The sequence below is a fragment of the Lentzea californiensis genome (genome assembly GCF_024648825.1).
In the GTDB taxonomy this organism is placed as follows: Bacteria; Actinomycetota; Actinomycetes; order Mycobacteriales; family Pseudonocardiaceae; genus Lentzea; species Lentzea californiensis.
This window is the reverse complement of the sequence record NZ_JANBBE010000016.1, coordinates 113,128-169,668: the sequence shown is the minus strand read 5'-3', so window position 1 is coordinate 169,668 and position 56,541 is coordinate 113,128. Positions and strand designations below refer to the sequence as shown.

Genomic DNA, 56,541 nt, shown 5'->3' with positions numbered 1-56,541 from the left:
CGCCGCGCACGCTCCCGGCCACGAGCGGTACGGCGCCGTGGGAGGTGGCGTGATGACCGCGCTGAAGCAGGCTCGGGGTGCGGGTGGCTGGTCGCGGACCACGATGGTGCGCAAGCTGCGTGCTGTGGCCGCGCGGCAGGGTGAAAACCTGCCGGGCGATGCCAGCATGGTCCGGATGGTGGCGCGCTGGGAGAACGACGAGACGCTGCCCAGCGAGTTCTACCAGCGGCTGTTGTGCGCGTTGTACGGGCGTTCGCAGGTGGAGCTGGGGTTCCGGCCCGCTGTCGAGGTGGACCGGGACACACTGGTGGCGGTGCTCTACGTCGCGCCGTTCGACCCGGCGACCCGGCCGGTGGAGCAGCTGCGCGCCTACGCCCAGCTCGTGGTGAGCGACCCGCGTTGCGAGGTCGACACGCTCGCGGACGGCATCCGACAGGCCCGGCAGTGCCCGGCCATGTGGCTGGACGTCGACCGGTTGCGCGTCTGCGAGTGCGTGGCGGACACGGTGCTGGCCACCGGGCAACCGCAGGCTGTTCCGCTGTGGCTGTCGGCGGCGCAGGTCGCGGCCGGACGTGTCGCCTCTGCTCTGCCGCAGGAGGTGGCGTGATGCGCGCACACCTGGGCAAGGAGGGTGTCGAGCTCTCGGCACGGTTCCGGGCCACCGGACGCGGGCCGACGGTCATCGCGGCGCGGTTCAACATCCCGCTGCGGTTCGAGGACCTGGTCTCGATCCTCTACGCCGCGCCGCTGGCCGGTGAGCAGCTGGCCGACGCCGACCGCATCCGCGAGACGGTGCTAGACGTCCTGCTCAACGACGGGGCGAACAAGGTCGCCGCCGACAAGGCCCGGCTGGAGCGGGCGATCGAAACGCGCGCGGCCGATGTCGACCAGCCCCGGCTGATCACCTGCAAGCGGCGGGTCACCGAGCTGTTTCTCACCGCGGACAACGGGTTGCGGGACTCGCGTGAGCGGTCGGCGATCCTGCGCCGCACGGGCTGACGCGCCGCTCACGCATCGTGATCACGCGCGGGCACGACGTCAGTTGACGTCAGACGCGCGGATTCTCGCGCACTCGCGTCCTACGCGTGCGTGTGTGTGCGTACGTGCGTCGCGCGCGCCAGACGTTGCCTGACAACGGTTCTGACGAACTTCCGTCCCCTCGGGACGATCACCCTCGGTCATCTTTGGAGAGGTCTACGCGCATGGCACCGGACCCCGCACTGGACGGGACACCAGCCCCCGAGCCGCCCGCTGGCCGATGGCTGCGCCCCGTCCGGGACACCGGCACCGACGCAGCACCCGGCTTGGACGAGCTGGAACAGCTGGCCGCCCACGCCCGCGAACGGGTCGCCCAGGTGCGGCTGTGGCTGCCGCAGATCGAGGAGGCGGTGTTCGACTGCTACCTCGGCAACCTCGCCGCCCAGCTCGACCCGCACACCGAGGCCGACCAGATCGGCGTCTTGGCCACGCTGCTGGGCGCGGCCGGGGCGCACCTGGGTCCCGGCCCGCACCTGCAACTCGGGTACGAGCGGCACCCGCTGCTGATCTGGCCGATGCTCATCGGCCAGACCGGCGTGGGCAAGAAGGGCACCGCCTACAACGCCGCGAAAGCCCTGCTGTCGTTCACTGACAACGACTTCGTGGCCCAGAACATCCACTCCGGACTGTCCAGCGGCGAAGGCCTGGCGTCGGTGTTCGCGGCCGAAGCCGAGACCGGCAAGGCGGGACGCAAGCCGCGGTTACTGCCCGACGGGGACTGCCGGCTGCTGGCCTACGAGCCTGAGTGGGGAACAGTCATGGCCCGCATGCGCCGCGAGGGCAACACCTTGTCCGCGACGCTCCGTGCGGCCTGGGAAGGCGGCAACCTGTCCACCCTCAACGTCGACGCCCGCGTCGCCCGCCAGTCCCACATCAGCATCACCGCGCACATCACCCCGAAGGAGTTCCGCGAGAAGGTCTCCGCCGCCGACATGGCAGGCGGCACCTACAACCGCTTCCTGCCGATCGCCGTCGCGCAGTCCAAGCTGCTCGACACACCCACGCCGGCCGATCCCGCACTCATGCTCCAACTCGGAGCCTCACTGTTCGACCGGCTCCGGCACGCGGGCGACGTCGGCCCGGTCGGCTTCACCGAAGCCGGAGCGCTCGCCTGGCGACGGCTCTACATCGAGTTCGCCAGCCGCGACGGCGACACCGAGACACCAGTCGAGGAGTTCGTCTCACGCGCCGCACCGCATTGCCTGCGCATCGCCGCCATCTACGCCCTGCTCGACCGCGCCGACCGCATCGGCCCGGCACACCTTGCATCCGCAGCCGCGTTGGTTCGGTACTCGATCGCGTCGGCTGCCGCCGTGCTGTGTCCTGACGATGCCGTGGCAACGCTGGCCAGGTTCATTGCTGAGGCTGGACCGGAGGGACGCACGAAGCGCGACATCACCCAGAAGTTCAGCAAGAACAAGACCGCCACCGAGCGCTACCGCCATGCCCTCGAAGTACTCACCGAGACCGGCCGCGTGAGGGTCCTCAAACGCCCTCGTGCCGATGGTCGACCCGGCCGTGCCACCGAGGTGTACCTCATCGAGCCCGGAACCCCAGGAACTTTGGGAACTTAGGAACTTCGGCCTGCGACCTGCGCAAACGCGAAAACCTAAGTTCCGCACCCCGGAACTTAGGTTCACACAAAAGCCCAGGTCAGGACCCAAAGTTCCTAAGTTCCCAAAGTTCCGCCACATCAGCGAAGGGACCAATATCCATGGCCGCCAAGCGACCACCGATCGGCGTCAAGCTGTCGGTCGACATCGAGCACTTGCCCGACCGCCCGACGCCGTACCGCGCTCGCGTGCGGTGGACCGACCCGGTGACTGGCAAACGTTCGTCGCGTTCCCACTCGTGTGAGACCGAGGATGAAGCCGTGGCGTGGATTAAGGGCATGGAGCGCGCCGCCGCCGGTGGCGTCGACCCGAACGCCGCGATGATGACGCTGGCGGAGTACGGCACGCCGGACGTCCTGAAGTTCGCGTTGAGAGGCCTCGAGGACAAGACGCTGCCGCCGTATGTGTCCGGCTGGAAGCTGCGCATCCTGCCAGCGTTGGGGCATCTCCCGGTTCGGATGATCACGGCGGGCGCGGTGGACAGAGCGGTTATGGACCCGGAGTCGGGTTGGATCGCGGAGGAGTGCAGCAAGTCCGTCGTCAAGAACACGCTGGCCATGCTCGTTCGGATCATGGAACAGGCTCTTCGCGACGGCATCATCGATCGCAACCCAGCACGGATCAAAGGCTGGCAGAAGCAGTACGCCCGTGTAGAGGACGAACTGGACGACCCGCGCTCGCTCGCGCTGCCAGACTGGCCCACCCTTCTACGCCTCGCCGACGCGCTGGCCGCTCGTTCGGCCGGCGCGTACGACGGCTGGCGCGACGTCGTGTTGTTCGCCGCGTGCACTGCCGCACGCATCGGCGAGGTCTCAGGCTGCCGCGTGCGGGACATCAACCGGAACGACTGGACCTGGACGGTCAGGCGTCAAACGACGACCGCACCGGGCGGCCTGGTCGACAAGGGCACTAAGGGCAAACGCGCCAGGATCGTGCCGTTGATCGACGAGATTCGCGAGATGGTGGAGCGCCGTATCGCGGAGACGGACGGCACGAAGGACGCGCGGCTGTTCGTCGGTCCGCGTGGTGGGCGAGTCAGTACGGCGGTGCTGCGCGATGCGACGCACTGGGACGAGGTCGTGACCAAGCTCGGGTTCGACCACCTGAAGCGGCACAGCTTGAGGCACACCGGCCTGACTTGGATGGCCGACGCTGGCGTACCGGTCCATCACCTTCAGAAGATCGCCGGGCATGGCTCGATCACGACCACACAGCGGTATCTGCACCCGCACCGACACGCAATCACTGACGCAGGCGCGTTGCTGTCCGCGCACCTGCGTCAGTCAACACATGGCCCGCAACTACGCGTCGTGTAGATCAGGTTGATAGCGATCCGGGGGCAGTATCAACGCTACCGCTGCGGCGTCTCCTGGCCGGACGACATGTGAGCTGCAACAGGTAGAAATTTAGAGGTTATGTCTGTTTTTTACGAAGTTCCAGAGGAACAGGCCAAGGACAACCGTATCGAAGCAGGTCAGGATAACGGAAATCTTTAACGAATCCGAGTAGATCCACCCAAGGGTCATAGCAAGAAACGCGGGGGCGAGGACAATTGTCAAATTAGGCAAGTGGTAGACGACAAAAATTTGCCGAAACCGCAATTTGCGGTCGGTGGATCTAGTATGCCATCCGATAACACCTGGATGGAGACCGACTAACTTACCCTCGATCTCCTCTATATACCTGGAAAGTCTACCGATTTGAACGGTCTGGAAATTAGCCATATTAGCAAGAAGTGCTACGATCACTGGCACTAGCAACAGTATCGCGCTACTTCGCCGTTCAACCCCTACGCCGACGGCCGCGAGACTTAACGTCGTTGCAGAGACTCGAAGTGTCGTTCGATGATCCATCTTCTTGATGATCTCGTCCCGCAGCGCCTTGTATTCCGCCAGCAGGATGTCCACGTAAATTTTGACATCCTCGCCGGAAACTCGCTCGCCTTCTTCCATTCCGCACACTCCCCACCCTGACGCCAGCTTCATACGATTACACTAGCGACTCGCGAAAAAATTAGCGACGTAGCGTTCCGTTTACCCGCGGCTAGTTCGCGATCCATCCAATATGCAGAGGAACGGCGTCATGTCCTCTATCACATGCGACGACCTTCAACCAAACGCGCCGACAGGATATCAATCGACGTCAAAGTAGGTCCGCTTTCAAGGCTACGACCCATGCCACCAATAAAAGAAATATCAAATTCTTGCGACTCGGCGGGTATGTCTACATCGGAAGCAACCTCCTCAATTAGTGATCCAGAATAGTCGCTGTCAAAATCCTGTCTACTTCTGACAATTCCTAACTCTTCGATTTTGACAGTGACACACCATCGCATTGTTGCCACTAGCCACACTCGATCACCCAAACGATAGGTTGATTTACCGAATAGCGAAACAGGCCCCAGAGTTTGAGTTGTCTGCATCCTAACGGGCGATCTCTTACCCTCCAGGAAGGCATCTGCAATTCGACGGGACATTCCGCCAACGTACGGACTGCATACTGCATCTACCGCCACTCTAAAGCCTTCATCATCTGCAATCATATCGAACAGCAGAGCGTCATCTTCGTCATCATCCTGATCAGCAAGCAACGGGAGAAGATCCGCGATGTTCCTGCAGTAGATGAACTCATCAGCACGATCGCCGAGCGACTCTTTCAGCTCGTCTCGAAGTTCTACGTAAAGAGCAGTCTTACCAAACGCGGCCACGTCATTAGACACAAAGTAGACACGTTCGTTCAACTCTTGACACGCCTGTAGAGCAGCGAGCCACAACACAACATCGCGCGCTCCCGATCCAGGCTTAGTCCAAGATGTTGAAGCTGGACGCTTACGCCAGACTTCTCGACGAAGAGCCTCCATATGCGAATCAGAAGTTGTAGGCAAAATTGTGAGGTTTTCCTGAAATGCGGCCAGGCCGGTAGCGATAACACGTTCAACCTCAATATCGCGCCCGTACCCAAGGCGACTAGCTTCACCATCTTTGAACTCGCGAAACGCAGCCTTTGCATCGCGATATTTCACCCAGGCTTCTCTTGCGAGCTCGCCATATCCGGCCTTGAACTCTTCAAAAGTGATGTCCGCTGTCGCGATTGAATGCCCACTGTCGCGAGCCAGCTCACAAAGCAAGCGCCACAAACGGTGTCCCGCCCTCGGTATCCGCCGAAGTTCGTTCGCATCAATCACGATCATGCTCAGAGGATCCTCTCTTGGAGCCAAGCCACGCGTACGAAGGTAGCGGAGCGTGACGTCACATCTGGATGGACACCCGCCGGCACCCGGTCGCGTGTCGAAGGCAGACGAGCGGCGAAGCGTCTGGTCCACATCTGGTCCACGGCGACACCTCACACTCGATCAGAGCAAGATCGAGATAGAAAACACAAAAGCCCGTCTGATCAGGCATTTCGCCATGATCAGACGGGCTTCCGTCGACCGTCGGGACGACAGGATTTGAACCTGCGACCCCTTGACCCCCAGCGGGACAACGGGTGTCCGCAGCCATCCGGACAGTCCATTTCGGCTGGTCGAGTCTGATGAAAGTCCAGGACAGGGCCTCCAGTCCCGCCTAGTCCCACCGGTCCGTGAGACGCGTGTGAGACGGGGCCCGACCATCTGAGGCCTTCTTCCATGAGCAACACCGTCCGTCCAACCGTTGTCCTGGCGCCGCTTCACCGCGAGCCACGACGCATCCGTCCGCCGTTCAACGTGGAAAGCCACGAGCCTGACGATCACCGTTTTGGCGAGACCAACGATGAATGGCGCGCCCGCAACCGCGCTGACCAAGTCACCGCGCTTCTTGAGGCACTGGACGGCATCGAGCTAGGCGCCCACGACCGCCGGATCGTCGAGTGGCTGGCGGGCTGGGATACGTCCGTGATCGGCACGGTCGCCAGCCTCTTCTACCGCGCTCGCGCCGCGGACGGTGACAGGTGAGCATCGAAGCAATCAACTGGGCACTCAACCACGCTCCCATCCCCGCCGACCGCAAGGACGGGTCGATGTTGGCGATCACTCTGATCGCGCTCGCCAACCACGCCGGCCCCGATGGCCGTGACGCGTTCCCCTCGGTCGAGCGGATGATGCGCTACACCCGCTTGTCCCGACGAACCGTCCAGCGCTCGCTGCGGTCGTTGGAAGAGCTGGGTTTGGTCCGCAAAGGCAACACCCGCGTACGGGACGCCCGCATCGAGGAAGCCAACTCGCGGCCACAGGTTTACAACCTCGTCCTGTCCGCCCGGCAGTCCACAGGTACCGAGGACGGGCGCCAGGATGACGCCCCATCGACCAGCACGGGGCGTCAGCAGAGGCACTTGGGGGCGTCAGCATCAACCAGTTGGGGCGTCACCACGACGCCCGAAACATCCTTTAACCGTCCAAGAAACCATCCGGTGTCAAGCACGCCCGCTGGGCGCTCAACGACACAGCCGGAATGCGGACAATGCGACGCCCGTCCCGGCGACCCCATCTCCGCCCGCGTGATCTGGACCGACATAGACCACAGGAACTCGACTCCTTGCCCTCGCTGCGCTCCACGGCGGTTCGGAGCCACCCGATGAACACCGCCATTCCGATGCCCGACCCAAGCGACGACGAGGTGGAGCGCGCAGTGGCGCAGGTAGAAAAGTACGTAGCTGGTCATGCCTCGATCGCCGAGGTCGCAGTCACCAAGCGAGTCCGCGAGCTGCGTGCCGAAGTCGACGAAGCCCACGCATTGCTGGCGCTTCAGGCTGACAATGCACCGCTATTGGTCGACACCGACCGCGTTCGGCGTACACGAAAGCACGCTGCAGAGGCTGCCCGGCTGCACGCCCTCGCCCAAAACCCAGCCGCGCGAGCCTGGCAGGCAGCACGAGTGCGCCGCTCGTTGACCACCGTTGCGCTGACCGCACTTGTTGGCGCGCTGGGCTGGTCCACGACCGGCGTGCACCACACGCTCACCCGAAGCATGACCGAGCGGGACGCGGCATGGTGGGGAGCATGGGCAGTCGAGCCGGTCATCTCGGCCGTACTCCTGGTCGTGGTGGCGGCCAAGGCATACCTCGCAGCACGCGGCCAGACGCTGAGGCATCGACACCTGGCCGCGGTGGAGATCGGCGCCCTGGCGGTGGCGCTGACTCTCAACATCTGGCCGTATACCCCGTGGCAGGCCGACCGCTTCGAGCCGACGCAGCTTCTGGCTCATGCCATCGGCCCTTTGGTCGCCATCGGCGCCGTCACCGTCATGCCGATCATCTGGACCGCGTTCGCCTGCCTCGACCACGGCATCCTCACCGTAGGACCTACTCCTACCGGGTACAGGCAAAACATTCCTGACGGGCCATCCGTGACCGAGCGGGCTACCGATGTTCGTACTGCCCTACTGGTAAAGCATGCTCGACGGCTAATCGCCGATGGACAGCTACCTATCGCACCCTCCGCGACACGCTTGCGTGAAGCTCTGCATTGCGGCACCGACGCAGCTCGCGAGGTCCGTGATGCACTCCGTTCAAGCGTTGCGGAGTGACAGAGCCACAAACAACGTGCCTCACTGATCGTTGCTTCCTCAAGAGCCACGTTCCTGGACGACCTGATGTCGGTGTGAACACACTGGAGCCGAGACCAGACCGTGTACCTGTCGGCGGTCCCATGATGCCACCGGGTCCGGTCCCGCAGATCATGCGTTCGACTGGGGCGTAGATCAGGAGCTACGAAAAGTCAACGGGGAACCCCGAGAGCGGTCGAAGAACTGGACGTCGTAGGACGCCTCCAGCAGCAGGCTGATCACTTCGGCGACCAGTCTTCACCGGGTGCTTTTGTCCACGCGGGCAGACAAGGCGGATCAGGGTGTTTCGTTCCGCATGACTTCCCAGAGCAGCAAGGCGTCCTCGACGTGCTCGCCCACCACAGCCCATGAGGGATGGAGCCGGTCGTCCAGGTCGATGGCGAACTCTCCGCCTGCCGTTCGGGGCCGCGCCCCAAACGCCGCGACCGGCCAGCGAACTCGTTCGACGACGAAACCGGCAAAGAGCGGCGTAGAGACCGCCGTCTCGAACATCTGGTGGGCCGGGTCAAGTCAGACGCCACGCGGGCGAAACGTCGCGCTACTCCAGGACGCACCAAAGGCAGATATGTCTGACTCAGGCTCGCGGCGCAGGAATTCCACCCGTACGGGAATACTCCGCCTGTGATCTACTCGCCGGGCAGGACCGATCCGAGGTCGAGGTAACACCTTCAAGCCCGTCGCCGATCACTCGATTCGAGTGCAGTCGACGATGAGCAGGTGTCCATGCATGGCCAACGGTGATAGCCGAATCCTGTGTCGACCTGGCGGACCGAATCTGCCCCGAAGACTGCGCACCCGCGTCAATTACCAGCGCTGGCATGGCCCGCTTGCTTCCGACGAGCGTGTCGACGGCCACCCTCAAGCCTGTCCACCCAGGCAAACCATCTCCTGCGAAGACAGTGTTCCCACGAGCCGAGCGCGGTACATTAAGCCAACTGCGACTCGTGCGGTGAATAGAGTTCGGTCCAGGGCTCTCGGATGCATGGCGAGGCCAACGGCGTCCGCAATCACCGCACATACGCACCAGAATTGCAGTGCATCTTGACAAGGCGATCGGGCAAGTCTCATTCTGGACAGCTTTGACCGGACAGGCATCAGCCAACTGATTCGAGGGGGGACAAAGGTGGGCGACTCGTCGAGTGGGACCGATCCGATGGGAGGCATGTCTTCGCCGCGCTTGTCAGGCAGTACTCGGCGGGCAGCACGACCAATGCCTGTCATCGTGCTGGCTGATGTCAGCGGCAGCATGATCGGTGACAAGGTCGCACAGCTCAACAACAGCATCGCGATGATGTTCCGCAGTTTCGCGGCCGAGGACTCGGCTCGCGGCCAGATCTGCGCCGCGGTGATCACCTTCGGCGGCGCTGGCGCGGTGCTCCACCAGGCGATGACACCGGCCGGCCAGTTGAACTGGACGGACATGGTGGCAGGCGGAGGCACTCCCCTGGGACAAGCGCTCCAGCTGGCAACGAGCCTCCTAGAGGACGCGGAACAAGTGCCGGTACGGGCATTTCCCCCGACTCTGGTTCTCGTGTCGGACGGATCACCGACGGATGACTGGGAGCAGCCGCTCGCGGCCCTGCTCGAGAGCAAGAACGGACGATCGGCGCTCAGGTTGTCCGTCGGCATCGGCGTGGACCAGACCAGTGAGTCCCAGCTCGTGTTGGAGTCCTTCAGCACCCCAGGAAAAGCTGTGATGACCACTGAGCACACTCACGAGATCGCCGCGAACTTCCGTTGGGTCACCGCGACGGTGACCGGCCAGTTGTTGGAACGAACGGGGCAGCGGGCCGTCCAGCTAGAGGACCTCGCCTGACCATGGCAGAACCCAGCACTGACTCACCATTGACGTGGCCGTCCGAGGTCCGCGGGCGCAGCGGGCACAACCTCAGGCTCATCACCGCTGCGCCGCTCGGCGAAGGCGGCGAGGGGGTCGTGTTCCGGACCGACAACGACCAGCTCGCGGTGAAGATCCTCAAGCACACGTCGGACACCTCCACCGAGGACGTGGCGGGCAAACTCGACAGGCTCAGATGGCTCCCCCTAGACGACGTGCCGATCTGCCGTCCACTGGAACCGCTGGCTACGCCCCATTTCGGTTACGTGATGGAGCTTCTCCACGACATGGTCGCCTGGAGAAGCATCAGCGACGCTCCCGAAGAGAACATCGAGCAGTGGTACGCCGAACACGGTGGTTTGTCTCGAAGGCTACTGCTGCTCGCGCGGTGCGCCGAGGTCCTCTGCACCCTGCACGAACGTGGCATCGTCTACGGCGACGTGTCGCCCGGCAACATCCTGATTTCCAGCGACGCCGCCTTCACCGAGGTGTGGCTGATCGACGCGGACAACCTGCAGACCGAGAGCACCACCGCCGCCACTCCGCTGGCCACGCCAGGCTACGCGGCACCCGAACTGCTGCGGCGGCTCAGCGGCAACACCGCCTCCTCGGACATGCACTCGTTCGCAGTCATCGCCTACGAAACGCTCACCACCAACCACCCCTTGTACGGCGATCACGTGCTGGAAGGACCGGTCCAGTACGAGGCCGACGCCCAATACGGCCGCATCCCGTGGATCGACCACAGCTCGGACGACCTCAACAGGAGCACGTGGGGTTTCCCGGCGACGGAGGTCACCACAAACGGCTTGCGCGACCTGTTCACTCGCACCTTTGAAGCCGGGATAACAGATCCGCGCGCCCGTCCTTCCGCCGGCGAGTGGGCGGACGCCCTGCGGACGGCCGCCGCACGCACGGTGCGGTGCAACGCCTGCCCTCACACGTACTTCGCCGCCTCGACGGAGTGCCCGTGGTGTGAGATGAAGCGGCCCGCGGCTCTGGTGGTGACCGTCGAGGAGCGCTTTCCCAGGCTCGGCGAGTTCGCCTCCGTCGTGCTCCCCAGGAACGAACTGACCCACGTGCTCCAGCAAGACGTCGAGCTCGTGATCAGAGCGCGCACGACGCACCTGGCACCTGGTGACCCCGATCGCCCCGTGCTCTCCCTCAAATGGGATGGCGGCGAGACCATCCGCGTCCAGAACCTCGGCACGAGCCCTATCCGGCGCGTGCCGCTCAAAGGGGGCAACGGAATGCAGTTCTTCCCCGGAGCGAAGGCGACGGACAGCGCAACCGCGCCGTGGAGTATTCACTTCGGCAACGAGCACCGTCCACACCGGATCGTGCGCGTTCGACCCTCGTCGAACGGGGGCGGGCGTGCTCGCTGAACAACTCACCACAGGAGATTCCTGGCTGGCTGAGGTGAGCGTTCCCGGCACCCGTACTCTGCCGGCGTTCTTCACGGACATCATGCAGAGGCGGAACGTACCCGGCAGGGAAGTGACCGTGTCGGTCGTTAGCGGCGCGCTGGTGATGACGCTGCCGGACCGGACATCACTACAGGTCGAGGCCGACCGCGTGGTGGCGGATCTCCTGCAGGCACCAGGAAAGGCCATCGTCACTTGGGTCACCCACGTGACCCGGGAACGGGAGATCGGTCTCCAATGCCACCAGTTCGCCGAGGTGCAGGTGCCCGGCACGCTGGTGGTGTCAGTTGAGGACGCGGTCGCCGAACAGGTCAGGACCGCGTGCCGATCGACCACGACGGACTTCCACACTGTGCGGGAGTGGCTCTGCGAGGAGTTCACCCTCCCTGCCCAGGAGAACGGCGGTTCGCCGCGGCTCGTTCACACCGGTGGTCCCGGCGAGACGGGCCTCGCCTCCGGCTTCCGTATGCACGGCCGGCGATGGGTGGCGGACGTCGCCATTCGCGACGACCAGATGCGCATCGTGCGCATGACAGACGCCGCGAACCGGTCCGATGTCCGCTGGCCTCGGATCAGCGCCGTCGACGTCGAGTTCGTCGACCGTACGTCGACCGCCGTCACCTCGGAGATGATCCGCGCCGCGCTCGCTGGACTCGACGCCGGTGGCCAGTCCTATCTGGAGCTGTGGAACGACTACAACGAGATCGAGCGCGAATCACTGCTCGACGACGCTCGATCGCTCGGATGGGCGAGGTACCGGAGTTGCACGGTCCACACCGCCGGGCGGTGGCGCTTCGACCTGGCTGAAGGCAGCCAGAGTGAAGCGTTCCTCGCCCAGCTGTCCCAGGCGTCGTCCAAGATCGAGCTGGAGTGCTCAGACCTGCTGCCTGCGGAGTTCAAGGGCGGCAAGGGTGGACGGGTGCGCTCGGAGCACGGCTCGCTGGCAGGGGTCGGTCAGTCGGATCGGACGGTGTTCCTTGCGATCGACGAAGACAGGATCCCCGAACCGAGCGGATACCTCTACAAGTCGCTGGCCGGTGATCGGACCCGGCTCGCCAGACGCGATGAGGCCCGCGAGCGCATCGAGAACAACCAAGCGGAGATGCCGGAGCTCCGGCTCCTCCTGGAGGGCGCGTCAATTCCCCGTTCCCTGCGGGAATTCAAGAACACGAAGCAGGTCCTCACCTCGGCCGTGAGAGCGGTGTTCGGAGACGACGAGCCGACACGCACTCAGCTCGACGCGTTGCGGATGGCGGTGGCGACACCGGACATCCTTCTGGTGCAAGGACCTCCAGGAACGGGCAAGACCCAGTTCATCACCGCGCTCCTCGCCTGTCTCGACCAGCTCGGCGACAGGACGATTCCGATGCACCGCACGCTCATCAGCAGCTTCCAGCACTCCGCTGTGGACAACGTGACCGGCCGGGCACGGCACCACGGGTTGCCGCCCACCAGGGTCAGTCCTTCGCGCGACGTCAACCTCACGAACGTCCGCGAGTGGCGCGACGAGGTGCTCACCGAGGTAGACGCCTACCTGACCGAGCACAGGCCGGAGGTCATCGCCCGGGACAAAGCGGTCCAGGTGCGCCGGATGGTGTCCGCCTACCACACACAGCCGGCCAACGACGCGGATCTGGCCGACCTGCTGCGGGAGGTCCGGAAGGCGGCCGAGGACGTCCTGCCACCGATCTTGCTGAGCAAGTTGAACAGGATGCGGGCCGAGGTGGTCGCCCGGTCGCAGTTCAGCTCGGCGCTGCCCGCCACCGACCGTCGCGAAGCGGCCGCGGTAATCCGGTCACTGCGCACCACCAAGACGGCGTTCGACGATGACGGCCCTCAGCGAGCCGCCTTCGCGTTGAAGGCCCTCGACCGGTTCGGACTGCTCGATGCCACCGGGAGGGACACTCTCTCCGCCGCGTCCACCGCCACCATCTCGGAACCGGAGCTGCTCGCGGAACTGGAAGCCCTGCAGGGCCGGCTCCTGGACAGCCTGCGATCAGGGCTGCTCATCGGTCGCACACCGACTTACGATCCCGACGTCGACTCGCTCCTGCAGGACGTCGCGGACGCCGTCGACGAGGCATACGCCGAGTCAGGCGACGGGATCGACGAAGTCCTCCGCACCTATCGAGAGGCCCTCCAGCAGGACCTCGGCCTGGTGGAGGAGACGCTGACCCGGTACAACGCTGTGCTGGCGGCCACTGTGCAGCAGGCGAAGTCGGACGAGATGAGCCGAATCCTCGACGCACCGCTCCCGGTGTTCGACACAGTGATCGTGGACGAGGCCGCGCGGGCGAACCCGTTGGACCTGATGATTCCGCTCTCCTGCGCGCGCAAGCGGATCATCCTGGTCGGTGACCACAAGCAGTTGCCGCACTCCTTGGAACAGAAGGTCGAGCGTGAACTCCGGCAGAACCGAGGAGCTAGCGGCGTCTCTCTGACGAAGAGCTTGTTCGAACGGTGGTTCGACACCTTCTCGGCCGAGCGGCCCTCAGTGCGCACCATCCGGCTCGACATGCAGTTCCGCATGCACGAGTCGCTCGGCCGCTTTGTCAGCCGAACCTTCTACGGGGGACCGGATGCGATTTCCTCCCATCCGTCGACAGCAGAACTGACACATCGTTTCGTCGACTACGCGGGTAAGACCGTCGCCTGGATCGACGTTCCCGGCAGCAGTGGCAAGGAGGAGCGGGTGGGAACCAGCTATGCCCGCCCGGTGGAGGCGGAACGGCTCGCTGCCGAACTGCGCGACCTCGCGGCCGCCGACCACGAGCGGAAGATGACGTTCGGGGTGATCACCTTCTACCGGGAACAGCAGAACGAGATCGAAGAAGCGCTGATCACCGCGAGCCTCGGCTGGAAGGACGACCAGGACCAGTTCAGGCCCGTCGCGGCGATGGCCCTCACCTCGGGCAGCCGACCCAAGCCCAGACTCAGCGTCGGCACGGTGGACGCCTTCCAGGGAATGGAGTTCGACGTCGTGCTGCTTTCTATCACCCGCAGCAGTGGTCCCGCCAAGGACCCCGGTGACCGGGTGGAAGCCATCCGGCGCTACGGCCACCTGCTGAGCGACAGCCGCATGTGCGTGGCGATGAGCAGGCAACGCAGACTGCTCATAGCGGTGGGCGATGCGGCCATGGCTCGCCGCGGGTCCATGCCGAACGTGCCCGGCGACCCTGACCGCTCTGTCGCCGAGGGGATCGTCGGCTTTCTCGAGTTCTGCCAGGGGGTGCACGGTGCCGGTGTTCGGTCCTGATTCCCCTGTTCTGCTGCCGAAGCACGTCGACTACGCCGGACCGCAGCGATGGGTGCTCTGGCCGACGATGCGCTATCGCGTCGTCTCACCGATGATGCGCGACCCGGAGCTGAACGTGTTCCAGTCCGCCGTCCTGGGCCTGTCCCGCTCGGGTCTGCGCAGCTCCCTCGACATCGCGGGGATGTTGAAGCTGCAGCCGGACCTGGTCGACTTGGTCGTGTCGGACCTCCAGGCCTATCGGTACCTCGACCGGCACGGCGGGGTGACCCCGGCCGGGCGGGCAGCCCTGCGGGACGGCTTCGTCGATCCGACTTCCAACGTGGTCACCTACGTGTTCCAAGACCTGTTCACGGGCAGCCTTTTGCCCATCGCCACCTCGGTACCGGCATGGGTGCGATCGAGCTGGCAGGACGCCAGGAACGTTCGCCTCAACCTGCGCAGTACGGGGTCCCCGTTGACGAAGAACGCCTTCTGCGTGGACCTGGAGGGCGTCGGCGATGTCGACCCTCCCGGAGCCGAGCAGATCCTGGACGCCGTCGCGAGGAGCACGAGTTCCGGGCGGGACAGGGGACGTCGCCGGAGACGAGGAGTGATTCCCGACCGCGTCATGTCACGCGTGTCGTTGGTCGGCAGTGGTGACGCCACCTACGTGCCGCTAGTTCTGCGTCTCGACAAACGCCGCGACGACACCGTCGACATCGTCAGCTGGTCGGCCTGCAACACCATGACGGGACAACCGAGCAACTACTTCCGGCGGTTGGTCGCGACCAGGATGCAGCACTCCGAACCGCTGCGCCTGCGCATCGAGAACTTCGTGGGCAGGCAGAGCGACGCGCTGCTCCAGGACTATGACCGCATGGACGTGGAGCTGCGCAGGCAGTTCACCGAGACGCTCGAAGCGCGGTTCACAGTCCGCATCCGGGATTACCCCGTGCTGATCGAACTGCTCAGCCTCATGGAACGCGACCTGCAGCGCACGCAGCTTCCCGGCGATCACCAAGCGGAGATCAACTCAGTGGTGCACCGCGCCTGGCAGGCGCACGAGACCGTCCTGCGGGACATCGTGGAGCGGCATCCCGTCCCGGCGGCGTGCCTCGACGGCCGGCGCGAGCCACTCACCGCCTTCCTGGGGAACTGCTGTCGCCAACTGGGGATGTCGTTCTCTGAGCAGACGCCGATTCGCAAGGTGGAGCTCTCCGCCATCAAGAAGAACCTGAACCGGCCCCAGCACGCCAACACACCCGTGCTGTTGACCCTCTGTGTGCTTTCCGCCGTCCACGGGGTTGCCGACCACCCGTTCCGGCGCCTGGCTCAGGCGCATCCTCGCCTGCTGACCGAACTGACCACGTTGTCGGGCGACCGCAACGACGTGGCGCACAGCCCAGTCAAGCTCAACCAGGAGTACGCGGAGTCCGCCTCGCGGTTGACCCAGGACACCGTCGCGGCATTCCTGGGCCGGCCTCTCCAAGCCACCAAGACCAAGGAACCGAGCGTTGTCCCGTAACAAGAAGAACACCTCGCGCAGACGTGCGAACCTGCCCACCCCGAGGAACCACCCTATCGGTGCACCGTCCAACTCGGCGGCCGACGACGCCGCGGAGGTGCAGATGTTCCTCGACCTCGCGAGCACGCAGGACCCCAAGATCCTCACTGCCGCCAAGGCAGAAGAGCTGCCCCCACCAGTGTGGTCGGAGGACGATCCGGAGGGTTCCCTGCTGAGGGCGTTCGACGTCATGGATCAGAGGCGCAAGTTCTACGAGGACGCCGCGACCGCTGCCGACGCACGTACCCGTTCCGCGAAGCAACTCCAGGAGCGCCTCGCGGAACGCGCCCTGACCATCGACGCGGATCAGGAAGCCGCGGCGCAAGCCCGCTCCGACGCGGAAGAGCTGCGCGCTCAGGCCGCCGAGAAGATCGCGGAACTGCGCGAGCGTGAGGAACGCGTTCGCGTGCTTGAAGAAGATGCTGAAACAGGCTTCCGGTCCGCCGCGCAGGCCGCGCGGGTGAAATTGGACAAGGAGTTGTCCGAACGTCGAACCAAGTTCGACCAGGAGCTCGATCTGGAGCGCTCCAAGTCCGTGGAGCGTCTGGAGGAGCACGAAGAGCTGATCACCGAGCAGCTCAACAGCATGCGGACGGAGGTAGAGCGTGCTCGCGCTCGGCTGGCCGACGAACAGACTGCGTTGCAGAAACAGCGCGAGGAAATCAGGCTCGACCGGGGCACCGTCCTCGGGCGTGAGATCGCGGTCAGCAGGCGCGAGTCAGAACAGGAAGCCGAAGTCGAGGCGCTTGCGGCCGTAGCAGTTGCTGATGCGCAACGCGAGACGCACCTGACCGCCATCCGCGCGGAGGCGGCGGAACAGCTCACTGCGGACCTAGGCCAGCGGCTGACCGAGTTGGAAAAGGCACTGTTCAAACTCGGGACCACCGATCCCGCTCGCCTGCTTGACGAGCTGGAGAGCCTGCGCACGGCCAACTCCGAGCTGCAGAACCAGATCGCCGCGCGGCTGAACGACGACGACCTGGCACGCCTGCGTTCGGCGGAGGAGCGCAACCGCGAGCTGAGCAACGAGCGCGAACGCCTGTCCCTCGAGCTGCAGCAGCTGAAGGGGAATGTGCTCGCGAACAGCATCAACAATCTCAAAGTTCGGCAGCTGGAGGATGCCGAGCACCACTACGAGGTGATGTCTCGCGGTTACCACTCCCGCATCGCCGAGCTGCATCGCACCATCGAGACCATCTACAAGGACCGCCCCGACCCGCGTTCCCCCCTGTTCCCGCAGTGCGTGAGCATGGACGACAACGCGATGTTGAATGATCCGGGTGTCGTCCTCGATGACGCGATCGACCTGTCCTCGTTCACTCGTAATCTCCAGTCCACCATGTTCCGCGAGAGCGAACGTGCCTACCGCGTCAACGACATCGCCGTGTTCCTCGGCGGCCTCGCGATGGCACGCCTGCACCTGCTGGAAGGCATGAGCGGCATCGGCAAGACGTCGCTGCCCAAGGCGTTCGCCGCAGCACTGCACACCGACTGCGCGATCGTCGAAGTCCAGGCGGGGTGGCGGGACCGCACCGACCTGTTCGGTCATCACAACACGTTCGAGCACAGGTTCGAGGAGAGCGACTTCCTCCAGGCGTTGTACCGGGCAGGAACGCCTCGCTATCGCGACAGGCCCTTCTTCATCGTCCTGGACGAGATGAACCTGTCCCGTCCTGAGCAGTACTTCTCGGTGTTGCTGTCGAAGCTCGAAAACGACGACGGCAAGGCGATGCAGCTCGTGAGCTCAAGTGCCGGTCGCCCACCCGCTCTGTTCGAGAACGGCATCGGGCTGCGTCTGCCCGACAACGTGTGGTTCATCGGCACCGCGAACCAGGACGAGTCCACTCTCGAATTCGCTGACAAAACCTACAACCGCGCTCACCTGATGGAGCTTCCGTCCCACCGCCCGTGGGTCCCGCAGCAGAACAGTGGCAGTGTCCAGCCGTACTCCTCTGACGCTTTGTACAAGGCCTTTTCGAAGGCCCAGGAAGTGCACAAAGACGCGGTCAAGAAGGTCCGTCAGCTGGTCGACGACCTCTCGGGTGATCTCTGGGAGCAGGGACGCGTCCAGATGAGCCCCCGTGTTGAGGAGCAGCTGCGGAAGTTCGTCCCCGTGGTCGTCGCGGCGTGGCAAGGTCAGCACCTTTCGGAGCACTACGACTACGGCGACGCGGACCAGGACGGACTCGCCCTGGCAGCCGATCACTTCCTCGCCTACAAGGTGCTCCGCGCGATCAGGGGAAGGTATGACGTGACGCCGGAACGCATTGAGGCGCTCCAGGAGTCAGTACTGCTGCACTGGGAAGCAAACGGCATGGCGGGTCTGCCGACTCGGAGCACACGCGTGTTCGACGAAGAGCGCCGGCGACGGGCAGGCTGACGTGCTGGAGGCACACGACCGGTTCAAGGGCGAAGTCGATCGAGTCGGCGAGCACCCGTTGCTCGGCAGGTATGTGATGCGAACCGAGGACGGTCATCCCGTTCCCGGTGACGACAACGGGCGCCCGGACCCTCTCGTCATGGCAGTTGTCGTCGCCGTCGTCAACGAGCTGAGGGAGCACGGCTCGTCGGGAAAGTGGCTGGGCGCCAACCTGTTCGTACCTGACACCTCCGCGAGAGCATCGTTGACCGAGCTGGACTTGGCGGTGCTGGAAAGAATCGGCATGCTGGCTGATGTCTGTCGTCGGCCCGAAGCGCGGCTGGACCACGAGACGCATTTGGTGCGCACGGGTCTGGCGCGCCGTGTGCCGCCCGCCGGACTCGCCCGGCTGGCAAGCCACTCGGAGGACTGGGGCGGAATCGAACACGGTGAACTACAGCCGTTGCGGGTGCTGTCCACTCGATACGTGGACGACTTCGACTTCTACGAGAACCGCGTGGCAGCGCAACTGGTCGATCGGCTGGACGAGCACCTGCGGAAGCGGTTGCGGGAACTGGCTCTCCTGGCCGCCGGCATAGCCGATCTTGAGGAATACGACCGTGCACTCGGCAACAGGCAGTCCTGGCGCAAGCACGAGCGCACGGCGCGACTCATCGCGGCGGCCGTGGAGGACCGCGCAGCCTCCACCGCCGCCATCCGCGAAAGTGCGGACACGTTCACCAAGCTGCGAACCCGCCTTCGCATCCTCTTCGGGTCCACGGTCATGCGGCAGGCGAACCGCCGGATCCGCCTGCCGCTGCGTCTCGTCCGCACGAACCTGTTTGTCAACGAGCGGAGATATCGCAAGGTCGGCGAACTGTGGGAGATGTGGGCGGTGTACGAAACCGCAACAGCAGATCGTCGCCGCGAAGACGACGCCGGCTTCTTCAACGCCTATAACACCTACGTCGCGCTTCTGACCATTCGGGCGTTGATCATCCTGGGTTACGCGCTGGACGAAAACAGGTCGTTGCCAGGAGCCGACGTACCGGTCCGTCTTCGCCGCAACGGAGAAGTCCTCGTCTGTACGATCGATCGCGCGGGAGTGCTGACGATCTCGGTCGATGGCGAGGCTCTGACCAGAGTCGTCCCGCTCTCCCACGACCTGACAGCGCCGGTTCCCGACCACACGCGGCAGAAGTGGATCAACCAGATCCGCGGTGTGGAGAACACGATCATCGTGTACCCCGGCGTTCGTGACGAACGCCGTCAGCTCGCACCAGAGGTTCGGTCGGTGCTGCACTCATCGCAGCGGGGGATCGTGCCGATCAGCCCGGTGGAGATCGAGGGTGAAGAGCGTCTCGCCCGCGCACTCCGCTGGCCACTTCAGGCTGCCCGTTACGTCTCGGGGTACCCCGTCGTCCTGTCCGCCCAGGTCAAGCTGCCCGACGTTGACTGGTACCGGGCTGGCGAGCGGGGAAAAGTGGAAATCCTGCGTCGGCCGGACGACGCGGAACTTGCCGCGCTCACCGCGGCGAACAAGTCAGGCTCGCCACGAAGGCGCGGCGACGACGAACTGCGCCACTTCATCGACCAGCTGGGCGAAGCAGACCGACGGCTGGCTGTGCTGGACACTTGTCCGTTGTGCCCCAGCGGCCGCGCCGTGATGACGGCGCGCCGTGATGGCACCTTCGTCTGCCGATGCGATTCGTGTTCCACGACCTGGGGACTGAACCCTTGCGGCAACTGCCGAGAGCGGTACCCGTTCCTCTGGCCGCGCAACGCGGTGGTCAACACAGAACACAGTGACCGCCTCGATATGACAGCCGGCGCCGACCTGTTGGCAGAGCCCTGTGCGGCGCCGAGCGATCAACCGGTTCCTCGTTTCCGCTGCTGCTGGTGCGACCACTGCACCGGTGCTCCGAACTGTGGTTGTGTACCGCGCCCAGGTCACACTTTCGCCGCACCAGAACGTTCGTGAGGAGGCTCTGACGGGCCAACCATGACCGAGCGAGCTACCTCTGTTCGTATTGCCTGCCAACGGCCTGCGGCACCAACGATCAACATGAAGGCCAGCACACAGAGCTCGCGACCACGATGTTCATGGATGAACGCCGTGCGGCGGTCACCTTGGTAGGCGCCTGCCCCAGAACAGAGAGCGATGAGAACCGATGATCAGGCACATGTCAGACACGCTGGTCGGGGCTAGCCGACACCTGCAGAGCGTGTTTGTCGCGATCCTGCTGACTCCGGTGCTGCCCGATGTAGCGGTCGATCTGTTCGGGGATGCAGCCAAGCCAGAACGAGATGCACTTCTGCGCTTTGGCGCAGTCGCGGTCGTCGTTGGCGTCTGTGTCGCCGTCTACGCCATCCAGGCAACGCGTGCTCGCCGAGATCTCGCGCGCAGAGCTCGCGCTCCCCTCGGAGCACTTGACCGTGCAGATCTGCTGATCGCCGCCATCAGCCTCCGCCGAGGCGGCCACCTGCCGTACGAGCGTGTGTCGCGACGTTCCCGTGCGATGGAGGTCGTAGAGTTTCTCGTTCATTCGGTTCGTCCTCAGACCGTGCTGGGTGTCGTATCACCGGACGTCGACAAAGAAGTCGTTGATCAACTATCCAACGAGTTCGCTGCTGACGGCATTACTTTTGTGCCGGTGCACATCACGGATGCATACGAGCCTGCGGTTGTGATCCGCGAAGCGGCCAGCGTGATGACGGCCGCTCGTGAACTCAAGATCGAAGGCACGCACATCTTGGTCGATGTCACCTCCGGCACCGTCGCGATGAGCTTGGCAATGATGCGCGTCGCCAACGGGCTTGGCGCACGCTGTGCAAGCGTGTCGTCCCGCTTCCGCAACGGAGTCAGGGTGCCGGGCGAGGTGTCCGGCCATCAGTTCGATCCACGATTGGTCATCGAACCGTCGTGACAACACGGTCAGTGATCGCGAACTCTAAGCATCGACGTAGAACGCAGGCGTGTACCCACGCCCTGGACCGAGGTGCTCGTAGACCGTTGTCGGGGCTAGCCGGTTCCATCGATGTCCCAGCAGAAGCGCCAGTCCCCCAGGACCTGCCAGGAACAGGTGTATGCGATCGGCAGGCTGCTGCTCAAGCTCGAGCCGGACGGTGTTGCGGATGGCCTGCGCATAAGCCACAGCTTCGCCAGCACTACCAATCGCCTGATCGTGCGCACCGCCAGCGGGGGTCAAGGTGATCAAGCCTGCCGCATCGATCGATCGGTCACGTATGTAGTCAACTACGGCGCGCATCGGATCTACGGCGATCCCAACCGCAACGGCCAACGTGCGTCCGGGTCCGATCTCGGTCCTTCTCAGGTCCAACGCCGGTACAGGCACGAAGGGAGCGTTACTAGCCCACAAGTCTCGTTGTTGCAGGTAGCTGACTGTGCGACCGGTAACATGAGCAAGTTTGGCACCCACAAGGAAAAAAGTCGCTTGCCGCATGGCACCACGCACGAGCACATCGCGGACACCGTCGTCACGAAGTCGCCCAACCGCCCTCTCGAGCTCGCTGGCCATATCAGTCCATTGGATCTGCGAGATCGGTTCCGCACGACTCATTGGGCTGACGCCGCGGTGGCAATCGACCCAATCAAGGACTTCCGTTGCGTCTTCAGGATGAGGGTCTCGGTCGATGGCTTGAACCAGCAATATTGCGCTTCGCCGGCCTCGCTGAAGAGCCAAGGCGGCGATCTCCTGCCTGATCTCATCTGCAGTCAGAACACGTCGACCGGCGCGCACCCAACCAGCGGCCGCCGCGATTCCTGTCTCAAGAGCAGCTTCGTCGTGACGGAGCCCTGCCGCAAGCATAAGCACTTGCGCTCGATCGCGCTCCCCTCCCACAGTGAAGCCTGTGCGGAACACGAGGTGATCGAGCATCTCAAGGAGTTCTTCCCTTTTCGCTGCGACGTGGTCAGCCCACGCTGCCAACTGCACGCCAGCCGCGCTCTCATGAGAAGCGAGACGCGCAAATGGCACGACAAGATCAGTGCGCCCGTCGATCTTGCCCAGCAAGGAGTGCTGCGGGTCAAGAACTCTGTTCGTGAGCAGCTCAAGTCTCGGCGGCCGACTCGGGTCTCGCAAAATTCTGTAGCTGGCAAACAGCTTCTCCAGAACTGACTTGCCCCTGCGAGGACGGGACGTGAGGAAGCCTTCATCCACCATGAGGGACGTAGTCGTCGCCCACTTCACCTGCGTGAAATGATCACCGAGCTCAGGCCGTCGCAGAACGACATCGTCGACGTTGCCAGCCCCGTTGACCTCGATTTCCAGCTGGGTGAAGGAGGCATGAGGCTGAACGACCCGAAGTGCTGCACACCACGTCACGAGGTCCTGATAGTGATCACCACTTCTACGCACGCCGCTGCGGGATGGTGGGCCTGCTGACGGAGACGGCAGCGTCAAAACATCGCCCCTTCAACAGGATCGTGCTCGTCGACTACGGCGATAGGAACAGCCCGAACACCGACCGGCGTACAGACCCAGCCCATCATGGAGAAGCCACTTAAGCAGTCAGCGGCCGGCCTTCCCAAGATGATCGCTAGTACGACGTCGAATCGGAGCTCCGGGTCTGTGAGCAAAGTCTGATAGGTCTGGATGTCAAGCTGGCTTGGTGTGGAGTCCGAATGCGGATGGGTGTGCCACTCACCTACCCACACGCTGCCATCGCGCTCGTATGCCGCCAAGGCAAGATCTTGAGCATGCGCCAAGTCGCGAAGAAAGTAGTGGGCCTCGCGAACTGCCGCTGGCCCTGGAGTACCCGCGTGGCGTACGCGCGCGATGCCGCTGCCCACTTCCCCAAGGAGTATCCCTCCTGCCTCCAGACCATCGTCGTAGTCTCGGGCGATCCTGACGATTGTTGTTGCGGCGTCTCGGGAAAGCATGATCGTCCGAAGCAACGACAGACTCTCACCCTTCATGCGGCCTCACATGTCGGGCACCCAGCCCTGGGCGGTGTGTGGGGTAGCCAACGGATCTCCGTGTTGCGATGAATGTCGAATGGCGGAGCCCATCCGAACTGTGGCTGCAGGCCTACTAGCGCATGCTCGCCGAGCAAAGTCTGACCGGACGCGCCACATCGCTCAAGAAGAGTCGCCACTGCCACCTTGGCTGCGAGTTGTCCAACAAGGTGAAGGTCGCCACCGACAGCGGTCATAGGTCGGTGCGTTGTACCAGTGCCGTATCCGAGGTCTAGCGCCGGCTCGGGGTCCATAGCGCCTGATTCGACCAACGCTTCTCGTCGGCAGGTGAGACAACCATGGTCCGGCCACGGACGTAGTCGAATGAGTTCTCCGGTTACACCGTCCTGCAACACACACGCCATAAGTGCATCTACCTTGGCCCGGCGCGCAAGGTGGCTGACCACGCGGCGTGGAGCCACACCATCGGCAGCACAAAGCACCAACCGAGCATTCTGCAAAAGAGGACGAACTTGATCAGCATCGACGATGACGTTCAAGGGCAACGCTTCGACGTGTGTGTCAGGCCAAGCGTCGATGAGCTGTTCCCTCACGACATCGACTTTGAGCTTGCCCACATGCCGCGAAGAACCAACATGGCGAACCACGTTGTGGCTGAGCAGGCGGTCTGGATCCAGCAACACCAGCCGACCGACCCCGTAGCTGGCGAGCGCGTGAGCCGCAGCACCTCCGATGCTGCCAACACCAACAAGAACTACCGTTATGTCCGCGAGTTTCTCGACCGGCCAGTGCGCTGACAACTGAGAGATGCCGTATCCGGCGGCCTGAACCTCGACATCGACAGCCGTGACGGCAGACTCAGAGATCCACCAGGCGGCAATCTCAGGGACACCAACGTCGGGAAACGTCGTCGGCGCCTCCGGAGAGTAGGTCACGGCCACGTAAGCGCCAGTCGATGACGGGTTCTGCCATCCGCTTTGAACTGCGGATTGAAACGCCTCCACAGGCAGTGCGCCGTCAACACGTCGCATTCGCCACCAACAGGCGTGAAGGTCGGCGCCAACGCGGTACCAGCGATGGCCACCTCGCTGATCACCGCTACGAAGGAAGTGGTTGACCGGAGACAGCGGAGTCGGTATCACGGGATCGTTGCCGTTGGACACAGCGATCACAGCGCCGACTCCATCCGGGTCTGACGCCTGGTACGTAACCCTTCCCCAGTTGCCGCCCGCGCACATCCGGCGTACGACTTCATCAGGAACCAGCACAAGCAGACGGCCGCTCATGCTAGCTCCTCCTTGTTATCGTTTGCTTCGGCGGCCTGATCGACCAAACAGTCCCGACTGTCATCACTGACGATGCCGTTGATGGTCATCGCCTCAGCAACCCCGCTCTTCACGAGGGCGTACTCGACGCGCCAGCCGGCAGCCTTCTGCAAGAGTTCCACCACGGACTCACGCCCAGTCCACACCGAGTTGTCTTGGAACAAACAGAGGCTTCCATCTCCGAGGACGTGAAACCGGGTTTGCGTGTACTCGAACAACTCTGGACGCGGATCCAACGGGTAGATGGCAGGCGGAACCATCGGATATGCCTGCCCGTATAGAACCCGGATCAGCATGCCCTGGTTACCGATCAGGTCACGCAGGCGTGGTGGCTCGGGTCGATCAAACGGCCACAGAGGTAGGAACCCCCGCCACCCTCCAGCCCCCAGTGGATCCCACACCAGCTCCGGACATGCCGCCTGGATCTCATGCCGGTCACGTTCCAGCCGACGCGGCTCGCACTCCCACCACGCCGTTGAGCGATTGTCCGATTTGCTCATGATCAACCCTGTGGTGCGTCCTTCACAGTCCGGAAACCCAGTAGGTAAGGTCCGCTTGCCGCGGCAACGCTGCTCTTGACTTCAGGAGCCGGAAAGTCATCGCCGAGGACCTTGCGCCACAGATCAGCTGCCTCGTCAGTGTCACCCGCACTAGCTGCGGCACATGCCTGCTCGGCGATGTCACGAGCTTCCTCTAGCGCGGAGCGCAACACTTCGATATCCAAATCAGGCTGGATGGCACCGCAGTGCCCCGCAGGATCTTCGACGCCGTAGCCAACCTCGACGGCCGCAGCTGTGAAGAACTCCTTGAGTGCCTCCGGGCGGTTGCGATCGACCGGCAAGCACTTCAACGCAAGTACCTCAATCACAAGCGACTTGACCTTGGTCGGTACGCCGTGTCGCCACTGCTTGAGCACTCGCACCATTGGGCGAAAGTAGGACCACTTTCCCTGAAGCACCTCCACCTCATTGATCAGATACTCAGGGTCTGCTGTGCTCCACTCCTCATCCAGCTTGCTCGGGAGCGAAAGCGTGCCGTCTTCCTGCCTGAGAGCCGGCATCACGTCCACGGTAAACGCGTCATCCTGCTCAGGCGGGTCAACGAAGCACTTCACCGCTCGGTCGCGTGGCTTTGCCAGACGAACGAGCTTGTCGACGGTCCCGTTGGTAGCTCCAAGCAGGGAATTGACCCGCCCTCGCACGTGATCAAGCGCGTCGTCCGAAGATGAGCCGGGCGAGCCCCATTCAGGGTGATCATCGCCTTCGAACACAACAACAAGATCAACATCGTGCACCGGCTTGAGCTGCGTACTGCGCCGCAACGACCCGGAGCCGAACACGTCGACGACGTCTGATTCGCCCTTCAACGCCTTCTTGAAGATGTCTCGACGCTCCCTAGCGACGACAACCTGATCATGATCGGCGTCTACCGTCTTCTGGTAGTCGTCAAACGCCTTGTTCAGATCCATTTACACACCTCAGTTACGTGCCACGACAGTTCTCGGAGCTGCCGGGCCTGCACCTGGTGTGACATGTCGTCCACATTCGAGTGATCAGCTCGCACCGCACCGTGCACACCACGATAAGCACAAGCACCGACAATTCCGTGCACTCCCACGGCGTGTCGAACATGTGTTCAACACATTGAGCACTACGAGTGACTTAGTGACTACCTAAGGCGATAGGCGGTGGAGGGTTGACGCCCAACATGGGCAGGCCACGAACACAGGCTGACCTGCACGAACCGTGCCTGCGGCGATCTGCTTTCATGAACTTTCTTGAGCGGCGGAGCCGCTACCGATGATCATCAAGAGATCTGCAGCTTCAGCACGCAGGCGTCGATGGGGTCACACCGACACGGTAAGCACAGCCCATCGCTTCGTGATGGCGCGATCCACATCGACCTGATCGCGAGATGTATCTGCTGGGCAGGCCGTGATGACGGGCTCGAAGGTGCGGGCGTTGGCCCATGCGCGAATCTGGTGGCAGAACCGCTCCGCAAGCTGCTGAGCAGCTGGCCCGTGGCCGATCGCGCCGAGCTCCGCGCCGCCATCAACCCGGCGGTAAGTGAGGTAAGCCAGCGAGCTGCCCTCGACAAGAGCAGGGCTGCGATCACGGATAGCTGGATTGCAGAGGTGCTCAGCGACCGCGGTGGCATCGGCGGCAATTCGGCAGGTGCCCGGCTCCGTTCCCGTCATGCGCAGCCAGATGCCGTCGAATGGCTCTTCTCCCTCAACGGTGACACCCGACCAGACTGGCGTCTTTGGCTGGCTGAGCACGCCGTAAAGGTCGACGAGGGTTGTGTCCTGATCGGAGTCCCAGTACAGGGTGACGTGCCCTGCGGCATCGACGTTGCCGAACACTTCGTTGTCCTGACCGATCATGGGCACAAAGCCGCACAACCGCACCGAATCCGAGACCAACACGTCGCCGTCGCGGACGAAGGCGACGCTACGGGTCTGGCCCCGCCAGCGCAGCGGCACGATGAGCCGACCGCCGGGCTTGAGCTGGTCACGCCAGGCGGCCGGGATGTCGAACGCGCCGACAGTTACGACGATCCGATCGTACGGGGCGTTCTCGGGTGCACCAAGCGATCCATCCCTGGTGATCACCTCCACCTGTCGAAAGCCGTTCTCGTCAAGCGCTCGTCGTGCCCCCGAGGTGACCTCGGGATCGATGTCGACAGTCGTGACGTGACCGGTCGGGCCGGCTTGCTCGGCTAGGAGAGCGGCGTTGTAGCCAGTTCCGGCGCCGATCTCGAGAACGTTGTGGCCGGGCTGAACATCGAGCTGATCGAGTTGCATGGCGACCACGGTGGGGACAGAGGCGCAGCTGAGTGGAGTGCCGTCGTTATCGCGTTTGGTGATCACTGCGACGTTGGCGTACGCGTCCTCTGTGGTCGCCTCCGGGACGAAGCGGTGGCGGGGAATGGTGCGAAGCACCTGTTCCACCGCGGGGGTTCGGGCGTGGCCGGCCTTCTTGATGCGGTCGACCATTGCGGCGCGCAGCGCCTCGGGCGTGGTGTCGGTGGTGGCGTTCATCGTTTCCTTCTCTGCGGGCGGCCGGATGGTAGCGGGTTGCGATTGGTCAAGAGCGGGTTCTGAGGTGCGGGTCAGCCCTCGAGCAGCAGGCAGGCATCCCATCGGGTGACGAGGTCTGAGGTTGTAGTCGCGTGCAGTGCGAGCAGCACTCCGGCGGCGCCTTCCAGCAGTCCGGGCTCGGCGGATTGGCCGTTGTCGTGCAGGTGCTTGGTCAGCCGTGCATGCAGTGCGGGTAGCTGCTCGGTGAGGCGGTCGTCGATGGCATCGGCGGCAGTGCGGCGGGTGGCTTGCAGAAGCCCGGCCCAGCCGTGACAGAGCGACGGATCACTCAGCAGCGCAAGTTGTCTCTCGTCGCTGATGCATCCGGCGAGGGCATGCTCGGCGGCGCGTTGCCGTGTTGGCTCGCCAAGCGCGATCGCCGCGAGTTGTTGTGCCCGTGCGAGACCAGGGGTGCCGTAGCACCAGGACGGGCGTTGGGGTCCCGATTGCCGCAGCGCCTGGTCGTGCCATTCGGCGCGAGAGATCATGCCTGGCCACCAGGCGTCGTAGCCGGAGCTGTTGCGCCAGCGGTCGAGCCAGGTGGTGATGTGGCTGATCGCCTCGGTCTGTCCGGTTACCGAGATTCCTCGCCTGTTAGCGGTGGCCAGCAGCGCCAACGGCCCGGCGATGCCGTGCGCGATTCCCAGGTTGGCGTGGCCGCCAGGCCAGTCATTGGAGGGTTGCCCGTTGGGGCTGTCTTCGCTCCACCATCCAGGCAGGTGCTCGCCGTTGATGGTGATCGGCTCGGTGAGCCGCACCAGGTAGGCAAGGACATCACGCAGCAGCTCGGGGTGACGGTCTCCGTGTAGCAGCCCGACGCCGAGGCCAGTGAGTCCGCTCATCAGGTCGAACTCTCGAAGCCGTGGAAGCTGTCCGCGGTCGATGCGGTCGTGTGCCTGGCACAGCCGGTGGCGCGTGATCGTGGCAAGGTGCTCGTCGAGTGCGCGAAGAACTTCGGCGTAGGCGGGTTGCCGTGCCGAGTGCAGAGTGAACGCGACGGCAGGTACTCCTCGGAAGAGCCCCGCAGTGTCAGGGTCTGCGGTCACCGAGTCGCGGATCATGGCGCGAGCCCACTGGTGAGCCACGCTCCAGTCGCCCGCACCTGTGTGCATGTTCTCCAGGTGTAGCAGGGTGATTCCGGCTGCACCGGCAGACAACGACTGGCCCCAGCCTGGCGCGGCGTCGGCCGGTGGAACGTCGAGTTCAGCGAGGTTCATCGGCTGGCCTCCGGCTGACGGGCGTGGACGGCCTGCGCGAGGTGCCGTGCCATGCGCCGCGTTGCCTTCTCAGCGTCACGGTCGATGCCGGCTGCACGGTTGTGGTGCATGTGCAGCAAAGATTCCAAAACGGCGTCGGTATCGGTGCCGGCTGATAGTTGCGTCCGGTACGCGGCAAGCGCGGCGGCGCGTCGTGCCCAGGTCTCGGCGACTTGTCCGGTCCATCCAGGCCGGTCGCCGACATCGCCCTGGACGAGACGAATCGCGTCGGAGAGCACGGCACGGTCGGCTGGGCCCGTAGCTGGAAGGGCGGGCCGGGTGCGAAGCCAGGTCATCGCGGCGGTCTGGTCACCGAGGAATCCAGCCACGATGTCCACCAGACCGAGCAGCAGGCCGACTGCGGTACCAGCGCCCAGGATCGAGTCGTGCCGCAACTGAGCGGCCACAGCGGCAGAGTCAGCGGCGAACACGTTCTCGGCGGCGGTCATCTTCGCGCCGCAACCGTAGCGTCCGATCTCCGGCAGGTAGGTGTCGACAGCCAGCCGACCGGCGACGCCGTCAACGCGGAGTTGCTGTCCCCAGTCGCCGAGCGCAGCCAGGCTGCGGGCATAGGCGTCACGATCAGAGGTGGCCAGACGGAGGCGGATGTGGTCGGTTTCATGCGGGCTGCGGTAGCGCACGAACCACCAGCGGGTCTCGGAGCCAATCGCCTGTAGAAGGTATGGGATCTGGTTGGCGATGATCTCGTTGATTCGGTCGGGGTGGGTGAAGACCTTGGCATAGAGCCAGGTGGTGTTCGCTGCTCCTGGCGGCTGCCCGTGGCCGCTGTTCGTCAGCACAGGCCTGGTCGCAACAGGTGGCGACGGTGTCTGCGGCTGGGTGGAGAACAAGGGCACGGCGATCTCGTGGACGTGGCCGCCCGACCATCCGAACGCCTCCGCGGGGGCAGCTTCGAGCAGCATGGCGTGACCGTGCTTGCGTATGTGGGTTTGGAGAATCGCCACGTGAGCTGGTTCGTCGAGAGTGAGTCGCAGGGAGCGGTCGGCGTCGCATAGTTCCACCGTGGCAGGGCATCGCCACCGACGACGCCACTGACCGAAGCGCGCCGTCCACTGGCCATCGTCGAGGCTGGCGGGAAGGTCCGTGGCGTCGAGCCGCCAACGGGCCGAGCTGAGTACCGCGCGGCCGTGCCGTACGCGCGGCAGCACCGGCAGTTGCTGAGCGTGCGAGCCCCAGTCGAACTCGTGCCACGTGGCTCCCAGCGCGCGGGTGAGATTGGCGAGGAATCGAGCCAGTGGCGGCGCCTGCTTGTCCAGGGCGAGTGCGTGAAAGACCTGGGGCTCGATCACCCTCCCCATGGACAGACTGACCAGGTGCAGTCCGTCGCGGGTCGCGATGATCGCCAGGTCGTCTGGTGCGATCACCAGCTGTTCGGGGTGCTGTGCCCGGTGTTCTCCCAGGGACAGCAGGTGAGGCAGATAGGCAGGGACCCGGCAGACGTTCTCGCCAGTCGCGTAGATCGGCGGGAACGACAGCTGCACAGGCAGCGCTCCACTGGCGCCGGCAGGCACATCCGCGTACAGGGGCTCCAGCCCGGAGTTTGCCGCGATGGTGGTGAAGCGCGAGGTGAACGTTCCCGCTGATCGTGCGGGCGCAACGGTGAAGCTGTAGTCGCCGCGGCGCAGTGCGTCCGCGCTGGCTGCGTGCACGCGGGCGGCGAGCTCGACGTGTGCAGGGGTCCGTCGCTGCGTGGCAGAGCCGCCCACGGTGAGCGCAGAGATGATGTCCTCGGTGAGGACGATCTCGCCGGTGCCATCGGCCCACGCGGTCCAAGCAAGTGCGAGAAGCTTCTGCTCGCGTTCGGACGAACCTTCAGACGGCGGCTGCAGGACACTGCCGGGATAGGTGTGTGGCAGGCCAAGTCCCGCATCCGGGTCGACGACGTCGGCTAGCGGCACGAGAGCACCGGTGCCGAAGCGTTCGCAGAACGCGATGTAAAAGTCTCGCCAGGCCGGGTTCCCGGTCGGCTGGTTCGACAGGCGCGCCAGCACGCTGGCGGCCCGCTCGACCTCGTGCGCAAGCTGTTCGGGAAGCCGTATTTCGGCGTCCAAGCGGAGGTCGAGAGACAGTGGGACGCGCCCGGCCGTCGACAGTGTCCGCATCCGTCCGGCCAATGCCTTCCGCAGGTCGCGCTGCGCCGCCTGGTCTGTGCCGGGCTGGTTGTGGCTGCGCAGGTCTTCCTGCACTCGCTCCAGCTCGACGAGGATCGCTGCTACAGAAGGGATCGCGCCGGCGTCGGCGGTGCACAGGCGATCAACCACGTAGCCAAGGGAGTCGGCGACGGTCAGCGGCGCTCGTAGGTTGGTGGTGAGAAAACTTTGGCCCACAAGAGTTGTGAGCATGGCGCTGATGGTGTCGTGCTCTACAGCCGGAAACTCCGCGGCCAGCTTGTCAATGAGGTCAGCAACGTGGATGGGTTTGCTTGCAGCATTCTGGACCGCTTGCAGGGCACGGGTGTTGCGTGCGGTCACCGTTTTGTTTCCCTGCGGGACTTCCAATCGCTCGCCACGATTGGTCGCGAGGTTGGTGAACACGACGTCGAGCTGGCGCAGCAGCTCGGGGCACGCTTCAAGTCGGTCGATAAGATCTGCGAGCCACACCGCGTCGACGCGAGCGAAAGCCTGGTGTTCTGAACCCCATCGGCTCTCAACGGCTGGTCCACCAACAGCGACCGGCGCGACTCCTGCGAACAAACCGAACGGGGTGTGGCGACCAGTGATGCGCAGCAGGTAGCGGATCACGGACAGGGTGACGCGCCGGACCTGCTTGGACTCCATGGCGTCGGTGTCGGTCGGCAGCTGGGCGGCGAGTCCTGGGCTCGCATGGCCGATCGCGTCGGCGAGTTCGGTGTGCGTCGACATCTTCAGCAGCCATTCGCGGCACGCCTGGTTGTCGGACAGGTCTGGCCACTGTGCGGGCAGTTGGTGAAGCGGGACTGCCGCGGCGCGAAGCAAGGCAATTCCGCGGTGCCTGTAGGTCGACGCGCTCTTCCGAGTACTCATCCTGCCCTCGCGTTCGTGATCCGGTGGCGAAGCTGGGGCACGGACAGCGCAGTCCGTGCCCCAGCTCAAGTGCGGTCAGGTCAGACGGTGCTGATGCACGAGGACGCGCACGTCGGATCGCAGCCGTCGCTCGTGTCGCAGGCCGATGCCACGCCTGGAGTGGCCGTGGTGGTGATCCGCAGGTCGAGGTCGAAGTCCGAGTCGGCGACGGTGTCGATGGTTGGTGCAGACATCAGTGGTTCCTCCATGTACCTGCTTGCTTGATCAAGCAGGGGTTTTCCTTGGTACGAAACGGTTGCGGCGGCACTACAGCCGGTCATAGTGGTGGGACTTCGCCTCCTTGCGGGGTATGGACATCGGTGGCTCAGTTCCCCGCGGCTTCTTGCCCAATGCAGGGCAGGTAGCCGCCGGTGACGGGATCACGAACATCGGCCTCGTCGCGATCGCAGCCAGATCGAATGCAGCGTGGGACCACGCCATGGGGCAGGTACTTCCACGCGAACCAGTGGCCGGCTCTGCACGGCCAGCACGCCGGGCAGTACGGCCAGGCCGGTTGCATCACGTCGGGTGCGGGCGGTCGGACGGCGAACTTGCAGGCGGCGAATTGGACAGTCCTGCCGTCTCGCGTGACCAGCGTGCGCGGAAACACCCGGTCCACGAGGTGCAGGTAGTGCTGGAACCAGCCAGCGGCGATCTTCGAACCGCTGTCGTTCGTTTGTTGATTGCCCACGGCTGGCAGTACGACCGTCTGCTCAACGTCTTCGGCTGCGGCGATCATGACGCGAGCTCGCTGCACCGGCCTGTGCGACCCCTGCCAGCGGCCGCCCTGTCTGCCGGATCCTCATAGTCCCAGCCCAGCGGCATATCGTCGTGGCTGGTGCACAACGACCCGTGCACACCGTGGTCCCACCTGACGGGGAAAGAGTGCTGGTGTGGCCAGATGCCCTCGTAGTACTGCACGGTCCCGGCCTGACGGACGTCCCCGTCGCGGTTCCGGACAAGTACACGTGTGCCGGGGCGGGGACGGCCTTGAGTACCTTCCGCATGGGTGTCCCACCACTGAGTCGGGTGTTCACCCAACTGGCCAGGTTGAGGCCTCTCGCTCATGGCCGCTCCCTTGTGGACGAGCTCAGACACGTTGCCCGTGCAAGCGATGTGTCACACGGCGTCATCGCAGACGCTAGGTACGCCCAGCGGCGTGAACCGGGAGGATTTCTCTGGGGTCCTCACCTGCACGGATGCGAGGGTGGACGCCATGCGAGGAATGACCGACGGCATGACGATCGGGGAACGCGTCGCGTTCTACCGGCAGCGGCGGGGCCTGACCCAGGTCGTCCTGGCCGGGCTCGTGGGTCGCACCGAGGACTGGCTGCGAAAGGTTGAGCACGACGTGCTCCCTCTGGACCGACTCTCGGTGCTGCGCCGCCTTGCCTACGCGCTCGACGTCGCCCTCGGCGACCTGATCGGCGAACCGGTACTGATGGCCTGGGCGGACGAGCCTGGCCGACGGACTGTTCCCGCACTCAGGGTGGCGCTCATGGACCACCGCCAGTTCCTGACCGGTCCGCGGCCAGGAGAGCCGGTCCGGCTGGACACTCTGGCCATCAACATCGATGAGCAGTGGAGCGACTACCAGAACTCTCGCTACGCCCGGCTCACCCAGCGCCTGCCACTCCTGATCACCGATGCTCAGGCTGCCTGTCAGCACTACGGCACCACCAGCGACGATGGCCTCCGCGCGCATGCACTCGCGGCTGCTGCCCACCAGCTGGCCACCGCGTTGCTGACCAAACTCGGCGAAGCCGATCTCGCGGCGATCTCTGCGAGCCGTGGCCTTGCCGCCGCCAACACCAGCGGCGACATTCTGATGATCGGCTCGCTGTACCGGTCGGTGGCACACGCGCTGTTGTCCATCGGCGAGTTCGAGCAGGCCATCGCCCTGACCCGAGCCGCCGCAGACCACCTCGAACCCGGCCTCGGCATTGCGACCCCGGAGTACCTCTCGGTCTACGGAATGCTGCACCTGGCCGGCGCGGTCGCCTCATCCCGCCGAGACGACCGCGCCGACACCACGGCATTCCTCACCGAGGCAGACCAGGCTGCAAACAGACTTGGTCGCGACGCGAACTACCTGTGGACCGCGTTCGGCCCCACCAACGTCAAGATCCACCGGGTCACCGCCGCGATGGAACTCGGAGACGTTCAAGTCGCGGTCGACCTCGGTCCCCGCGTCGACACCCGCAGTCTTCCGACCGAACGGCGCGTCCGCCACGCCATCGAGACCGCCCGCGCCTACGTCCGGTGGAACCGCGTCGACGAAGCACTCGCTGTGCTGCTTGCCGCTGAGCAGGACGCACCTGAACAAGTCAGATACCACCGGCTGTCTCGCATCCTCGTCCGCGAGATGATCAGACTGCCCCGTCCCGCCACCCGCGCCGTCGAACTGGCTTACCGGATGGGTGTTCACGGCACCGACCCACGCCAGCCGTAAGGTGCCTCGACATGGCGACCACCATGCTTCCCCCAGACTTGCGCGCGGATGTCGAGACCTTGTGGACATACCACGACATGGGTCACGAACCTCGCCGCTGCGACGTTGGCATCGGCCTGGGCAGCCACGACCTCGGTGTCGCCACGTACACCGCCGAGCTTTATCACCAGGGCATGTTCCCGCGCATTGTGTTCACCGGCGCCAATGCGCCCACCACGATCGAACGATTCCCTCGCGGTGAAGCCGTGCACTACCGCGAACACGCCATCACTCTCGGTGTACCCGCCGAGGTGATCAGCATCGAGACCCAGGCCACCAACACCAGCCAGAACCTCACCAACAGTCGCCAGATCCTTGCCGAGGCGGGAGTCCGACCGGAGTCGGTCATGCTGATCTCTCGGCCGTACCAGCAGCGACGAGCCTATGCGACCTGCCGCAAGGTGTGGCCTGAGATCAACGTCGTGTGCTCGTCCCAACCGCTACCGCTCGACGAGTACATCGCCGGGATCGGCGACGTAGATCGAGTGATCAACATGTTGGTCGGCGACACCCAGCGCATCACCGAGTACGCCCGACGAGGATTCGCCATCGAGCAGAACATGCCCGACAACGTGGACGACGCGTTCCAGAGGCTCGTTGCGGCTGGCTACACCAGTCGGCTGATCTAACTGCCGCTCACGCGCACCCGCCGCTTCGGCACTCGATCACCGCGCCCGACCGCGATCCGAGCCTCGCGCTTGTTCATGTCCTCCGATCGCGGGTCGACTTGCCCTGGGCTGCTGGTTCAGCCGCCTGACCAGGGCAGCCCTCTCGGGTGAAGGCTTTTTGAAGGAACCGAGTTGCGCTGTGGAGGGACACTGCCCCTGGACAACGCTGTGCGAGCTCAAAAGACCGGCAGCCCGACGCGCCTCAGCAGCTTGCCGCAGCTGTCCTGCCTGCTCGCGCCACTCCGCGACCTCGGCTACAAGTGCAACAAGAGCGAGCACGAGGGCTACTGCTCCGGGGCCAGTTCGAGCGCGCCTGGACAACACACCTGCCTTGAGCAGCGAGCGCGCCGCTCGGCGCAACTCGACGGCAACGCCCTTCCAACGAACGGGCTGAACGCAATGAGGCGCTACAGCGACCCACTCATAGGCTGCCACCGCATCACTCAACGGTCCCGATACTGGTCCGTCGATTGCCTTCGACACCGCGATGAGCATGTCGGCCGCCGCATGAGCAATGTCGTCGCCGCCATTTCCAGCCGACGTGTCTTCGGCTTCAACGAGCGCCTTCATGTGGCGGCGGGCGCTGTGCGTCGCCTCCGCAGCCATATCCAGTACATGAGCGTTGCGCGACAAACCTGGCGTGTCGTTCAAATCGGCCGGCCCGCGGGTGCTGGCCCATCGGTGCATCAACTTCGGCGCGGACAGATCATGGGCGAGTCGACTGCCGCCGAACCAGACCCGACCGTCTTCCGAACTCGCGCTCAAGTCCGCGAACAACGCCACGCGGTAGCCGGTCAACCGATTCTCCGAATCCCAGCGTGCGTGCACAGACACCAGCGGCTCCCGCTCCAGCAACTCAACGAACTCCGCCGCCGTGGCAGCCTCAGCCGCAGCAGCACGGACCACCAGGCGCAGGAAGTCACGGCTAGGTCGAGGCTGTGGCCCGCGGACCGCCTTCTCGACCTCGGCGCGTGTTGGACGCACTGCCGCTGTTTTGTTCGCTGGTGACGTCGGTGTGAGTCCAAGACACTGTTCGACTTCCAGGCACCACTGTCGCCAACGGGGCCAATCCCGGTAGGTGTCGGCAACGGTGCCGTCGCCCCGGACCAGGTTCACCGCGAGGTGGATGTGGTCATTGCCGTCCTTGCTCAGGCCGTGGTGCACTGCGACCCGTCGGCAGCCGGCGCGGCCCTCACCGTCGGCGCTGAATCCCAGTCGGGCGACAGCGTCCTCCGCGAGTTCACGCCAGCGGCCGTCGCCGAGTTCTCCGTCTTGGCGCGGGATCGACAAGGCGACGTGGTAGACGTGCCCGCCAGGCAGCGCCACGTCGTGTCCGGTCATCGGTGCATCGATCTCACGGGCCAAGCGAGCCATCCAACCTCGGTGGCGAGTCGCAAAGACCCCGCCAGAGAGCCATTCGGGATCCCACGACGCAACCAGATGCGGGTTGGTGTGCTCGTTCTGCTTCCCCGGACCGAAGAGGTACCGCAGGAGTCCGTAAGTATCGGCTCCGTACTTGCCTTTCGCCGGCGCTTTGGCGATCACGTCTTCGGATCCCGTGACGAGTCGGCCGGGTCGATCGCAGCAAGGATTGTTCGGAGCTCTTCCAAGGTCGCGGTGAAGTAGGTCAGCGCTGAAGGAAGCCCGTCTGGTGCTTGCCCCGTGCTGTTGATCCTTGCGGCCATCTGGTTGAGGTTGGTACCAATCCGGATGAGCCTTGTCTCGACGGTGTCGAGACGTTCTGCCCACCAACGTTGCTCGCGCAGACTCCAACCGTCAGCTGACTCACGCAGTGCTGATTCGACCAGGTACCGCGGAATCGACAGCCTTGCGCGCGCAGCCTGGATCTCGAGACGGCTGTAGGTCGTCATGGTGGTGCGGACGTGGATGCTGACAGGTGAGCCACCCTGCACCCGCCGCTGCCGCCGCTTCTTGTTGTGCGTCATCAGTTCCCCCGAGATGATGCGCGGCGTGTCCCCAGCACGCCGCTGGTGCTGCCACGACTTCTTGTCGTGGCAAGGGATCCGGTTACCGGATTTCTAACTTGCTGACCGCGGCTGGTTGCCGTGTTCGGTCTCGAAGCGCGCACCAAGGGATCGAAGGGAGCGGCACTCTCGGCACCGCTCCCTTCGCGCTCTTCCGCACTCCCTTCGAGCCTGATCCGCCACACCCAACCGCCACCGAAGGTGGCTTTCTGCGAGCGAACCTTGGCCTTCGACTTCGCACGTTTCAGCGTGTCCTTGGAGAAACCGGCCTGGTCCCCGTTGGACAACACGTCGGCAACCGCAGCCTCGCCTCCGCAGTCGACGAGGTACTCGGTGAGCCACGCGACGGCGTCCGCACGGTCGTCACCGTGGTCGTACGCGGGATGTTGGAGGAGATCGGCGACCGATGTCGCCGACTCTCCCAACCAGCGAATCCTGCCGACGGTGGCCTCGCCTTTGTCGTCAGCGGAGACCGAAACCGCCTCGGTGCCGTATGCAAGCGACGGGACAGTTGGGACCGACACGATGTTGGATTTGATGACCGAAAGGACGAAGTTGTCCTCGTCCGCTCCGCACGCCAACACGTGTCGAACAACCTGCGTGTACGCGCCAGCGCCGCCGATAGCGTCGACTGGATCGACGCCTGCCGTTGCCTTCCGGAAGTGTCCGACTCCCAAAATCGCCGCGCCCGTGTGGTGCGCCAGCAGCTTCAGCTTCTCCAACTGCGGGCGCACGACGGAGTTGTCGTTGAGTTGGCCGGACAAGGACGAGTTGAGCGCATCCAGCACGAGCAAGACCGGCTGCCATGCCGCGATCGCTTCACGTGCTGCGTCCAGGTCGAGGTTGACGATCAGCGGTGTCCCGTCGACCGATTCGCCGTAGACGACGTCGACCAGGTGCAGGTAGTCCGGATCTCCGCCGGCTGCGACGAAGCGGGCCTTCAGAGTGGACGGTGAGTCCTCGGTGGTCGAGTAGAGGACATGATGCGGCTCGCCTTTGAAGGCGCCGTCCAGCTGTCCCGTGGTCAGTTTGGCGGCGAGGTCGACAACAACGGTGCTCTTCCCGATCCCTGGTTTGCCGACCAACAACGACACCTCACCAACAGGCAGGTAGTCGTTCCACACGTACCGCGTCTGCACGATCTCGACGTCGCGAATCGCTCGGACCCGCAAGCGCCGGCTCGGCGGTTCATCTGTCATGGCCGGTCCCCCGAACGTGGCCATCGCGTCAGTCCGTTGCCGACAGCTTGCGGATGATCGACTCGGTGTAGGCGACGTAGCGGCTCCCGAACCTGTCCACCCGTGCAGGGAACTCGCCGCGTGCAACGAGTTCGTAGGAGTAGCTGCGACTCAGGCCGAATGCCTCTCCAGCTGTCGGCACATCGACGGTCGGAGGCCACTCTGCCTTGATCTCCGCCAAGGTTGGACGCTTCTTGTGCTGTCGCCTAGTCATCGCGCTCCTCCAGGCGCTCGCGCTCGACCAGACGAGTCAGGAGGGTGTGGTACGCAAAGATGTTGCGACCACACGGTAACCGATCACCTGTCTCCCAGCGGTGCACAGTCGACGCCGTGACCTCACAGTCCTGGGCAACCAACGCCTGACTGAGACCGGCAACGACACGTAGCTGACGCGCCCTCCCGGTCCTGATCCATTCACGAAGCTCTGCGGATTGCTCCGCCAAAGCCATTCCCCCGATAGCCATGCCATGCACGATAGACTCAAAGACATTGACTATGCCACCACGATGGCATAGCTTGTAGTCGTCCGGTTACCGACAATGAGGGAGGTCGTATCGTTCTGCCGTGCCTCGCCTGCCGAAGAACTTCCAGATCGCCTGGGTCACCATCGACGAACTGGCTCCCCGCGGCTATCTGTCCACAGGGTCGAACACCGCGATACCGAACCGCTTCGAGGCCAAATTCCAGCTGGAGAATCCACCGGCGGCGGTGGTCCTTGAAGTGTTCGTCGGGGCTGACCTTCGCCCCGTTGCGATCTCGGTGAAGGTCCAGGCGAACACCAAGACTCCGGTCACGACGTCAGTGATGAGACAGATCCTCATCGACCAACTCGTGCAGAGGGCCGTGGAGGAAGCCACGGTGCCGGCCTCGACGCGGGAGCAATGGCTCGCCACGCTTCCACCTGGCGCCGTGCAGCCGACGGACCGCAGTGAGGCCGCACCGAGTGCAGATCAACGCGCTCGCACCCAAGCCGATGACGATGCCCGGCGCGCCGCATTGATCTATGCAGAGGCCGTGTCCAGGGGCAACAGGGCGCCCGCCGTGGCGGTCGCCAACGTCATGAACCGTTCACGCACGCAGGTCGCTCGGTACATCCGCCGAGCTCGCGAGCTAGGAATTCTTCCCCCTCTGGGCGAGACCGAGGGGGACTGATCGCCAAGGGGAAACATGGGGGATCCGATCAAGAAGATCGAGCTGAAAGACGGGACCATCAGGTACCGGTTCGTGATCGACGTCGGACGTGATCCCGACGGCAAGCGCAAGCAGCTGACCAAGACCTATGACACTCGGAAGGAAGCCCGCGCCGAGTACGCGAAGATCAAGCACCAGACCGACGAGGGAACGTTTGTCGGGCCGGACAAGATGACCGTCACGGAGTGGCTCGACATCTGGCTGACGTCGGCGACGATCGATGTCGAGAAGGCCACGGCGTCGAACTACGCCGACGCGCTTCTGCCAGTGCGGGAACGACTTGGCCATCGGCGCCTTCAACAACTCAGCGAAGAAGACGTGGACGGCCTAGTGAGCTGGATGCTCACTTCCGGCCGCAAGCGCGGAGGAAAGGTCGGCACCGGTCTTGGCGTCCGGTCGGTCCAGCTGACTCTTGGCCGCTTCAGGGCCGCGTTGAACATCGCGGTGCGACGGAAGCTGGTCGTGCGCAACGTCGCTCAGTACACCCAGATTCCCCGCGAGGCACGCAGGAAGGCAGCAGCGGCTGCAGCTGAGCGAGTGCCCTGGAGTGAGACGGAGGTGAGACAGTTCCTCGCTGCGATCCGGGACCACAGACTGCACGCCCCGGTCCTGCTTTCGCTGATCGGGATGCGCCCTGCCGAAGTGTGCGGACTCCGCTGGTCAGCCGTCGATCTCGAAGCCGAAACGTTGTCCGTGGAGCTCACCCGGACGCTCGTCGACGGCGAAGTCGAGGAGAAGGGGCCGAAGTCCGAGAAGGGCAAGCGCAGGTTGCCGCTGCCCAAGCCGCTACATGCCGCCTTGAAGGCCATCAAAGCCCGCCAAGCGCGCGAGGCGATGAAGGCAGGCGACGCCTACAACCGCTCAGGGTTCGTGCTCGTCGACGAGCTGGGTACGGCATGGAAGACGGACAAGTTCAGACGGGCGATCTACAAGCTGATGGCCCAGGCGAAGGTCCGGAAGGTCCGGCCTTACGACGCTCGGCACGCCTGCCTGACCTATCTGGCTACCTCCGGCGTCCCCGACGTCATTGTCAGCGCTTGGGCAGGACACGCTGACTTGAGCTTCACCAAGCGGGTTTACATCCACCCCAACGCCGAGCACCTGAAAGAAGCCGCAAACCAACTGGACGAGTTGCTCGGCTGAGAAGCAGTACGAGCGTTCGTGAGAAATTGTGAGATGACGGCCCTTAAAACGCAGTCAGGGCCTTGTCTCACCGTAGTGATCCAAGGCCCTGACCTGGACTTTCGCCATACTTCGACCGTCGGGACGACAGGATTTGAACCTGCGACCCCTTGACCCCCAGTCAAGTGCGCTACCAAACTGCGCCACGTCCCGGCCACACTTCCGGTTCCCCGGCGTGCATGAGAAATCCTACAACACCGCGGACAGAGATCAAAAACGGCCCCCACAACAGGCCGCGAGCTGCGGAAATACGGCGGGGACCCGAAGTTCGGGTCCCCGCGTCCCTCGGTCCGACCGATCCCCCGATCCTCGACCGACACCTGAACTATGCGGTGGCGGCGTCTCGGGCGCCACCCTCGAAAGTCGACTCTTGTCCGTCAACCTTCGGCTTACCGGGCGGCAGGACGGCGCTGACGCTGAAGCCGCCGTCTGTTCGGTACGAGGTGGTCAGGGTGCCGCCTGCCAGGCGTACTCGTTCTGAGAGGCCGTGCAGGCCCGCGCCTCCGCCGTCTGCCGGGGACGGTAGGTCGGCTGGGCCGTTCACGACTGTTACTCGTACTGGGGACGCTCGGTCCACCGTCACTGTCACCGTGGCGCCTGGGGCGTGTTTCGTCACGTTGGTGAGGGACTCTTGGACTACTCGGAAGAGGGCTCTGGAGACTGCTGGGGAGAGAGGGGTGTCGCCTGTTTCCGACAGCGTGACGGAGACGCCTGCCACTCGGGCTCGGTCTACCAGTTCTTGCAGGGACGGGTAGGTCGTGTCGGAGTTCAGGAGGCCCAGGGCTGCTCGCATCTCGGACAGCGATTCCTTTGCCAGCGCTCGTAGGCGTAGTGCTGTCTCGCGGACTGCTGGGTCTTGTGCGGTGGCGGCCAGGGCTGCGGACTCCACTGCGATGAGGGTGGCGTGGTGGCCTACCGCGTCGTGGATTTCGCGGGCTATCCGGGCTCGTTCTGCGGCTCGGGCCGAGGTTTCTCGGGCCTCTAGTTCCGCTGCTCTTGCCCTGCGGGTTTCGTAGAGGGACTGGGTCAGTTCCTTGCGGGTGGTGAAGAGGGCGCCCAGTGCTGTGGGGGCTGCTGCCAGGCCGAAGGCGAAGGCGGTGGCCAGGAGCAGGGGGCCGATCGGGATGGTCTCCGTCAGCAGGACCGGGGCTATCGAGGCGACTGTCATCAGCAGGATCCAGAAGACCTGGACAGGGATCGACTTCTCCTTGCTGCCCAGGCGGTACTGGGCCACCAGGGCCGGTGCCCAACCCAGGCCGCCGGCTACCGCGGGGACGCACAGGAGGGACGCCAGCCACGGCCAGCGCAGGCGGAGGGACAGGAGCAGGGAGGCGGCTACCGCGGTCCAGAGGGACCAGGGGAACGGGCGGTCCTGCGTCAGGAGGACGACGCCTGTGGTGATGCCTACGGTGAGGATTTCGCGCAGGGCCGCTTTCACCACACACCGACCTGGTGCGCGACCAGAGCCGCCTGCACCCGGTTTTCCACGCCCAGCTTGGTGAGGACGGTGGAGACGTAGCTCTTCACCGTCGCTTCGGAGAGGCAGAGCCGCTCGGCGATGGAGTGGTTCGAGCGGCCGGCCGCCACCAGCTCCAGGACCTGGCGTTCGCGGGCGGACAGCGAGTCCAGCTGCCGGTTCGCTCGGAAGCCGCGCAGGCGTGGGAGCAGGCGGGCGGTGATGCGCGGGTCCAGGACTGCTCCGCCGGCTGCGAGGTCTACCACGGCGCGGACCAGGGCTTCTGGTTCGGCGTCCTTCAGCAGGAAGCCCTGGGCGCCTAGGTCCAGGGCTGTCGCCACGTAGTCGTCCAGGTCGAACGTGGTCAGTACCGCGATCGCGGGTGGGGTGGCCCAGGTGCGCAGGCGGCGGACCGCCTCCAGGCCGTCGACGCCGGGCATCTGGACGTCCACGAGCGCCACGTCCGGCAGGTGGGCGAGGACTTGCTCGACCAGTTCGGCGCCGTCGGCTGCTTCGCCGACGACCTCCACTCGTCCATCTGCCTCGAGCAGGACTTTGAGGCCCCGCCGCAGCAGGGCCTCGTCGTCGGCTAGCACCACGCGTACGGCCACTGACCCAACCAACCGCACCCCATGGCAAAGGGCAACCAGATCGGCCGGGTCGTCACTCGGAGAAAACTACTTCTTGGAGGCGCCGGCCTTCTTCTTCTCGCGCACGCGCACGGAGATGCGGACCGGGCTGCCCTCGAAGCCGAACTCCTCACGGAGCCTGCGCTCGATGAACCGGCGGTACGAAGCCTCGAGGAAGCCCGTCGTGAACAGCACGAACGTCGGCGGACGGGTCGAGGCCTGCGTCGCGAACAGAACCTTGGGCTGCTTGCCGCTGCGCACGGGCGGCGGGGTCGCGGAGATCAGTTCGGTCAGCCACTGGTTCAGGCGGCCGGTCGGAACTCGGGTGTCCCACGAGTTCAGCGCGGTGCGCAGGGCGGGGGCGAGCTTGTGCACGGCGCGGCCGGTCAGGGCCGAGATGTTGACCTTGTCCGCCCACGGCACGCGCACCAGGCCGCGCTCGAGTTCGCGCACCATCTCGTTGCGGCGGTCCTCGTCGACCAGGTCCCACTTGTTGAACGCCAGCACGCACGCGCGGCCGGACTCGACCACCATCGTCAGCACCCGGAGGTCCTGCTCGGCCAACGGCTCGTGCGCGTCCAGCAGCACGACCGCGACCTCGGCGGTCTCGATCGCGGACTTGGTGCGCAGCGACGCGTAGTACTCGGCGCCGCCGGAGAACTTCACGCGCTTGCGCAGGCCTGCGGTGTCGACGAAACGCCAGATCTCGCCGTCGAGCTCCACCAGCGAGTCGACCGGGTCGACGGTGGTGCCCGCGACGGAGTCGACGACCGAGCGGTCCTCGCCCGTCAGGCGGTTGAGCAGCGACGACTTGCCGACGTTCGGCTTGCCGACCAGCGCCACGCGGCGGGGACCGCCGTGGCGGCCGCCGAAGTCGTCGCGCGGGCTCTCGGGCAGCCTCTCGAGGATCACGTCGAGCAGGTCACCGGAGCCGCGGCCGTGCAGGCCGGACACCGGGAACGGCTCGCCGAGCCCCAGCGACCACAGCGACGCGATGTCGGCCATCAGCCGGTCGTCGTCCACCTTGGACGCGCAGAGGATCACCGGCTTCTTCGACCGGCGCAGGACCTTCGCGACGGCCTCTTCGGTGGACGTGGCGCCCACCGACCCGTCCACGACCAGCAGGATCACGTCGGCGGTCGCCATCGCGAGCTCGGCCTGCGCGGCCACGGAGGCCTGCAGCCCGACCGCGTCCGGCTCCCAGCCACCCGTGTCGACCACGGTGAACTTGCGGCCGTTCCACAGCGCGTCGTACGCGACTCGGTCGCGCGTCACGCCCGGTACGTCCTGCACCACGGCCTCTCGCCGGCCGATGATGCGGTTGACCAGTGTGGACTTGCCCACGTTCGGCCGTCCCACCACCGCGAGCACCGGCTGTGGCGGCGCGGCTTCCTCACCGCCAGTGCCGTCGAGGTCGTCGAAGGCTGACCAGTCGGCCTCGTCCTCCCAGGTGCCGTCCAGGTCCGTCATCGTCTTCCCTCACTCATACGAAGTCCATCAAGTTCGGCGACCAGTGTCGCCAGGCGATCGCGCACCTGCTCGGTGGCAACGCCGAGGGCCGCCCGGCCCTTCCCCTCGGGAAGGTGGAACGGCTCACCGATCAGCACGTCGACCTCGGGGCGCCAGCCCTTGGCCTGGTAGGTCCCGCGGCAGGCGATCGGCAGCACCATCGCGGCGGAGGTCTTGGCGAGCCACGCGGCGCCGTTCTGCGCGCTCGCCACGGAGCCCTCACCGCGCGTTCCCTCGGGGAAGATCCCGATCACGCCACCGGCTTTGAGCACGGACAACGCGCTGGTCAGCGCAGTGCGGTCGGCCTCTCCCCGTTTGACGGGGATCTGCCCGATCTTGGCCAGGAGGTAGCCTGCGACGCCCTTGAACATCTCCTGCTTGATCAGGAAAGTCACGCGCCGGGGCAGCACTCCGAACAGGATCGGGCCGTCGGCCATCGAGCTGTGGTTCGCGACGACGACCACGCCGCCGCTCAAGGGTACGCGGTCGCGGCCGTGCACCCGAATCCGGAACTGCCAGGCGTAGGGGACCCGCCCGATCCAGCGGCCGAGGTCGAACAGCCAGGGCACCGTCCCCTCGGGAACGCTCACCCGGTCACCCTCAGTCCTCGGCGGTCCACGAGCTCCAGCAACGCCTGCACGGTGCCCACGAGGTCGAGGTCGGTGTTGTCGAGCTCCACCGCGTCGTCGGCCGCCCTCAACGGCGACACCGCGCGCGACGAGTCGTACTTGTCACGGCGCTGCACGTCGGCGAGCGCGGCGTCCACAGTGGACTGACGCCCTGCGGCGTTGTCCTGCTTGGTCCTGCGCGCGGCTCGCGCGTCCGCCGACGCCGTCAGGTAGACCTTCAGCGGGGCATCGGGCGACACGACGGTGCCGATGTCACGGCCCTCGACGACGATGCCGCCCACGTGGTCGACGGCGTCCGCGATGATCGCCCGCTGCTGGGCGACCAGCAGCTCGCGCACGTGCCCGGTCGCGGAGACGGGTGACACCGCCAGCGACACCTCGGGTCCGCGGATCTCGGCCGACACGTCGTCGCCGTCGAGCGTGATGCCCGGCCTGCGGGGGTCCGTGCCGACCACGAGCACCGCGTTGTCGACGACAGCGGCGACCTTGACCTCGTCCGCCGGGTCGACGCCCGCGCGCAGCACCGCCAGCGCGATCGCCCGGTACATCGAGCCGGTGTCGAGGTAGCGCGCGTCCAGTGCCGTCGCGAGCCGCTTGGCCACGGTGGACTTGCCGGTGCCGGCCGGTCCGTCGAGAGCGACCACACCGCGCAACTGACCCTGGCCCACAGCAGCTCCCTCCGAGACACCCACGGTTCACATTGTGCCTGGTGCGGACGCTCACACCGCAGGCGGGACAGTCCACGACGGTTCCCGCCCCGCTTGATCGGCACGGCACGGCGGTATCGATCGGTGGAATCGGCAACAGGCGCGAACCCTCCCGGCCGATCTGGTGTGCGCACCACCAATCCTTGGAGGACTGAGTGACCACCGCTGAACAGCGCACCGACGTCGAGGCGTTGCTGCGCCGCACGCTCGCCGCGCACAAGTCGATGTTCCTCGCCACGGCCGGTTCGGACGGCTCGTGGGTGGGCGGCGTCTACTTCGCCGAGAACGGGCTGCACACGCTCGAGCTCGTGCTGGAGGAGCGCGGCCGGACGCTCAAGGCGATCAGGGAGAACCCCGAGGTGGCGCTGGTCGTGTCGACCGGGTCGCCGATGGAGCCGTTCCTGCAGGCCCGCGGCACGGCCGAGGTGGTCGACGGGGCCGAGGACGAGGCCGTGCGGCAGCGGCTCGTGGCGAAGGTGCCCGAGGTCGGGCCGTTCCTCGCCACGCCCATCCGCGCGGTGAAGGTGTCCGTGCCGACGTGGCGTGTCACGGACATCGCCAACGGGTGGCTGCCCGGCAAGGACTTCAGCGCCTGAGGTCGCCGGCGCCCCGCTCGTCCGGGCGGGGCGCCGCCTCGATCACTTCGTGTCGGCGGGCAGAACCGGCGTCCGGAACGCACACTGGGCCCTCCGGTCTGGAGGCATCCGATGACGTTGCTGCCCCAGCTCGACGCCCCGCTGTTCCTCGCCGACGGCGGCGCCGAGACCACGCTCCTCTTCGACGATGGCATCGACCTGCCCGACTTCGCCGCCTTCCCGCTGCTCGACGATCCCGACGGCCACGCGGCGCTCACCCGCTACTACGAGCGCTACGCGAGCATCGCCGAACGCGACGGTGCCGGCATCGTGCTGGAGACGGTGACCTGGCGCGCCAGCACCGACTGGGCCGCGCGGCTCGGCTACGACGAGACCCGCCTCGCCCAAGTCAACCGCAAGGTCGTCGACCTGCTTCTCGACGTGCGGCAGCGGTTCGCGATCCCCGTGGTCATCAGCGGCTGCGTCGGACCGCGCGGCGACGCGTACCGACCGGAGACGACGACCATGAGCCGCGAGGAGGCGCGCGACTACCACTCGACGCAGATCAGGACGTTCGCCGGCACCCACGCGGACCTGGTCACCGCCATGACCCTGACCAACGTCCCCGAGGCCACCGGCATCGTGGACGCCGCCGCGGAAGCGAACGTCCCGGTCGTCCTCTCGTTCACCGTCGAGACGGACGGCAGGCTGCCGGGCGGGGACGCGCTGGGCGACGCGATCGAGGCCGTCGACCGCGCCACGAACGGCTACCCGGCCTACTACATGGTCAACTGCGCGCATCCCACGCACATCGCGCCGGCGCTCGACCCCGAGGCGGAGCGGACGACTACCGGAAGCTCAGAGCGCGCTTTCCCCGGCTGACCGTGCTGGGTGGCTGTTGCGGCACCGACCACCGGCACATCGACGCGATCAGCAGAACTTTCAGTGGTTGAGGTCGGTCCTCAGAGCCGCTGCACCGCGCAGGTAGACGTGCTTCACCGCCGACCGCGGCAGGTCGGTCTCGACGTGCGCCAGCAACCTGATCACGCGCGGCATCGAGCCCGGCACCGCGATCTCGGTCGCGGACAGCAGCGGCACGTCCGAGAGGCCGGCCAGGCGCGCGGCGTAGGCGGGGAACTCGGAAACAAGATCTGGTGTCGCGGTGAGCACGACGCTGATCAGGTCGTCGGACGTCAGCGCGTTGCACGTCAGCACCTCGCGCACCAGCTCTGCCGTGGCCTCCAGCAGCAGGTCCCGCGAGTCCGCGTCGATCTGCGTGGCTCCCCTGATCGCTCGCACCGCCATGCGATCGACCCTAGCAGCGGTCCTCAGTGGACTTCAGCGGTCGACGACGATGTTGGGGAACTTGAGGGTGAGGTCGAGCAGGTTCACGACGTAGGCGCCCCAGCCTCCGCCGAGCAGCACCAGGCGCCGCTGTCCCAGTGACGACGCCGTCTCGATCAGCACGTGCAGGCCGCTCGACCCGATGAACGTCAGGGCGGTGAAGTCGACGACCACGTCGCCGTCGCCGGAGGAGCAGGCCAGCGCGAGTTCGGCGCGCAGCAGGCCGCTGGTGCTCAGGTCGACCTCGCCGGTGAGCGTCACCAACGCGCCGTGGCGACGTACCTCCAACAAGACTGGCTGGGGTTCCATCGTGGGTGCCTCACGAGTCGGGAGACAGCAGATCGCGCACCGCCGCCAGCACACGGAGTGGATGTGCGGGCTTCGGCAGATATGCATCGGCGACGTGAGCGGCCGGCTCGATCGCCGAAACGGCTACAACCGGTACGCCGAACGTTCGCGCCGCCGCCGCGAACCTGGTCCCCTCACCATGAGACGTGAGCAGGTCGACGATCGCCAGGGCCGGTGGACTCTGAAGAGACTCCTCAGCCGCCGCGATGCTCGTCACGAGCGCGACCTGGTAGCCCTCGGCGTGCAGGAACGCGGCCAGCGACTGGCCGGAGAACCGGTCGCCGTCCACGAGCAGCACGCGCGGGCGTCCCGGAGGCGCGGGCAGGTCCGGGACGCCCGCACGCGACCAGACCCGCACGAGCGCTCGCACGACCGTGCCGGGCCAGGTCGGTTTGCCGGGCCGCACCTGCACCTCGTCGGCGATGCCGAACAGCAGGCGCAGGCCCAGCGGACGGGTGCCGTTGCCGGCGTCGACGTCGAACACGCCGTCGTCCTCGATGGTCAGCAGCACGGCGTGGTCGCGCGGTTCCCACGTCACCCCGACGATGGACGCCCCCGCACGCTGCACCGCGTTGTCCGCCGCCTCGGACACCGCGAGCAGCACGTCCCGCGCGTCGTCGCCCTGCAGCCCCGACTCACCGGCGAGGTCGCGCACGAAGGCCCGGATCTCCGGCAACGACGCTGGTGTCGCCGGGAACCACCGGGTCCGCGCTTCCATCACGCGGCGAGTGACGGGACCGCCAGCAACGGCGTGATCAGCTCCCGCAGCGTGGTCGCGCGGCGTCTGCCCGCCTCGACGTGCAACGGTTCGAGCTTCTTGCGCGTGCGGGCGGACATCATGTCGCCGGTCTGCGCGATGGCCAGTCCCGCGGTCACCGCCGCCTCGTCCGCGTCGCCTTCCACGAGGTGGTTGAGCGACAACGCGAGCAGCGCGAACGTCCGGCTGCGCGCCATGTCGTCGCGGTACCCCGTCACGGCCTGGTGCAATGCCGTGATGGCCGGGCGTGCGAACCCGCGGTCGACGGTGCGTACGAGAGAGCTGTAGACGGCACCGGTGATGCCGGAGAGGTCGTGCACGTCGAAGAACGCCGCCCACGGCGCCGCGCGTTCGACGTCTGACCGTGCGAACTCGTCGTGCGCACGTCCCAGCGACGCCAGGGCGGCCACCCGGTCTCCCATCTCCGCGTAACACCACGCCTGGTTCGCGGCCAGGATCGCGTTCGTGTGATGGCTGGCCGCGACGATCCCCGCGAGCCGGAACATGCCCAGCGCCTCGGCGGGTCCACCGTGGTGCAGGTGGACCCGCCCCATCCGGTAGCGGATGTTGGCCACCAGGTCCTCGTCCTGGGCGAAGGTCAGGGCGAGGAGGAAGTGGCGGTGCGCGGACCCGCCGAGTCCCGCGTCGAAGGCGGTCCACCCGGCGAGGGCGTGCAGTTCCGCGATGGCGCACCGGAAGTCGCGGCGCACGGCGGCACTGGCCGAGTGCGCGAAAGCCTTGTCACACCACGACAACAGTGCCTGCACCTGCGTCCGGCACGACCCTCCGCCGTAGCGGTAGTCGACCGCGCGCAACGCCGACGTCATCGCCCGCAGGTGCCTGACGTGCACGAGCCCGATCCGGGACTGCGGCGGAGGCAGCGAGGGTGACGCTTCGTAGTGCATGAGGACGATTTTCGGGCGCGTGCCGACACTCGACCAGTGCCGAACGAACCCGCCGGGCAGGGCCCTACGGTGACAGGTCGGCCAGCAGAAGTCCGCTACGCGGCTTTGGGGTGAAATAGGTGCTCTTGCGCGGCATCTTGGTCCCGGCCAGCACCTCCTCCAGCGGTACCGGCGCGATCAGCAACACCGCCTCGGCCTCCACGGACGGGTCCACGACCGCCCGCACGCACGGACTCTCCGGATCGAGCCCGAGCGCCCTGCCCAGCAGCAGCGACTCCACGACGGCGTGGTCGATCCCTTGTCCCGCAGGCAGTTCGACCCGCAGCACCGTGTCCGGGCAGCGCACCACGACCACACCCGGTTCCGGATCGACGACGTATGGCAGCGACGACACCGCGAGCCCCGCCCGTTCCCACGCGGTCACCAGGTCGGACGTGGTCAGGCCGCTACCGGTGATCGCGCGGTGGATCGGCCCGACCCGCAGCCCCGGCCCGGACGTGACGAGCGCGAGCAGGCCCTCGAGCCCCGCCTCCCGCGCCGCCGCGACCCGGTGGTTGCCGTCCGCGACGAGCAGCGGATGCGCGCCCGCCGCCTCGAGGAACCGCTCCTGCGACTCCCCCGGCCCGACGAGCCACACCCAGTGCCGCCGCCCACCGGAGTCCACAAGTGACACGGCCGGCTCCTCGGTCATGCCGAGCACCAGGTCCGTGAGCCCGTCGTGCGGGGTGATCGGGATCAGCATGGCCGCGCTCGTCGCGATGCCCAGCGACGCCAGCACCTGCCCGCGTTCGGCGACCACGTCCGGGTAGACGTCCTCGGTGTGCTCGATCCCGTCGGGGTCGACCAGGCACAGCAGACCGCACGCCGTCCCGTCCGGTCCGTCCACCCGGTACGGCGCCACCACGTCGCTGACCTCGGTGTACGCCCTCCTGATCAGCGCGGCGAGCTCGGTCCTGGCGTGGGGCAGCGCGTCGAGCAGCCCGATGCCCGCGGCCAGCGCGGCAGGCGTGCGGTGGGGGTGCTGGACGGCCAGCAACGTGCCGTGCGGGGCTCTCGCGAGCGCCCCGATCACCTGGCCGGGTTCGGCGAACTCGTCGACGTCGGGGCCGGGCACGCGTTCACGTACCACCCAGCCGCGACGCACGGGGCGTACACGCAGTGACATGCACGTATCATGATCTGTGTGAACGTAGAGATCACGCCCCTGCCGGGCATCGGGACGCGTCAGGACTTCACGATCCGCGCCGGGCGACGCGTAGGCGTGATCACCTACCGGGACGGCCGGTTCGAGCTGATCCTGTCCAAAGCGACGGATCCCGACTCCTGCGCCGCCTCGATACCCCTCTCACCAGAAGAGGCCGGCACGCTCGCGGGCCTGCTCGGCGCGCCGCAGCTCGTCGCCCACCTGCGCGAGGAGACCCGCGACATCGCGGGCATCACCACCCGCCAGCTGCCGGTCACCGCGTTCGCGAACCGCACCCTCGGCGAGACCGCTCTGCGCACCAGGACCAGTGTGTCCGTCGTGGCCGTCGTGCGCGCGGGCAACGCGCATCCGTCGCCCGGCCCCGACTTCCTGTTCGAAAACGGCGACCTCGCGGTCGTCGTCGGCACCGCGGAGGGCCTCGACGCCGCCGCTGAGATCCTCCACGGCGGTTAAGCACAGTGCATGAGACAACCATGGCCATGATCCAGCTCGGCGCGGTGTTCTTCGGCCTCGGTCTGCTGGGTCGTGTCGCTCGCCGTGCCGGAATCTCCCCCATCCCGCTGTACCTGATCGGCGGGCTCGCGTTCGGCCACGGCGGGTTCGTCCCGTTGCACGGCATCGAGGAGTTCACGCACATCGCCAGCGAGATCGGCGTCGTGCTGCTGCTCCTGCTGCTCGGCCTCGAGTACTCGGCGTCCGAGCTCACCACCGGGTTGAAGAAGTCCTGGATGGCCGGCGTGCTCGACCTGGTGCTGAACTCCGCGCCGGGCGCGATCGCGGCGTACCTGCTCGGCTGGGGCACGGTCGGGGCGCTGGCGATGGCCGGCGTCACGTACATCTCGTCGTCGGGCATCGTCGCGAAGGTGCTCGGCGACCTGGGGCGGCTGGGTAACCGCGAGACGCCGGTCGTGCTGTCCGTGCTCGTGTTCGAGGACCTCGCGATGGCCGTGTACCTGCCGGTGCTGACGGCCGTTCTCGCGGGCGTGAGCTTCATCGGCGGGCTCACGTCGGTCGGCATCTCGTTGCTCGCGATCACCGTGGTCCTGGTGGTGGCGTTGAAGTACGGCCGGTTCATCTCAGCCATTGTGGACAGTCCCGACCACGAGGTGTTCCTGCTCAAGCTGCTCGGCTCGGCGCTGCTCGTCGCGGGCATCGCCTCGCAGCTGCAGGTGTCCGCCGCGGTCGGCGCGTTCCTGCTCGGCATCGCGATCTCCGGGTCGACGGCCGAGAACGCCACGCGCCTGCTCGAGCCGCTGCGCGACCTGTTCGCGGCGATGTTCTTCGTGGTGTTCGGACTCAACACCGATCCGCGCTCGATCCCGCCCGTGCTCGGCATCGCCGTGGCGCTGGCCGCCGTCACGACCGCGACGAAGGTCTTCACGGGCTGGTGGGCGGCGAAACGCCAGGGCATCGGCAAGATGGGCCGCATGCGGGCGGGCGTGGCACTCGTGGCGCGCGGCGAGTTCTCCATCGTCATCGCCGGGCTGGCCGTGGCGTCCGGTCAGGTCCACAACGACCTGGCGGCGCTGGCCACCGCGTACGTGCTGCTGATGGCGATCCTCGGGCCCATCGCGGCGAAGTACGTTGAGCCAATCGGTGAATTCTTTCAGCGCAGACGGCAAATGGCCTGAAACAACTGCCCCGTTGTGACGACTCTCTAGTGAGGGCTAGACGGAGAGTAGGGGCGAACAGTCATGACCGAACCCGCGGAAGTGGAGACCACCGGCCGGTTCCTGGTGCTGTTGCAGGAAGACGCCGTCGAAGAGGGCTTGGCCGAGCTCGGCGCGATCGCCGGGTTCAACCCGAACACCGGTGACATCGACTCGGACACGCTGCAGGTGTTCCCGGAGCTCGGCGTCGCCGTGGTGTCCGGGGACCCGAACCTGCTGCGCGAGCTGAACGGCGCCGCGGAGGGTCCCGGCGCGGTGCTGATCGTCGAGCCCGAACGCGTCGTGCACGTGTTCGCGGCACCGGCCGAGGAAGAGGCACCGGAGGCCACGGCCGACGAATCCGTGCTGACCTGGGGGCTGCAGGCGGTAGGCGCGGACGTCAGCACGGCCACCGGCAAGGGCGTCAAGATCGCGGTCCTGGACACCGGCTGGGAGAAGAACCACCCGGACTTCGCGGGCCGCACCATCACCACGAAGTCGTTCATCACCGGCGAGGACGTGCAGGACGGCCACGGCCACGGCACGCACTGCATCGGCACGTCGGCGGGCCCGCGCAAGCCCGCCACACTGCCCGGTTACGGCGTCGCGCACGAGGCCGAGATCTTCGCGGGCAAGGTCCTGTCGAACGCGGGCTCCGGCTCCGACGGCGGCATCCTCGCGGGCATCGACTGGGCGGTGGCGAACGGCTGCGCGATCATCTCGATGTCGCTGGGAGCCGACGTCCCGGTGAACACGCCGTACTCGCAGATCTACGAGACCGTCGCCCAGCGAGCGATGGCCAAGGGCACGCTGATCATCGCCGCGTCGGGCAACGCCTCCTCACGCCCGGCCCGCGTCGCACCGGTCGGCCACCCGGCCCGCTGCCCCAGCATCATCGCGGTGGCGGCGGTCGACGTGAACCGGGCGATCGCGTCGTTCTCCTCGGGCTCGGCGGACAAGATCGGCCAGATCGACCTGTGCGCACCGGGAGTCGACGTCTACTCGTCGTTCAAGCTCCCCCAGAAGTACTCACGCCTGCGCGGCACGTCGATGGCGACCCCGCACGTGGCCGGCGTGGCAGTGCTGATCGCGGAGAAGACCGGCGCCCGAGGCTACGAACTGTGGGCCCGCCTGGCCGGCACCGCGCTGCGCCTGCCGCTGCCGTCCACCGACATCGGCAGCGGACTCGTCCAGGCGCCATGACCGCTTCGGTGGACCAGGTGATGGTCTCCGTGACGGAGGGCAGCCTCCCGCAGGTCCTGGACGACCTGCGGGAGGCGGGCCTGGTGGTGGACACGGTCCTGGAGGCCCTGGGCGTGGTCACCGGCACAACCGAGGTCAGGGCCATCCCGGCCCTGCAGGCGGTGCCCGGCGTCATAGACGTCGAACGGCAGTGGCGCGTACAGCTCCCGCCGTACTGACTAGGCTCTCTCCCGACCCCATCGACGGCTGATCGAACATGTGTTCTATGCTGTGCGCGGGGTCACGTCGTTGCGGAGAGAGGAAACCTGATCGTGTCGGACACGCTCACCGAGGTGCAGGCAGTCGAGGAGACCGTCGTGGAGGAGACTCCGGCGTCGGCCCCAGTGGCCGAGAAGGCCGAGGCGCCGAAGCCGGTGGAAGCGCCGAAGGCCGAGGCTCCCAAGGTCGAAGCCCCCAAGGCGGAAAAGCCGAAGGCAGGCCGCCCGAAGAGCACGGCGAAGAAGACCCGCACCGTAGAGCTCACGCTCACGGTGACCGGCACCGCCGAGGGCGAATGGCAGGCCGACCTGGTCCACGGCACGCAGCGCGTCGTGTCGGGCCTGGTCATCCCGGCCATCGCCGTCGCCAAGGCGGCCAAGGAACTGCACGTGGACATCGCGGAGGGCATCGAGTCGGTGCTCGAGGCGGCACGCGACCAGCACCGCACCCGCATGGAGGAGCTGGAGGCCGAGCTGGCCAGGGTGAAGGCCCAGCTGGCAGAGCTCTCCGAGTAGGTCAGCAACGCAAGAGGGCGGCCCGCACAAGCGAGCCGCCCTTTCGCATGCAACACGACGACTGCTAATCGCAGGTTTACTGGTTCAGCGAGACCAACCGCGAAGCCGAAGGCGAGCCGTCCTTACCAAGCGGGCCCGGCGGCGGGGTCCCATCACGAGTCGCGCCATAGCACTTGCTGCATGCCCGCTCTTGGTGCGGCTCGTGACGGGACCCCACCGCCAAACGCACTCTCAACGCAATCGGCAGCCGCCCAACGCAACAGGCATGCCATCTACCTACTGACGGCGTGGACCCCCTGATCAGATTGCCGGGGTCCGGGGCAGAGCTCCGGGGGAAGCACGCAACGCAACCAGGCCGCCCGCAAGGTGACCCATGCGATTAACGCGAAGGATCCAGAACCAGCTTCCCAGCAGTCCGACGAGCCCGAAGATCCTCATGGGCCTGCCGAACCTCCCCAAGCCCGTACTCCCCACCGGGAACGGCCTTCAACGACCCATCCACAACAAGCTGGAACAACTCGGCCATGGCCCGATGAGCCAAAGTCCCATGCTCACCATCCCGAACCTTCAACGCGTGGGGCAACCACATACCCGCAACGGCCGTGGAGTGCACCAGCAACGCCCCGAGGTCAACCGGCTTGGGCCTCTCCCGCGAGGCCATGCCATAAAACGCAAGCCGCCCAAACGGAGCCAACGCAACCAACGACTGGTCAGTGACAGCCCCTCCAGTCATGTCCAGGACGACATCAACCCGCCGCCCACCGTTGGCTTCCTTCAACGCGGCGGTCATGTCGGCAGCACGGGAGTCGATCGCGACGTCGGCCCCGAGATCAAGCGCCAGCTTCCGCTTCTCCTCGGAGGAAGCGGTGGCGATGACCCGCCCGGCCCCCCACAACTTGGCCAGCTGAACGGCAATCGTCCCCACACCACCAGCGGCGGCGTGGACGACAACCGACTCACCGGCCTCCATGTGAGTCGACTTCCGCAGCAACAGCCAGGCGGTAGCCCCCTGAACGACCAACGACAACGCAGTCAGATCGTCCACACCATCAGGAACGTCGAAGGTGGTCAGAGCAGGCGCAACAGCCTTCTCCGCATACCCACCGGAGTTCTTGGTCAGCGCGACGACCCGACGCCCGTCCTCCGTCAGTCCCACGACCTCGCCGCCGGGCACCAGCGGCAACTCCATCTTCGCGAGGTAGGAGTTCTCGGCCTGATGCGTGTCCGCGTAGTTCAGCCCGGCACGCGAGACGTTGATCAGCACCTCGCCCTCGCCCGCAACGGGGTCGGGCAGCTCCACCTGCTGGAGCACCTCGGGCCCGCCGAACTCGGTGATCTGGATGGCACGCACGGTCAGTTCTCCTCAAGCGCGATGGAAACGGGGTCCTTGCGGGCGGCCTCGATGCGCGAGCCGTCAGCGGCACGAGGCCCGGGCGGGTTGCGGAACCCGAACGGTTCCGACGTACGGCCTGCCTGCACGAACCAGGCCTCGCCGGTCCCCGAACCCTCCACGATGGACATGAAGGCGTCCACCACAGCGGACACCGGGATGATCGGCATGCCGATCTCCTCCAGCGTCGAGCGCAGCGGAACGATGATGTTGGTGTCGGCGAACCCAGGGCACAGCGCGTTCACGCGCACGTCGGGATAGGCACCACCGAGCGAGCGCACGAGCCCGACGACGGCGGCCTTGTTGGCGCCGTAGACGGGGTCGCCCGGCATCGCCATGAGGCCGGCCATGGACGCCGTGGCGATGATCTGGCCGCCGCGCTTGCGCACCTCGGGCAACGCGTGGTGCGCGCCGTAGACGACGCCGTCGAGGTTGAT

Annotated in this window: 56 protein-coding genes and 1 tRNA gene (1 of these 57 only partly in view); 26 read left to right on the top strand and 31 right to left on the bottom strand. The window is 65.8% G+C overall.

All coding sequences use genetic code 11. The features are described 5' to 3' along the window. The first annotated feature begins 52 nt into the window (after positions 1–52). The 4 genes from LX88_RS39015 (at position 53) to LX88_RS39000 (ending at position 3,967) form a co-directional block, all read left to right on the top strand. Positions 53–607, top strand: a complete 555-nt coding sequence (locus tag LX88_RS39015) for a hypothetical protein (RefSeq protein WP_258952773.1) — start codon at positions 53–55, stop codon at positions 605–607. Further along, positions 607–999 carry a hypothetical protein gene (locus LX88_RS39010; protein WP_258952772.1) on the top strand — a complete coding sequence of 131 codons (393 nt, stop codon included), beginning with the start codon at positions 607–609 and terminating at the stop codon, positions 997–999. The genes LX88_RS39015 and LX88_RS39010 overlap by 1 nt, the downstream gene beginning before the upstream one ends. Positions 1,000–1,202: 203 nt before the next feature. Then, entirely contained in the window at positions 1,203–2,612 is a 1,410-nt protein-coding gene (locus LX88_RS39005; RefSeq protein WP_258952771.1) for a DUF3987 domain-containing protein, read from the top strand. 140 nt (positions 2,613–2,752) lie between these two features. Further along, positions 2,753–3,967 (top strand): tyrosine-type recombinase/integrase, encoded by a 1,215-nt coding sequence (locus tag LX88_RS39000; RefSeq protein ID WP_258952770.1) that lies wholly within the window; start codon positions 2,753–2,755, stop codon positions 3,965–3,967. A 90-nt stretch (positions 3,968–4,057) separates the two neighbouring features. On the opposite strand, the gene LX88_RS38995 is transcribed toward LX88_RS39000, so the two are convergent. Together LX88_RS38995 and LX88_RS38990 are read right to left on the bottom strand one after the other, a co-directional pair. Beyond that, the gene (locus tag LX88_RS38995; RefSeq protein ID WP_258952769.1) at positions 4,058–4,636 is read right to left on the bottom strand and encodes a hypothetical protein; all 579 of its coding nucleotides are present in this window, start codon (positions 4,634–4,636) and stop codon (positions 4,058–4,060) included. Positions 4,637–4,743: 107 nt separating this feature from the next. Beyond that, positions 4,744–5,841, bottom strand: coding sequence for a PIN domain-containing protein (locus LX88_RS38990; RefSeq protein WP_258952768.1), 1,098 nt, complete (start codon positions 5,839–5,841; stop codon positions 4,744–4,746). Between the two features lie 435 nt (positions 5,842–6,276). On the opposite strand from LX88_RS38990, the gene LX88_RS38985 reads away from it, so the two are divergent. The 3 genes from LX88_RS38985 (at position 6,277) to LX88_RS38980 (ending at position 8,152) form a co-directional block, all read left to right on the top strand. After that, entirely contained in the window at positions 6,277–6,582 is a 306-nt protein-coding gene (locus LX88_RS38985; protein WP_258952767.1) for a hypothetical protein, read from the top strand. 65 nt (positions 6,583–6,647) lie between these two features. After that, entirely contained in the window at positions 6,648–7,205 is a 558-nt protein-coding gene (locus tag LX88_RS44710) for a helix-turn-helix domain-containing protein (RefSeq protein ID WP_372511515.1), read from the top strand. After that, on the top strand, positions 7,202–8,152 hold the full coding sequence (locus LX88_RS38980) for a hypothetical protein (protein WP_258952766.1): 951 nt from the start codon (positions 7,202–7,204) through the stop codon (positions 8,150–8,152). The genes LX88_RS44710 and LX88_RS38980 overlap by 4 nt, the downstream gene beginning before the upstream one ends. 315 nt (positions 8,153–8,467) lie before the next feature. Here the strand turns inward: LX88_RS38980 and LX88_RS38975 are convergent, their stop codons facing one another. After that, positions 8,468–8,683, bottom strand: coding sequence for a hypothetical protein (locus LX88_RS38975; RefSeq protein ID WP_258952765.1), 216 nt, complete (start codon positions 8,681–8,683; stop codon positions 8,468–8,470). Between the two features lie 718 nt (positions 8,684–9,401). Here LX88_RS38975 and LX88_RS38970 point away from each other — a divergent pair. The 7 genes from LX88_RS38970 (at position 9,402) to LX88_RS38940 (ending at position 21,537) form a co-directional block, all read left to right on the top strand. Next, positions 9,402–10,007, top strand: a complete 606-nt coding sequence (locus tag LX88_RS38970; RefSeq protein WP_258952764.1) for a vWA domain-containing protein — start codon at positions 9,402–9,404, stop codon at positions 10,005–10,007. Between the two features lie 2 nt (positions 10,008–10,009). Beyond that, a complete protein-coding gene (locus LX88_RS38965; protein ID WP_258952763.1) occupies positions 10,010–11,413 on the top strand; it encodes a protein kinase domain-containing protein in 1,404 nt (467 codons plus the stop codon). Continuing rightward, positions 11,403–14,708 carry a DEAD/DEAH box helicase gene (locus LX88_RS38960; protein ID WP_258952762.1) on the top strand — a complete coding sequence of 1,102 codons (3,306 nt, stop codon included), beginning with the start codon at positions 11,403–11,405 and terminating at the stop codon, positions 14,706–14,708. Before LX88_RS38965 ends, LX88_RS38960 begins: the two co-directional genes overlap by 11 nt. Then, positions 14,695–16,212, top strand: coding sequence for a hypothetical protein (locus LX88_RS38955; protein WP_258952761.1), 1,518 nt, complete (start codon positions 14,695–14,697; stop codon positions 16,210–16,212). The genes LX88_RS38960 and LX88_RS38955 overlap by 14 nt, the downstream gene beginning before the upstream one ends. Beyond that, entirely contained in the window at positions 16,202–18,631 is a 2,430-nt protein-coding gene (locus LX88_RS38950) for an AAA family ATPase (protein ID WP_258952760.1), read from the top strand. Before LX88_RS38955 ends, LX88_RS38950 begins: the two co-directional genes overlap by 11 nt. A 1-nt stretch (position 18,632) precedes the next feature. Further along, positions 18,633–20,591, top strand: a complete 1,959-nt coding sequence (locus tag LX88_RS38945; RefSeq protein ID WP_258952759.1) for a hypothetical protein — start codon at positions 18,633–18,635, stop codon at positions 20,589–20,591. A 202-nt stretch (positions 20,592–20,793) separates the two neighbouring features. Further along, a complete protein-coding gene (locus tag LX88_RS38940; protein ID WP_258952758.1) occupies positions 20,794–21,537 on the top strand; it encodes a hypothetical protein in 744 nt (247 codons plus the stop codon). A gap of 24 nt (positions 21,538–21,561) precedes the next feature. Here LX88_RS38940 and LX88_RS44705 read toward each other — a convergent pair whose 3' ends face one another. Beyond that, positions 21,562–22,440 carry an SAVED domain-containing protein gene (locus tag LX88_RS44705; RefSeq protein WP_372511514.1) on the bottom strand — a complete coding sequence of 293 codons (879 nt, stop codon included), beginning with the start codon at positions 22,438–22,440 and terminating at the stop codon, positions 21,562–21,564. A gap of 390 nt (positions 22,441–22,830) precedes the next feature. Here LX88_RS44705 and LX88_RS38930 point away from each other — a divergent pair, with 390 nt between their 5' ends. Continuing rightward, entirely contained in the window at positions 22,831–23,016 is a 186-nt protein-coding gene (locus tag LX88_RS38930) for a hypothetical protein (RefSeq protein WP_258952756.1), read from the top strand. Between the two features lie 14 nt (positions 23,017–23,030). Here the strand turns inward: LX88_RS38930 and LX88_RS38925 are convergent, their stop codons facing one another. The 9 genes from LX88_RS38925 to LX88_RS38885 all read right to left on the bottom strand — a co-directional run bounded on the left by LX88_RS38925 (position 23,031) and on the right by LX88_RS38885 (position 33,010). After that, entirely contained in the window at positions 23,031–23,549 is a 519-nt protein-coding gene (locus LX88_RS38925) for a Mov34/MPN/PAD-1 family protein (protein ID WP_258952755.1), read from the bottom strand. Next, positions 23,546–24,580 carry a HesA/MoeB/ThiF family protein gene (locus LX88_RS44700; protein ID WP_372511513.1) on the bottom strand — a complete coding sequence of 345 codons (1,035 nt, stop codon included), beginning with the start codon at positions 24,578–24,580 and terminating at the stop codon, positions 23,546–23,548. Before LX88_RS44700 ends, LX88_RS38925 begins: the two co-directional genes overlap by 4 nt. Before the next feature lie 251 nt (positions 24,581–24,831). Next, complete coding sequence (locus LX88_RS38915) at positions 24,832–25,374, bottom strand: hypothetical protein (RefSeq protein ID WP_258952753.1); 543 nt, start codon at positions 25,372–25,374, stop codon at positions 24,832–24,834. A 2-nt stretch (positions 25,375–25,376) separates the two neighbouring features. Continuing rightward, a complete protein-coding gene (locus tag LX88_RS38910; RefSeq protein WP_258952752.1) occupies positions 25,377–26,342 on the bottom strand; it encodes an SMODS domain-containing nucleotidyltransferase in 966 nt (321 codons plus the stop codon). A 378-nt stretch (positions 26,343–26,720) separates the two neighbouring features. After that, positions 26,721–27,914 (bottom strand): methyltransferase, FxLD system, encoded by a 1,194-nt coding sequence (gene fxlM, locus LX88_RS38905; protein ID WP_258952751.1) that lies wholly within the window; start codon positions 27,912–27,914, stop codon positions 26,721–26,723. A 71-nt stretch (positions 27,915–27,985) separates the two neighbouring features. Further along, on the bottom strand, positions 27,986–29,170 hold the full coding sequence (locus LX88_RS38900) for a lanthionine synthetase C family protein (protein WP_258952750.1): 1,185 nt from the start codon (positions 29,168–29,170) through the stop codon (positions 27,986–27,988). Continuing rightward, entirely contained in the window at positions 29,167–32,184 is a 3,018-nt protein-coding gene (locus LX88_RS38895; RefSeq protein WP_258952749.1) for a lantibiotic dehydratase, read from the bottom strand. Before LX88_RS38895 ends, LX88_RS38900 begins: the two co-directional genes overlap by 4 nt. A 128-nt stretch (positions 32,185–32,312) precedes the next feature. Continuing rightward, entirely contained in the window at positions 32,313–32,465 is a 153-nt protein-coding gene (fxlA, locus tag LX88_RS38890; protein WP_258952748.1) for an FxLD family lanthipeptide, read from the bottom strand. A 131-nt stretch (positions 32,466–32,596) separates the two neighbouring features. After that, positions 32,597–33,010 carry a hypothetical protein gene (locus LX88_RS38885; RefSeq protein WP_258952747.1) on the bottom strand — a complete coding sequence of 138 codons (414 nt, stop codon included), beginning with the start codon at positions 33,008–33,010 and terminating at the stop codon, positions 32,597–32,599. A 486-nt stretch (positions 33,011–33,496) separates the two neighbouring features. Here LX88_RS38885 and LX88_RS38880 point away from each other — a divergent pair, with 486 nt between their 5' ends. Together LX88_RS38880 and LX88_RS38875 are read left to right on the top strand one after the other, a co-directional pair. Then, the gene (locus LX88_RS38880) at positions 33,497–34,723 is read left to right on the top strand and encodes a helix-turn-helix domain-containing protein (RefSeq protein WP_258952746.1); all 1,227 of its coding nucleotides are present in this window, start codon (positions 33,497–33,499) and stop codon (positions 34,721–34,723) included. Between the two features lie 11 nt (positions 34,724–34,734). Next, positions 34,735–35,391: a YdcF family protein gene (locus tag LX88_RS38875; protein WP_258952745.1), complete on the top strand. Its 657-nt coding sequence runs from the start codon at positions 34,735–34,737 to the stop codon at positions 35,389–35,391. A 36-nt stretch (positions 35,392–35,427) separates the two neighbouring features. Here LX88_RS38875 and LX88_RS38870 read toward each other — a convergent pair whose 3' ends face one another. The 5 genes from LX88_RS38870 to LX88_RS44695 are packed head-to-tail and all read right to left on the bottom strand — an operon-like array spanning position 35,428 to position 39,102. Beyond that, a complete protein-coding gene (locus tag LX88_RS38870) occupies positions 35,428–36,975 on the bottom strand; it encodes a relaxase/mobilization nuclease domain-containing protein (RefSeq protein ID WP_258952744.1) in 1,548 nt (515 codons plus the stop codon). Continuing rightward, positions 36,972–37,376, bottom strand: a complete 405-nt coding sequence (locus LX88_RS38865; RefSeq protein ID WP_258952743.1) for a MobC family plasmid mobilization relaxosome protein — start codon at positions 37,374–37,376, stop codon at positions 36,972–36,974. Before LX88_RS38865 ends, LX88_RS38870 begins: the two co-directional genes overlap by 4 nt. After that, on the bottom strand, positions 37,376–38,614 hold the full coding sequence (locus LX88_RS38860) for an AAA family ATPase (RefSeq protein ID WP_258952742.1): 1,239 nt from the start codon (positions 38,612–38,614) through the stop codon (positions 37,376–37,378). The genes LX88_RS38865 and LX88_RS38860 overlap by 1 nt, the downstream gene beginning before the upstream one ends. 28 nt (positions 38,615–38,642) lie before the next feature. Next, positions 38,643–38,834, bottom strand: coding sequence for a helix-turn-helix transcriptional regulator (locus LX88_RS38855; RefSeq protein WP_258952741.1), 192 nt, complete (start codon positions 38,832–38,834; stop codon positions 38,643–38,645). Between the two features lie 25 nt (positions 38,835–38,859). Then, complete coding sequence (locus LX88_RS44695; RefSeq protein ID WP_372511511.1) at positions 38,860–39,102, bottom strand: helix-turn-helix domain-containing protein; 243 nt, start codon at positions 39,100–39,102, stop codon at positions 38,860–38,862. Between the two features lie 115 nt (positions 39,103–39,217). Here LX88_RS44695 and LX88_RS38850 point away from each other — a divergent pair, with 115 nt between their 5' ends. Both LX88_RS38850 and LX88_RS38845 read left to right on the top strand, forming a co-directional pair. Next, complete coding sequence (locus LX88_RS38850) at positions 39,218–39,805, top strand: hypothetical protein (protein ID WP_090069408.1); 588 nt, start codon at positions 39,218–39,220, stop codon at positions 39,803–39,805. 15 nt (positions 39,806–39,820) lie between these two features. After that, positions 39,821–40,987 carry a tyrosine-type recombinase/integrase gene (locus tag LX88_RS38845; protein ID WP_258952740.1) on the top strand — a complete coding sequence of 389 codons (1,167 nt, stop codon included), beginning with the start codon at positions 39,821–39,823 and terminating at the stop codon, positions 40,985–40,987. 118 nt (positions 40,988–41,105) lie between these two features. On the opposite strand, the gene LX88_RS38840 is transcribed toward LX88_RS38845, so the two are convergent. The 6 genes from LX88_RS38840 to cmk form a co-directional block, all read right to left on the bottom strand. Further along, a tRNA-Pro gene (locus LX88_RS38840) sits at positions 41,106–41,179 on the bottom strand. A 172-nt stretch (positions 41,180–41,351) separates the two neighbouring features. Further along, positions 41,352–42,467 (bottom strand): sensor histidine kinase, encoded by a 1,116-nt coding sequence (locus tag LX88_RS38835; RefSeq protein ID WP_258952739.1) that lies wholly within the window; start codon positions 42,465–42,467, stop codon positions 41,352–41,354. After that, positions 42,461–43,093, bottom strand: coding sequence for a response regulator (locus tag LX88_RS38830; RefSeq protein WP_258952738.1), 633 nt, complete (start codon positions 43,091–43,093; stop codon positions 42,461–42,463). Before LX88_RS38830 ends, LX88_RS38835 begins: the two co-directional genes overlap by 7 nt. A 66-nt stretch (positions 43,094–43,159) precedes the next feature. After that, complete coding sequence (gene der / locus LX88_RS38825; protein WP_258952737.1) at positions 43,160–44,581, bottom strand: ribosome biogenesis GTPase Der; 1,422 nt, start codon at positions 44,579–44,581, stop codon at positions 43,160–43,162. Then, positions 44,578–45,210, bottom strand: coding sequence for a lysophospholipid acyltransferase family protein (locus LX88_RS38820; protein WP_090069401.1), 633 nt, complete (start codon positions 45,208–45,210; stop codon positions 44,578–44,580). The genes der and LX88_RS38820 overlap by 4 nt, the downstream gene beginning before the upstream one ends. Then, a complete protein-coding gene (gene cmk / locus LX88_RS38815; protein WP_258952779.1) occupies positions 45,207–45,893 on the bottom strand; it encodes a (d)CMP kinase in 687 nt (228 codons plus the stop codon). Before cmk ends, LX88_RS38820 begins: the two co-directional genes overlap by 4 nt. A 218-nt stretch (positions 45,894–46,111) precedes the next feature. Between cmk and LX88_RS38810 the strand changes: the two genes are divergently transcribed. Beyond that, positions 46,112–46,552, top strand: coding sequence for a pyridoxamine 5'-phosphate oxidase family protein (locus LX88_RS38810; protein ID WP_258952736.1), 441 nt, complete (start codon positions 46,112–46,114; stop codon positions 46,550–46,552). A gap of 111 nt (positions 46,553–46,663) precedes the next feature. Further along, positions 46,664–47,413, top strand: coding sequence for a homocysteine S-methyltransferase family protein (locus LX88_RS38805; RefSeq protein WP_258952735.1), 750 nt, complete (start codon positions 46,664–46,666; stop codon positions 47,411–47,413). Between the two features lie 60 nt (positions 47,414–47,473). Here LX88_RS38805 and aroH read toward each other — a convergent pair whose 3' ends face one another. The 5 genes from aroH to LX88_RS38780 all read right to left on the bottom strand — a co-directional run bounded on the left by aroH (position 47,474) and on the right by LX88_RS38780 (position 51,050). Then, complete coding sequence (gene aroH, locus LX88_RS38800; protein WP_258952734.1) at positions 47,474–47,836, bottom strand: chorismate mutase; 363 nt, start codon at positions 47,834–47,836, stop codon at positions 47,474–47,476. Between the two features lie 33 nt (positions 47,837–47,869). After that, on the bottom strand, positions 47,870–48,163 hold the full coding sequence (locus LX88_RS38795) for an STAS domain-containing protein (protein WP_258952733.1): 294 nt from the start codon (positions 48,161–48,163) through the stop codon (positions 47,870–47,872). A gap of 31 nt (positions 48,164–48,194) precedes the next feature. After that, a complete protein-coding gene (locus tag LX88_RS38790) occupies positions 48,195–48,941 on the bottom strand; it encodes an ATP-binding protein (RefSeq protein ID WP_258952778.1) in 747 nt (248 codons plus the stop codon). Continuing rightward, positions 48,941–49,885, bottom strand: a complete 945-nt coding sequence (locus tag LX88_RS38785; protein WP_258952732.1) for a tetratricopeptide repeat protein — start codon at positions 49,883–49,885, stop codon at positions 48,941–48,943. The genes LX88_RS38790 and LX88_RS38785 overlap by 1 nt, the downstream gene beginning before the upstream one ends. Before the next feature lie 64 nt (positions 49,886–49,949). Further along, positions 49,950–51,050: a DUF1015 family protein gene (locus LX88_RS38780; RefSeq protein ID WP_258952731.1), complete on the bottom strand. Its 1,101-nt coding sequence runs from the start codon at positions 51,048–51,050 to the stop codon at positions 49,950–49,952. 18 nt (positions 51,051–51,068) lie between these two features. Between LX88_RS38780 and LX88_RS38775 the strand changes: the two genes are divergently transcribed. The 5 genes from LX88_RS38775 to LX88_RS38755 all read left to right on the top strand — a co-directional run bounded on the left by LX88_RS38775 (position 51,069) and on the right by LX88_RS38755 (position 54,714). After that, positions 51,069–51,542 (top strand): cation:proton antiporter regulatory subunit, encoded by a 474-nt coding sequence (locus LX88_RS38775; RefSeq protein ID WP_258952730.1) that lies wholly within the window; start codon positions 51,069–51,071, stop codon positions 51,540–51,542. A gap of 20 nt (positions 51,543–51,562) precedes the next feature. After that, positions 51,563–52,720 (top strand): cation:proton antiporter, encoded by a 1,158-nt coding sequence (locus LX88_RS38770; RefSeq protein ID WP_307791925.1) that lies wholly within the window; start codon positions 51,563–51,565, stop codon positions 52,718–52,720. 63 nt (positions 52,721–52,783) lie between these two features. After that, the gene (locus LX88_RS38765; protein ID WP_258952728.1) at positions 52,784–53,941 is read left to right on the top strand and encodes a S8 family peptidase; all 1,158 of its coding nucleotides are present in this window, start codon (positions 52,784–52,786) and stop codon (positions 53,939–53,941) included. Further along, positions 53,938–54,159, top strand: coding sequence for a hypothetical protein (locus LX88_RS38760; protein ID WP_258952727.1), 222 nt, complete (start codon positions 53,938–53,940; stop codon positions 54,157–54,159). The genes LX88_RS38765 and LX88_RS38760 overlap by 4 nt, the downstream gene beginning before the upstream one ends. A gap of 93 nt (positions 54,160–54,252) precedes the next feature. Continuing rightward, positions 54,253–54,714 carry a DUF6319 family protein gene (locus LX88_RS38755; protein ID WP_245983645.1) on the top strand — a complete coding sequence of 154 codons (462 nt, stop codon included), beginning with the start codon at positions 54,253–54,255 and terminating at the stop codon, positions 54,712–54,714. 379 nt (positions 54,715–55,093) lie between these two features. Here the strand turns inward: LX88_RS38755 and LX88_RS38750 are convergent, their stop codons facing one another. Beyond that, positions 55,094–56,065, bottom strand: coding sequence for a quinone oxidoreductase family protein (locus LX88_RS38750; protein WP_258952726.1), 972 nt, complete (start codon positions 56,063–56,065; stop codon positions 55,094–55,096). Between the two features lie 2 nt (positions 56,066–56,067). Continuing rightward, positions 56,068–56,541, bottom strand: partial view of an SDR family NAD(P)-dependent oxidoreductase gene (locus LX88_RS38745; protein WP_258952725.1) — the 3' portion only. The gene runs 327 nt beyond the window's last position; 474 of the gene's 801 nt are visible here — the last part of the coding sequence; its start codon lies beyond the right edge, outside the window; the stop codon is at positions 56,068–56,070.

Bases quoted from the DNA above. Each gene is read 5' to 3' on its own strand.
- LX88_RS39015 (WP_258952773.1), top strand. From the start codon at position 53: ATGACCGCGCTGAAGCAGGCTCGGGGTGCGGGTGGCTGGTCGCGGACC.
- LX88_RS39010 (WP_258952772.1), top strand. From the start codon at position 607: ATGCGCGCACACCTGGGCAAGGAGGGTGTCGAGCTCTCGGCACGGTTC.
- LX88_RS39005 (WP_258952771.1), top strand. From the start codon at position 1,203: ATGGCACCGGACCCCGCACTGGACGGGACACCAGCCCCCGAGCCGCCC.
- LX88_RS39000 (WP_258952770.1), top strand. From the start codon at position 2,753: ATGGCCGCCAAGCGACCACCGATCGGCGTCAAGCTGTCGGTCGACATC.
- LX88_RS38995 (WP_258952769.1), bottom strand. From the start codon at position 4,636: ATGAAGCTGGCGTCAGGGTGGGGAGTGTGCGGAATGGAAGAAGGCGAG.
- LX88_RS38990 (WP_258952768.1), bottom strand. From the start codon at position 5,841: ATGATCGTGATTGATGCGAACGAACTTCGGCGGATACCGAGGGCGGGA.
- LX88_RS38985 (WP_258952767.1), top strand. From the start codon at position 6,277: ATGAGCAACACCGTCCGTCCAACCGTTGTCCTGGCGCCGCTTCACCGC.
- LX88_RS44710 (WP_372511515.1), top strand. From the start codon at position 6,648: ATGTTGGCGATCACTCTGATCGCGCTCGCCAACCACGCCGGCCCCGAT.
- LX88_RS38980 (WP_258952766.1), top strand. From the start codon at position 7,202: ATGAACACCGCCATTCCGATGCCCGACCCAAGCGACGACGAGGTGGAG.
- LX88_RS38975 (WP_258952765.1), bottom strand. From the start codon at position 8,683: ATGTTCGAGACGGCGGTCTCTACGCCGCTCTTTGCCGGTTTCGTCGTC.
- LX88_RS38970 (WP_258952764.1), top strand. From the start codon at position 9,402: ATGCCTGTCATCGTGCTGGCTGATGTCAGCGGCAGCATGATCGGTGAC.
- LX88_RS38965 (WP_258952763.1), top strand. From the start codon at position 10,010: ATGGCAGAACCCAGCACTGACTCACCATTGACGTGGCCGTCCGAGGTC.
- LX88_RS38940 (WP_258952758.1), top strand. From the start codon at position 20,794: ATGTCAGACACGCTGGTCGGGGCTAGCCGACACCTGCAGAGCGTGTTT.
- LX88_RS44705 (WP_372511514.1), bottom strand. From the start codon at position 22,440: ATGCTTGCGGCAGGGCTCCGTCACGACGAAGCTGCTCTTGAGACAGGA.
- LX88_RS38930 (WP_258952756.1), top strand. From the start codon at position 22,831: ATGATCACCGAGCTCAGGCCGTCGCAGAACGACATCGTCGACGTTGCC.
- LX88_RS38925 (WP_258952755.1), bottom strand. From the start codon at position 23,549: ATGAAGGGTGAGAGTCTGTCGTTGCTTCGGACGATCATGCTTTCCCGA.
- LX88_RS44700 (WP_372511513.1), bottom strand. From the start codon at position 24,580: ATGCGACGTGTTGACGGCGCACTGCCTGTGGAGGCGTTTCAATCCGCA.
- LX88_RS38915 (WP_258952753.1), bottom strand. From the start codon at position 25,374: ATGAGCAAATCGGACAATCGCTCAACGGCGTGGTGGGAGTGCGAGCCG.
- LX88_RS38910 (WP_258952752.1), bottom strand. From the start codon at position 26,342: ATGGATCTGAACAAGGCGTTTGACGACTACCAGAAGACGGTAGACGCC.
- fxlM (WP_258952751.1), bottom strand. From the start codon at position 27,914: ATGAACGCCACCACCGACACCACGCCCGAGGCGCTGCGCGCCGCAATG.
- LX88_RS38900 (WP_258952750.1), bottom strand. From the start codon at position 29,170: ATGAACCTCGCTGAACTCGACGTTCCACCGGCCGACGCCGCGCCAGGC.
- fxlA (WP_258952748.1), bottom strand. From the start codon at position 32,465: ATGTCTGCACCAACCATCGACACCGTCGCCGACTCGGACTTCGACCTC.
- LX88_RS38885 (WP_258952747.1), bottom strand. From the start codon at position 33,010: ATGATCGCCGCAGCCGAAGACGTTGAGCAGACGGTCGTACTGCCAGCC.
- LX88_RS38880 (WP_258952746.1), top strand. From the start codon at position 33,497: ATGACCGACGGCATGACGATCGGGGAACGCGTCGCGTTCTACCGGCAG.
- LX88_RS38875 (WP_258952745.1), top strand. From the start codon at position 34,735: ATGGCGACCACCATGCTTCCCCCAGACTTGCGCGCGGATGTCGAGACC.
- LX88_RS38865 (WP_258952743.1), bottom strand. From the start codon at position 37,376: ATGACGCACAACAAGAAGCGGCGGCAGCGGCGGGTGCAGGGTGGCTCA.
- LX88_RS38860 (WP_258952742.1), bottom strand. From the start codon at position 38,614: ATGACAGATGAACCGCCGAGCCGGCGCTTGCGGGTCCGAGCGATTCGC.
- LX88_RS44695 (WP_372511511.1), bottom strand. From the start codon at position 39,102: ATGGCTTTGGCGGAGCAATCCGCAGAGCTTCGTGAATGGATCAGGACC.
- LX88_RS38845 (WP_258952740.1), top strand. From the start codon at position 39,821: ATGGGGGATCCGATCAAGAAGATCGAGCTGAAAGACGGGACCATCAGG.
- der (WP_258952737.1), bottom strand. From the start codon at position 44,581: ATGACGGACCTGGACGGCACCTGGGAGGACGAGGCCGACTGGTCAGCC.
- LX88_RS38805 (WP_258952735.1), top strand. From the start codon at position 46,664: ATGACGTTGCTGCCCCAGCTCGACGCCCCGCTGTTCCTCGCCGACGGC.
- aroH (WP_258952734.1), bottom strand. From the start codon at position 47,836: ATGGCGGTGCGAGCGATCAGGGGAGCCACGCAGATCGACGCGGACTCG.
- LX88_RS38790 (WP_258952778.1), bottom strand. From the start codon at position 48,941: ATGGAAGCGCGGACCCGGTGGTTCCCGGCGACACCAGCGTCGTTGCCG.
- LX88_RS38785 (WP_258952732.1), bottom strand. From the start codon at position 49,885: ATGCACTACGAAGCGTCACCCTCGCTGCCTCCGCCGCAGTCCCGGATC.
- LX88_RS38780 (WP_258952731.1), bottom strand. From the start codon at position 51,050: ATGTCACTGCGTGTACGCCCCGTGCGTCGCGGCTGGGTGGTACGTGAA.
- LX88_RS38770 (WP_307791925.1), top strand. From the start codon at position 51,563: ATGGCCATGATCCAGCTCGGCGCGGTGTTCTTCGGCCTCGGTCTGCTG.
- LX88_RS38765 (WP_258952728.1), top strand. From the start codon at position 52,784: ATGACCGAACCCGCGGAAGTGGAGACCACCGGCCGGTTCCTGGTGCTG.
- LX88_RS38760 (WP_258952727.1), top strand. From the start codon at position 53,938: ATGACCGCTTCGGTGGACCAGGTGATGGTCTCCGTGACGGAGGGCAGC.